Here is a 57,671-nt window from a genome sequence, read left to right on the forward strand (position 1 = left end):
AAGCGATCGTTATTCTCCTTATTAAAACCAAAGCCAGGTTCTACTGTAACTACTCTCTGCCCTTTATTTAATAAGTCCTTAACTAGTTCATTACCTAATCCTTCTTGATCTACAAAAACAATCCATGTCTCATTCACATCATGATTTGGTTCAAACAATGTAGAACTTTTCCATTGCGGCGTATAGAACCATTCAGAAATGTTGTTATTCTTACTAATTTTAGATTGCTTACTATTAAGCTTTTGACCTAAATCATACGGATTACCTTGTAATTTATAAGATATTTTATTGAAAGAATACATTGGTAATGGGATACGTCTTCTCTTCTCATCTTTATAAAATTGTTCCCAATCTATAGAAATACCTGTTACCCACATTCGAGTGATGTGACTAAATAAGAAATACATATCTGATACATCTTGTTGAACAGATCGAACCGTATTAAATATTCTTTCATTACCATTTTCATAGTCTAAAAGGCGACTAGTAAGCCTACTAAGGTCATTTCCAGGACCAATCTCTATGAATAGACTTGTATTGTCCCTATTCAACTCTTGAATTCCATCAGAGAATCGAACAGTTCCACGCATATGTTTTACCCAATAAACTGGGTTTGTTGCTTCTTCAAGTCGTATCCAAGTACCGGTCAAGTTTGACAAATAAGGTATTTTAGGTTCTCTAAGTGTCAATGTACTAACATAGGAAGCATACTCGTCCAGAATTGAATCCAGTTCGTGTGAATGTGCTGCTCCTTCTATTGTTACTCGCATACACATTAAACGCTTTTTCTTTAATTCATTTTCAAAATCTACAATTGCTTCTTCTGTCCCAGAAACTATACAAGCTGGACCATTAACTACCGCTAAAGAAATGGTATGTTGATATTCTTTTTCAAAAGAATTAATCAAATGAATTAATTCCTCTTCTGGAAGTGGAACGCTAAGCATTACTCCTGCAGGAAGACTACTCATTAGCTGACCTCTTTTTACAACCAATTTAAGTGCATCTTCCAAAGTAAATACTTCTGCTAAACAAGCAGCCACATATTCACCAAATGAATATCCAATCATTGCTTCAGGTTTAATTCCCCAACCCATTAATAGTTTCGCAACTGAGTATTCAAACGCAAAAAGAATTGGTTGACTAAATTCCATTCTTTTCAATTTTTCCGTTGCCTCATCAATACTGAAAGTGGTTGGGTATAACACTTCTTTCATGTTTACATTCGTAACAGATTGAAGGATTGCAAAGCATTCATCCATAGCTTCACGGAAAATTGCCTCTTGTTCGTATAATTCTAACCCCATGTTTACATATTGCGATCCGTTCCCAGAAAACAGGAAGTTAATTTTAGGATGTTCCTCTTTTACATTTACATATTGTACTCTTCTTCCTTCTGGCTGGTTTAACAGTTCAATTCCTTCTTGGGTACTGGAACAAACTAAAGCTCTCCTATGCTTGAATTCCTTACGTCCAATTTGCAATGTATAACTAGCGTCTGCCAAATCCACATAAGGATTCTGTTCAAGGTGATTTCCTAAATTCAAAGTCATACGATCCAAAGCATCTTTCGATTTTGCCGAAATCATTAACATTTGGTATGGTCTACTATTTGAGGTTACTTCAAGCTTTGGTGCCTCCTCCAAAATAATATGTGCATTTGTACCACCAATACCAAATGAACTAACACCTGCACGTAATGGTTTATTATCCTCTTTCCACTCATTTAAGTGTTGATTTACATAAAACGGTGTCTTTTCAAATCCAATTTGCGTGTTTGGCTTTGTAAAATTCACACTTGGCGGAAGAACCTGATCTTTCATCGCAAAGACCGTTTTAATTAGTCCAGCAACACCGGATGCTGCATTTAGATGTCCTACATTTGCTTTAACAGACCCAATTGGTACCGATTGTTTTTCATTAGAGTTAAACACTTCACTAAGCGCCTTGATCTCAATCGTGTCTCCTAGTTTAGTAGCCGTTCCATGTGTTTCAATATAGGAAATGGACTCAGGTTCTACATTTGCTTCATGTTGCGCCATTTTTATAACTTCTACTTGGCCCTCTACACTAGGTGCAGTGTAACCAATTTTCCGATTCCCATCATTATTAATTGCCGTTCCTTTTATTACTGCATGTATAGTATCCCCATCATTTATAGCTTCCTGTAAAGGCTTCAGAACAACAATTCCAACACCGTCTCCAAAAAGCATTCCATTTGCATTTTCATCAAAAGGACGACAATGACCATCTGAAGAAAACAGCATTCCTTCTTGGTAGGTATAACCTGCTTTTTCAGGTTGGGTTAATGTAATACCCCCAGCTATGGCAATATCACAATGCCCCTGTAATAATGCTTGGCATGCATTATGAATAGCCACCAATGATGTTGAACATCCCGTAAAGATATTCATACTTGGTCCTTTTAGGTTAAATTTGTAAGAAATTTGAGTGCTTAGCGAGTCTTTGTCGTTAAGTAATGAAATTAAGAATTGTCCAGCTGGTTCATTTGCCTCTGAAAGAGTAGATAACACTTGCCAATATAAGTTAGGAGATGCCCCACTATATACACCAATTAGGCCTGGGTATGTCTCAATATTATATCCAGCATGTTCAAGGGCAGACCACGCACATTCATGAAATACTCGTAGTTGCGGATCCATTAAAGATGCATCTTGAGGTGTATAATCAAAGAATGGAGCATCAAAATTATCAGTTCCTTCTAAATACCCTTTCGCTTTAACATAATTAGGGCTTTTTACTTCCATAGGATTCACACCAGATTCAATTAACTCTTCATCTGTAAAGAATTGAATAGACTCTGTTCCAGACTTTATATTATTCCAGAATTCATTTACATTCTGTGCTCCAGGAAAACGTCCATCTATTCCTATAATTGCAATATCGTTATCTTCTTTCGTTTTTCGATTAAAACGTTTTGTATGTTTAACTTGATTCTTTTGCTTATCTCCACTTAAGTATCTCGCTAAAGAACGAATACTTGGATACTCAAACATAACTCCAATTGAAATCTGTTTTTCTAATCTATTAATTAATCTCTCATGAATTTGAATTATATGAAGTGAAGTTGCACCAAGATCAAAGAAATTTTCATTTACATTTACAGTATCAACACTGTAAAACTCTTTCCAAATTCCTGTAATTATTTCCTCTACTTCATCTTGATTTCTGAACTTATCTCCCGTTTTCGTTTGAGTTTCCAATCCAGAAATTCGTTTACGAGAATTCAGATTAATCCATTGATCAAAACGTTTATTTAAATCTCCTGAAGAAATAATTACCTGATTTAAACCACTTAAACCAAGCACACATTGGAATGTTTTTTGTCCTTCCTCAGATGTCATTTCAAGCGCTTCTATACTTTGAGCATTGAATATTTTATTAACCTGTTGAGCTCCCGTGTACTGCCAATCTCCCCAGTTAATACTGGTCCATCGATTATTAGATGTATTACTCACTTTGTCTGAAAAACTATCTAAGTAAAGGTTTGCTGCTGAATAGGCTACAAAACCTAATCCACCCAAAATAGGTGAAAGTGATGAAACAAGATAACAAAAATCAAGATCATAATTACTCAATAACTTATCAAGAACTAGCACACCATGTACTTTAGGAAGAAATTGCTCTTCACATTCAATCCTACTTATCTTCTCCATTGGACACTGAGCTGATTTAACACGTAAGACACCTGCTGCATGAATTACCCCATTTATATGACCAAAGTTAGCCTCGGCCTGATGAATCACGTTTCTCATCTGCTCTTCATCAGCTACATCTGCAACAGCTGTCATTACTTTTGCTCCCAATGACTCCAACTTCTGAATATGGTTAATACGTTGACATAATTGTTCATTTTCAATCTGTGATTGAAGAATTTGATCCCATTCTTCACGATCAGGAAGAGCTGTTCTACTAACTAATATTAGTTTAGCCTTTACTGTACGCGCCAAATATTCTGCTAATTTAAGGCCTACTCCTCCCATTCCACCAGTAATTAAATAAACCCCTTCCGATCGAACATTCGGAATTTTTGAAGCTAATTCATTTTCATTTATTACTAGCATTTCACTTACTTTTTCATCAGGTATAGGCTCATAGATTCGAATGTAACGAGTGTTATTTCGAATTGCTATTACAGTGTCGATAATGTCCGCTTGAACTTCAGAATATAAGTTTGATATTAATGCTTCTTCATTATCAGACAACATAAAATCCACACTACGACATCTAATATTTGGATACTCTTGTGGAAATACTTTTATAGGAGCCAGAAGAGTAGATTTTTCAGCAATAATAGACTCGTCTCCTACTACCTTTTGCATATTATTGGTCATCACATTTATATTAATAGGATAAAGTAAATTAAATTTACTAATTGTCTTTGCAAGTGATATTAATGAATAGAATCCAGTATCTAAGGTCTTGATACCTAAATCCTTATTATCCACATTCCATAGGTGAACAATCTCTTCTGGTAAACACTCTTGTTTTTGTAGCTCGTTAAATAACTGATAATAATCTTCTTGTTCAGTAGGGCATATTGTAAATTCATTTAAACTAATCTTTTTATATGAAGGACCCACACCGACTGTTATAACACGATGTCCATCTCTTTCAAGCTTTTCTTTAAGAGCTAAGCCTATATGCTCATTGTCTAAAAATAACAACCAACTTTTAGTAGATTCTTTGGTTACATCTACAATTTCTTTTTCCATCCAACCTGGAGTATAGAACCACTCAGCTATATTAGAACGTTTCTTTATCGATGTTTCTTCACTATTAGTTATATTTTGCTGTTCAGCTGGATCTATCCAATATCGTTTTTTCTCAAAAGGATAAGTTGGTAAGGCAATACGTAATCTATATTCCTCTTCATACAGTTTACTCCAATTAATTTCTACCCCTAACTCCCACGCTTGTCCCAATATCTCTAACAAGTCGTCTTGTAAAATAATCTGATTATTTTTAATTTCAGAATTTAATAACTCACCAATATGTACAATGACAGAATTAGGATCTACATTCTTAACTTGTGTTAAAAGTTCTACTTTTTCTCCATGCGTCCATTCTGTCTGCAACTCTGTATAGTTTTCAACTAATTGATTCAGGACATCTTCTGGCTTTAGAGATTTATTATAAATATCTGAAACCATTCCTGCTAAACCTGTACCAATAATGTTAGAAGGACGTACACCACATTCAATTAATACATCAATAATCGATTGCAAGCAGACGAAAAAGATTAAATTTTCAACCAAGCTGTCATCTGTTCCTTTAAAGAATGCTTCTTTCAATGTTTGTCCAGTATACATTTGGGCATCAGTCATATTACGCTCAAATACTTTTAAGAATAATGGCTCCTTTTGGTATAGCTCTTTTACATTCTCGATAATTGATGTGTATTCGCCCGGTAACACAAATACCAAATCTGGATTTTCTTGCGTTTTTATGTGAAAATCTTTAACTGTTTTTAAATTGTTTATGGCGCTATCTATATCCTTACATAAGACCGCTCTTCTATACGGAAATGATCGACGGCCAGTTTGCAATGTGTATGCTACATCTGCTAATTCAACATCTTTATTAGATTCCAGATATTGAACCATATTTACTGTAGTATTATTTAAAGCTTCTTTTGATCTAGCAGAAAGAACCATTAGTTTTTTCTCTCTAGTAGAAGCAGAACTTTTAACTTTAGGGGCTTCTTCTAATACAATATGAACGTTAGTTCCACCATATCCGAAAGCACTCACACCTGCTCGAAGAAGATCATTATCTTCACTTTGCCAATTCACCAAATCAGTATTGATATAAAATGGGCTATCTATAAAATCAATTTTCGAGTTAGGGCGCTTCACATTTAAAGTTGGCGGGAGTTGTTTATGCCTCATAGATAAAACTGTCTTTATAAGTCCCGTCACCCCTGCAGCTGTATCTAAATGACCTACATTACTCTTAACAGAACCAATTGCACAAAAAGATTTCTTGTCCACATCTTGAAACGCTCTCTTTAGAGCCTCTACTTCGATAGAGTCCCCTAATGGCGTTGCCGTCCCATGCGTTTCTATATAACTAATTGTAGAAGGATCAACTTCAGCAAAACTATGAGCTGCTTGAATTACTTCAGCCTGTCCCTCAACACTCGGAGCAGTATAGCCTACTTTTCGACCTCCATCATTATTTGCTGCTGAACCCTTAATTACACCATATATCGTATCTCCATCAGCAAGCGCATCTTCTAATCTCTTTAGTATTACCATACCTACACCATCACTAAAAACTGCACCCTGGGCTTCTGCATCAAAAGTACGAACTTTGCCATCCGGTGAACTTGTCATTCCTTCATGGTATTTATAACCATTCTTTTTAGGATACGTTATAGATACTCCACCTGCAGCTGCAATAGAGCATTCTCCAGTTAACAATGATCTACATGCAAGATGAATGCTCAAAAGAGATGTAGAGCAAGCTGTATACAATGTAAAACTCGGTCCCTTAAGTCCCAGCTTATAGGATGTAAGCGTTGAAATTGCGTCTTTATAGGAAAGAGTACCCGCCTCTGAAAACTCAACCACACTATCACTATTTAATAATGGTGTGTGCTTCATCCAATTAAAATTAGTAGATGCTCCTACGTATAGCCCTATTAATCCTTCATAATCAAATGGATTATAGCCTGCCATCTCTAATGCTTCCCATGTTGTTTCCTGTAACATACGGATTTGGGGATCCATTATTTTCGCTTCTCTAGGTGTATAAGCAAAAAAGGATTCGTCAAAATACTCTACTTCCTCCAAATACCCTTTTGCTTTCACAAAATTAGGATGTTGTAAAACATCTAAATTAACACCTTCTTTAATTAACTCGTCTTCAGTAAATGTAGAAATTGAATCAACACCATTTTTTAGGTTATCCCAAAATTGGTTTATTTCATTTGCACCTGGAAATTTACCTGCCATTCCAATAATCGCTATTTCCAAACCAGTTTTACTATCATCTTGATGCTTCATTTTCACTTTCCTCCTATTTTGTTTAATTCGGATTTTCTATGCTTTACATACTCTTAGCTACAATATTTAGCGCTAATACTCTTATTTCATAAACTTAAGCAAAAGAAAAAACACATGAAATTACCCATAAAGTAGCTAAAGTGATTTACATACCTGACAGAAAACAAAAAATTTTAATTACGATTTCTATTCCTGGATTTCAATGATATTTTGAGCACTCATTTTTCATTCTAAAAACCTAATACTCTGGTAATAATTCTGTTAATATTACATTTTATGTAGTTAGTAACATATTCACAAGAAGTTTTCTTTAAGAAATTAATTTGTAGAGTAATAATTTTGTAGGGGATTTATGTCATAAAATTAAGCATACTTTTTCCAATATCATATAGAAAAAAACAAAAAAGTGACATACAGTGAATATTGAGAAATAAAATTCATTTATTCCATATCTAACCAAAATAGAACGAATTTTCAATTTTAAATTAGATTTTCTTGCATTTATAATTGCATTCTCTATAAATCATCTATGGTGAGCTTTTAATCATTAAACATAAATGAAGTTATATACGAAATTTTTTAGTTTAGATGAGGATCTATAAGTGAATTCATTCAACCGTTTTAAGAAAATATTGAGGATGAACATTGCTAGTGGAGCGCTTACTACCGAAGGCAAACTTATTTCTAGGATCGCTGACTTACAATTTTGCTTTGTACGACTCCTAAGACAGATCAAATAATTTCATATTCTATAGTACTGTTTATCTTTCCGTTCATGTTGTTGATTTTCCGTTATGTTTTGATATGCACATACAATATTTTCATCTTATATCCATTACTATTGTCCTGCAGACACTTTATATTATCTTCAAACCCCCTATTTCACTAAACTGTAAAATTAAAACCACTAAATTTCCGAATAAACTGAAAACTCATGAGAAATTGACAATAAATCTCAATAAGATCTTTTCAATATATCTTAACTTCAAACGCATGGAAACCCAATAATGATGCTATACAGGGGAGTATTCTATTAAGTAGAATTACAGAAACGATTCTGCTTATGTAGGATAAATTAAAAATTTTCCATTTGATCCTTTAACCTTTGTAAAAATAAGGTATTTAAATGTTATAAACAAAAAACGTAGGAATATTTAATTCCTACGTTTTTCATAAATAAATTAAATTTATTTATACAATTCCTCAAATTCGTCAATCTCAGCTTTACGCTTTAAAAATAGTTCCATATCTTTATTTTCTCTTTCTATTAACCCCAGAGTATGTGTATCATCCAAGGCTAACTCTTTATATCCCCATATATAATCTATAGTTGTATCTTTAACCTGTTTGTGTTCTGCACAATACCATTCTAAAGGTTGTAACGCATCGGATATTTTAAATAATTCTGCTGGATACCATGATGGCATATTTTCACGTTCTCCTAAGATTAAATATGTTAACTCACCACTTTGTAATTTACATATTCCATAAACAATATACTCTTTTTCAATGGTTAAATTAAATGTTTCCTCTGTTATCTTAGATAGGGCATTGCCGGTATTATATAAACAAGTTACTTTCATAACATATTCCCCTTATTTATTTTTATCTTTAAACTTAAAATTCAACCGTTTCACCTGTCCCCACATCAAATGCTTGATAATAACAAGCATAGCGTTTAAAAAGAAATTCATAATATTGCAGAGGTACAGAAACGAATTGAGATATAAAGTATCAATATGAAAGAAAATCAAATTGATATAATATAAACCGCAGGAATTAAATATTTCCACAGTTTTATGTTTATCTAAGGTCCGTTTAATTATTTTACAACAATATAGAATTTACTTAGCATTTTTTCTTCTGCAAATACTTATCTTTCAATTTTTATATCCTTACACCATATTTCTAATTCCATAGGAGGCATAATTATATTACAGGTATATAATTTCAAGCCCTCTTTTTCTACTTCACCGATTTCAATATCATGAAGAAAATATGGTAACTGTTCATATGTAAATGTTTTTATTGGCTTTTCTTTTACATATCCCATACTATGTTTGTATTCTATTTTATAGCAACCACTGAATTGAAGAGTTACATCATCCCCATCTTTAAAAATCAAAATCACTTCATCGCCAATATAATTGCATTCTAATTTAGTAACCCACGCATCCCAGTAATTTAACTTATCAATTTTTTCTTGTATTCTTTGTACATTCATATTTCCTCACCTCATTTTTTATATGGGATATGAGCATCTGGACTTTTAGCATCAACTATGTTTCCATTTAAATCTAAAGGATTTTTATTTTCATCGTATAAATGTACATGGTCATACTTTGTAACTTTATCCGGTGGATCTATCCTCATTCTTATTGTACCATTACCATCCCGAACATGAACAAACCCATTATTATCCGTGTATTTCCATCCGTCTGGAAGCTTTTCTAGAATTTCTTTTTTAGACATATTTGGGATATTGTGCGTGTTAATCTTACCAACAGTTTTTCCAGTAGACTTCGCAGCCTTCTCAAGATTTTTCGCTTTCTTTTCAATATCCTCAACAGTGCCAACTACCCTTCCGATAGTTTTTACAGTTTTTACAGTTCCACCAGTTAGTACTGATGCAACACCAATCGCGTAATCAGATGGTTTGTATTTGTCTTTTTCACCCATTTCATGGCCTTGTACCAATTGAATAATTTCTTTTGGCACATTAATAATTGGCCAAGCATCCAATGTGACATTCATGAATTTAGTCGTATCTCGATCAGCTTGTTCAAGCTCTCTCATTTTTTCTGGAGTAACACCAAAATCACGGAAAGCATTTGTTAAATCAATACTGCCAATACTTCCAGCAGGTATATCAATTTTATGACTTGCTATTTTATTAGCGGAGTCCATAAATGTATTTGCAAGATCTATTCCCATCTTGAAATCTGTGAAGAATCCTGGGACTTTCGCATCCAATGCTTGTAAGTCTTTCGCAATGATTGGAGCGTTTTTTCGTGTTACTTGTACAAGTTCCTCCATCCCAGGTTTTGCCTCATCAATGGAATGTTTCAGATTAATGGAGCTATTTACAACTGGTCCTAAATCTTTAACTACACCAGATAACCCTTTCGATAACTCTTGCATATTCAATGTGATTTGATGAATATCTTTATTAATCTCATTTTGACATTCAATCGCTTTGGCCGCAACCACATCTAATGCTTGATAATAACCAACATAGGCCTCAATAAGTGATTCATAGTACTGGAGTATAAAACTATATGTCTCTACACCAAAATCTAATAATTCTTTTCCATCAGCTCCAAGTAATTTTACAAGTTCTTTCCTTTGGGTAACGGTTAAATTTTTTATGTCACCTTTCATTGCATTTACAAGTTCTTGTAACTTACCATGTGCATCTTTCATCACTTGTACTTTATACTGTACATCTTGCTTTGCGTTGTTTACGTTCCTTGAAATACTTTCCCAGTTCTCTGCATCATCTAACAAACGTTGTTCTTCTTTTTCTAAAATTCCAATTGTGTTATTTATGACTGTTTCGTCACTTTTTAAATAATCTAATACACCTTCAAATATCTTTACTTTTCCATCAAGCAAAGTAAGTGGACTTTTAGCTTCCTGATCAAAGATAATAGCATCATGAATACGTACGTATCCTTTTTCTCCCTGATAATTCACCTCGTACCAAGAGCCAATTTTTCCAGTAACTTCTATCACTTCGCCATTATTCACACGTTTTGCACGCAATACTTTTCTTAAATCTGGTTCTGGATATACTTTTTTAACAAGGGATTCTAATGTAATCCAACCTTTAACCATTTCTCCGTCTTGATTAAAGGAGAATTTCTTGTCTTTATATGTAAAATCTCCTGTTTGTAATGCACCTGAAGGCTGTAGTAAGTACCAACTAAACTCTTGCTTCATCCAACCATTTTTTGATTCATGAGAAGCATCAAAATAATAAGGTTTCCCCTCAACATTTGTAAATCCTGACTGTACAGAACCTAACGGACTAAAGTAATAGATTTTCCCGTCAATATGTTGGACTCCTGTTTGCATCACACCATCGGTTCCCAGATAATAATCTGATCCATTTGTATGTAACCATCCCGTTTGCATAAAACCATCAGTACCAAAATAATAACGTTTCCCATCAATTGCTTGGAAACCAGTTATTCTTTGCCCATCTTTTTTATAATACGTCCATTTCCCTTCTTCTTGTACCCATCCTTGTTTATTATCTAAATAGAGTGCTTCTTTTAATTGATCAATCCATTTTAATCCATTCGCAAGAAGAGCTAAATCACTATCTAGTTGTTTATCAAATTTCTTTTGAATATTGGGTGGAAAGTATTTTTCAGGATCTTTATGATACTCCGTTATCATAAAATGAGACAAATTCGTTGCTTCCTTTGTTACATCCCATGAACGAACTGGTGATTCACCAATTACAACAGATTCAAATATCCGAACATAACCGACTTCTCCTTGATATTTAACCTGATACCATAACCCCTGCTTTGAAATGACCTCTAAGACATCCCCATCCTTTACAGGTTTAGATTTAAATAGAAATTTTGTTTCTGGCTTTGGATAGATTCTTTTAACAGCAGAACGAAGAGTAATCCATCCTTTTTCCATATCCCCGTACTTATTAATTTCAAATGGTTTTCCTTGATAGGTAAATGTTCCTGTTACATACTTACCATCTTTTAAATAGCTCCATGAAGTTGCAGAAAAACTCCACCCAGTCTTTAATTTACCAGGCTCACTATAATATAAATCGTCTTTTCCTACCTGTTTTCTCCCTTGGAATAGCCTCCCATCTTTAAAAAAGGAATACTCTATTCCATCTAAAGTAATGTTATCTATTTGCTTACTTCCATCTTTTTGATAATAGTACCAATTCTCATTTTCCTTCACCCAGCCTACTTTATTTAAAACTTCGGCTGCTTCTGTAAATGTTGGTGCATAGATAGAGAATAATAAAAATAATGATACTATAAGTCCTATGACTTTCTTCATACTCGCATCTCCTTATTAATTCATTAAAAACTTTTTAATTATATATTAGATTTTAAAGTTATTAAAAATATTCAATATAAATATGCATAATTGCATATTTATATTCTCGATAGTGCGATCCCAATCATATTGGGAAGGAATCTTTTCCATACCCCTAAGTTATCTTTACCCCAAAAAGAACCTGTTTTCCATGGAAAACAGGTTCTTTTTCATTATTACTTCTCCGCTATACATTCTTTTATTTTTTGTACTCAAATAATTAAGATTTTTAAATAAAAAGTTTCGAAGTGAAATCCTTCTTCTCTTTTGCTCAAAATAGATAGAGTATACTACAACAGTATTGGTTCTTTAATTAATGGTAAATACTCTATACTCATAGCATAATTTAATAACAAATTGATATACTCTTGATTTGGCTCTAAACAATGTATATTCTTCAAATATCCTTGCGTGTATAAACAAGATGGTATAGCTACTGATAGCTCTTCTACAGATTCTAATAAAGGCATTATGAGCTCTAAAGCTTTCTGTTCATCAGTAGTTAGATTCGTATTAAAAAACTTCTCTATATACTTCTCTTGTTTCATTAACAGGATATCATATCCAAAAGCTTGTAAACTATTAATAAATTGATCCCATTTAAGCTGATTTGGATTACAAATATGCATGGTTTTATTTACTGTATTGGCCTTATAAGATAATTCAGTAATAGCTAAACTTCCATAGTCTACAGGCGTTAAATCTACATACGTATTGACATCAGGAGCTATGCTAGATAGGCATATCCCTTTTAATAATCTATAAAATGCGTTTTCATTAATATTGCATTGAAATTTACCCGTTTTGGAGTTACCCACTAAATTCCCCACACGGTATATCGTGGCACGAACTCCTTTTTTCATTGCTTCTCTGACCATTTTCTCGCCTTGAAACTTACTTTCTAGGTACAGATTATCTAAATTTTGCCCTCTATCAAAATTAGACTCAAAGAATTCAAATTCTTTTGGATCACTTTCAGCCTGACCTACTACACTTAAAGTCGATATATAATGAAAACGTGCATTTGTGTTCTTAGCTAATTCCAATAAGTATTTTGTAGACTGAACATTTACCTTTTGAAAATGCTCACGTTCTCCATAGTGTCTAACTTCTCCACCACAATGTATGATTGACTCTACCCTATTCTTTAAATGGTCCAATTGCTTTGAATCTAGACCTAGATTCATCAAAGATAAATCTCCTTCAATTAATTCTACTCTCTCCTTCAACTTTTGGAGGATTTCTTTACCGAAATAAAACTCCATTCTTTCTTTTAACTTTGCACCAATTACTTGATTCTCTTTTTTTCTTACTAAACAGTAAATAGTCGTAGATGGCAACTGTAATAACCTTTCTAAAATATGTGCTCCTAAATATCCAGTTGCCCCTGTAAGGAAAACTGTTTTCGGATAATTCACCATATCTAATTCACTTTCTTCTGATTTAGTTGTTTCATAAACCGGAGTCGTTTTCGTTTCATTTTCCATACATGCTACATTCATATTTTTCTCTTTCTTTAACAACATCTTTTCCATCTCTTCAATATGAGAGGCTAATTTTTCTATGGTTCTATACTTAAAGAAATCTTGAATTTTCAAGTTAGGGTATAACGGTTTTAATTTAACTAATGCCGGCATAACTTTTAAAGAATGTCCACCCAAATTAAAGAAATCATCTTTTAAACCTATAGATTTTACGTTTAGAACTTCAGACCATACCTTTGCAATGTCTTTTTGCACTTTAGTTTGAGGTTTAAGTTTACACTCATCTTTTTGCTCATGACCAAACTCTATTTTTGGCAGCTTTTCAAAATCAATTTTACCGTTCGCCGTTATTGGTATTTCTAACACATGAGAGTAATATTTAGGGACCATATATTCTGGCAATACATTTGATAAATGTATTGCTAACTTATTTTTCTCTACCCCTATACCGTCCACTGTTTTATAATAAGCTTGCAGTAACATTCCATCTTCCGTTTGGGTTACTACAGCCTGACTTATCCCCTCAAGTTGTAACATTGCATCTTCTATTTCACCTAATTCAATTCTGTGCCCTCTAATTTTAACCTGCTTATCTTTTCTCCCCATAAATTCTATATTTCCATTTGGTGACCACCTTGCTAAATCACCTGTTCGATATAATCTTTTACTATTGTCTTCTGAAAATGGGTTTGAAATAAATGTCTGTTTTGTTTTTTCTTCCTGCTTCCAATACCCTTGGGCCAATCCTAAACTTTCAATATATAATTCACCCATAGCCCCTACCGGACAATGTTGCATATATGAATTCAATATATGAACCTTTGTATTAGAAATAGGAATACCAATTGGTATGCTTCTTAAAAGATTATTGTCGCCTTCTAAAACTGGTATGAAATAATACATTGCTGAAACGGTTGCTTCAGTAGGGCCATACTCATTTACCAGCTGTACTTGGTTTTTAAAAGTATTTTGCCAACTTCTAATAGCATTTGTTGATGCAGCTTCTCCTCCCATTATTATAAATCTTAAAGAACATATCTTTTCGCTATCCAGTTTAGTTAATGAAGTTGATAATTCATTGAAAAATACTGTAGGTAAGTCAGAAATAGTTGCTTGTGTTTCTTGAATAGCTTGAGCATATGCGACAGTTGAATAGCGCTGTTCATCACTTAATACATATAGTTCCGCCCCATTTAACAAGGTAGAAAAAATTTCCGATACAGAAGAATCAAAACTATGGGAATAAAACTGTGTTACTTTATCATTTGGAGAAATCTGAAATACTTCATTTCTCCATTCAACTAAATTTAATACTCCTTTATGCGTTAATAATGTACCTTTTGGTTTTCCTGTTGAGCCTGAAGTATAAATTACATATGCCAAGTCATCTGGTTTATTTAAAATTTTCACATCATCATTTATAGTCGTACGATATATATCCTCTATTATTGAAACCTTATAATCACTTACATTCAAATGACTTTTGAATTTGTAACTCGTTATAATTCTACATGCCTCACTGTCACGAACTATATAATTTATTCTATCCTCAGGGTATTTTACATCGATTGGTATATAGGCAGCACCGGCTTTTAATATTCCAAGCATAGAAACGATACTATTCATACTTCTATCTAAAAATATGGCTACCTTATCACCTCTTTTTATACCTTTTTCGAGTAAATGTTGAGCTACTTGATTAGAGCTCATATTTAATTGTCTATATGTTAAAGATTCCGTTGCAGTCGCTATAGCAATCCGATTGGATTGTCTATCTACTTGCATATAGAATTGCTCCTGTATATTTTGAAAATAAGGATATAGTCTTTCTGTATGATTTACCTTTTTATATAAAGATTCTTCTTCCTGTGATAGGAATGAAAGATTTTCATATGCTACTGTTCGTTGATGAATGAATGCGTCCAGTATAGTAAGTAAATTTTGAGTAAACCTATTAATTGACCCTTCCTTGAAGAGATTAATATCATACTCAAATGAAACCTCTACATAATCAAATCCTTCCTCAACAGCTAAAGAAATGTCAAACTTACTAATATCTTGTTTATTAGGTAACAATTGAAGCTTGTACGCATCATGTTGCTGTAGAATATCTTTCTGATAACTAAACATAGTAGAAAAGATCGGGTTATTTCCAAAGCTTCTATCAGGATTTATTTGTTCAATTACTTTATCAAATGGGTACGATTGGTTTTGGAAAGAATTCAAACATTTTTCTCTCACTACTTGTAATAGCTGTGTTAAATTTTTCACATCATTTAATTGTGTTCTAATTGCTAGGGTATTTACAAAGAATCCTTGTATTTGTTCAAATTCTTGATGATTCCTTCCAACAACCGGTGTACCTACAATAATATCTTTTTGATCCGTTAGATAATGTAACAATTGAATATACGCTGCTAAAAATAGCATATACATAGAAACATTCTCTTGTTCACATACTTGTTTCAAAGACTCTTTCATTTCATTATCTAACTTCATTTCAAATACTGTACCCTTATTTGTACTTTGACGATTCCTACTAAAATCTAAAGGAAGATTTAGTATAGGAAGAGGTGCTGCAAGTTCGGCCATCCAATAAGATTTTTCCGTATCCCACCGACCTAAATTTAACTGCTCCTGTTCCCACTCAGCATAATCTACATATCGATTAGAGATAGTTGGCAACTCAGGATTTCTACGTTTTGCAAAGGCACTATATACCTTCATTAATTCATCTAATAAATTCCTTACACTCCACTCATCTGTAATAATGTGATGTAAATTGATATATAAATAAGAATTTTTCTTATTCAGATTAAAAATTCTAATCCTAAAAAGAGGGCCATTTTCTAAATCAAATGGTGTATGATCCGTTTGATTTATTATTGTACGTATATATTCTTGTTGTTCTTTTTTAGACATGTGTTCAATCTCATCGTGAATCAAATCAATCGCTATTGAGTTTAAGATGACTTGTCTAGGCTCCCCATTTCTTTCAATAAACACTGTTCGTAGCATTTCGTGTCGTTCAACTAAAAATCTTATGGTATCTTGTAAAATATCCTTTTTTAAACTCGGCTCAATATATATGTGTAGTGGTGTATCATATACTCTATTAATGGCGTTATACTTATTTAAAAACCAGATTCTTTTTTGAGCACTTGATAATTGATAACTTTCCTTATCTGCAACTTTTAATACTTGCGTCTCCTGTTCTTCCCTATCATGATTTACTGCCATTAATTTATCGATGTAAGCAGACAGACTAGCAATCGTTGTATGCTCAAAAATATCTCTAATTTCAATTTTCAGATGAAACTCTTTTTGAATTTGATTTAACACTTGCACAGCAATTAATGAATGTCCCCCAAGTTTAAAAAAGTCATCATCTCTGCCGATTCTATATTTCCCTAAATTTAAAATCTCTGCCCATGTTTTTGCCAATCTTTTTTCTGTTTCACTTATTGGTGGGACATATTGCTTCTGCATGTTTTCAAGTAAAGATGGGATTTGTAATTCTAATTTTTTTCTATCTAGTTTCCCGCTTGGTGATACAGGAAAACTTTCAAGGTGAAATACATAATTTGGCATCATAAAATCTGGTAAACTTTCACTTAAGAATGTTTTTAATGCCTCTTGTTTTAGTTCTGTATTGTCTTTTGATAAATAAAAACTAACGATTTTGTCGTTTTGATAAGTGAATACTACAGCATCTCTCACTTCTGGATGTTTAAATAATGTTCCTTCAATTTCATCCAGCTCAATTCGATACCCACGTATTTTTACTTGATTATCTTTCCTTCCGATAAATTCTAAATTTCCATTCGGTAAAAGACGTACTAAATCTCCAGTACGATACATCTTTTTATCATGATTATAGGATTTATCGAAAGAAATAAACGCCTCTTTTGTTTTTTCCTTTTGATTTAAATATCCGTTGGCAACTCCATCACCGCCAATAAATAACTCACCTACTACACCTGACGGACATAACGTATTAAACGGACTAACCACGAAAACTTCACTATTAGCAATTGGTTTACCTATTGGGATATTAGAGATTTCTTTTTGTATCTCACCATTTACTTCATACATCGTTGCACATACAGTAGTTTCAGTAGGACCATATGCATTAAGAACTGGAATCTTTAGCCCTAATTTACTTTGCCATTTACGAACTGATTCAACAGGTAAAGTTTCCCCTCCTACAAATACACGTTTTACAGAATTTAATTTAAGTAACATTTCTTTTGGCATATCAGCTATTAATTTAAAAAACGCAGTTGGTAAAACCACATTTGTAATACCATTCTTTTGAATTACATTTATAAATTCCTCTGCTGAACGTTTTTCGATTTCAGAAATTAAATGCATTCTTCCTCCACATAGCAAAATCGGAAATATTTCCATAACGGAGGCGTCAAAAATGATCGTTGCAAATTGTAAAAATACATCTTCTTTGCCTAAATGAAATGCATTGATTACTGAATATGATAAATTAATTACGCCTTTATGTGGTACAACGACTCCTTTTGGTAAACCCGTTGAACCTGACGTGTAGATAATATAAGCTGCATCTTCTATGGTATGTGTAGACGCAATATTTTCTATAGAATTAGCGTAATGAAAATCTTCTAGATAAATTGTATGAATCGCAAACCTTTCAACCAATCCCCTGTATTCTTTCTTCGTAATAATCATTTGACTTTCGCTATCTTTTAAGATGTATTCTATTCTTTTTTCAGGAAACTTTGGATCAATTGGTACATAAACTCCACCTGATTTTAAGATGCCTAGAATCCATACAATGGTATCAATCTCTCTCTCCATTGTAATACTTACACGTTGTCCCTTTTTCAAATCATTTTCACGTAAATAATTCGCTATTTGATTTGACCTTTGCTGCAATTCATAATAGGTAATGGATTTATCCCCCATTGAAATTGCTATTTGATTTGGCGATTTTAATGCTTGTAAATCAACTAATTGATCTAGTGTTTTTGAATTAGGATATGTAAGGGCATTTGAGTTCATTTCTTTGTTTAGACGATGATCTTTCTCTAAAAGTAAATCCAATGAATGGATAGGTTCGTTCACATTCTTCATTAGTTTTTGTAACAAATATATATATCTTTCGACTAAATCACTAATACTCTCTGGTTTATATAATGCTGAGTTATAGTCAATCTCAATTTTATTCTCTGTTTCCCCTTCATATCGCATTATTCTCCAAGTCATGTTAAAAGGATTTACTCTTTTACAATCTGTTAAAACTGTTGACTCAATATCAGGAATTTTTAACTCCGGTATCTTCATCGTATTAAATGCTGTGGAATATACCATAGTATCATTTGTATTTGTATTTAGATTTAAATCTTTTACTATATGTGAGTAAGGATTATGTTTATACGTAATAGCTAGATGAATAGATTTATTCACTTTATTAAGTATCTCCTTAAATGTATCTCCCTTTTCTATTGTTATACGTATAGGTACTGTATTAACAAAGTAACCAAAAGTATTTCGTTCTTCTGTATGTGGTCTAGTATTAATTGGAATACCAACTATTATCTCTTCAGCATTTGTCATTTGATGAAGTAAGGTACAATAAGTACTCAACATTACTCGATAAATACTTATATTATTTTTTTTAGCAAAACATTGTATTTGATAAAATAAATCCGAATTAATATTCTTACTTATATTTTTATCTGTATATCTTTTTTCATTCATTTTATTAAAATCAATAGGAAACTCTGTAGGAGTTAATTCACCTTGTAAATAATCTTTCCAATACGATGATCCATCTTTATATATTGCACTATCAATAAAACCCTCCTCATACTCTACGAGGTTCTTATAAGGAGATTCAAATTCTACATTCGTCTTCCCTTGAAGTAATTCACCATACGTATTGGATAATTGTCGGATGAAAACTCCTAAACTCCATCCATCGTAAATAATGTGATGAAACATTAAATGTAAAATAAATGTATCTTCACTGAATTTAATGATGTGGAATTTAAACAAAGGCCCCTCCTCTAAACTAAATTTCTCATTCACTATAGATTCTAAGAAATTTTTAAAAATAGATTTTTGTTCTGTGTTTTTAAAAGCAGTTAAGTCCTTAATTGGTATATCAAATTCTACATTCCTTTGAATTAATTGCTTTATTTTTTCATCCCTCTTCTTAAATATTGTACGTAACGCCGGATGTGATTGCACTATCGTAGTAAGCGTTTTCTTTAAAACCTCTATTTGAAGATTTCCTTTTAACTTTATTATAATCGGTTCATTGTTCATTCCTTTTTCTATTTCCATTTGATGAGCTATCCATAATGCTTCTTGACCTACTGTTGCATCCAATTCTTCTACAATTTCATATTTCTTTTGTATTTCTTTCATATGAATTTCTCCTTTTATAAATATTTAAAAACGGATAATATTTACAGTTACAACTATATGTACATATTCTGCAATTTGTAAATCTATATTTTCCGACTAAATTCAACATTTATTTCGCTTATTGCATAGTTATTAAAATAATGAATAAAACTCATATTTATACTTTAACCGTTCATACTTTTATTCAATTTAAGCATAAAAAACCATTTCACTAATAATTCTAATTTCTTTTTATACAGTAATCTTACATATTTTATTAAAGGAAATAACCTAATTTATACCCCAAAAATAAATTCAAGAATATTCCAACTGGTCGCTATATATATTTCTAATAACATAAACTGTAAAGGAGGAGTCCGTACATAATGGAATATAGATTATTAGGTAACACGGGATTAATAGTTTCAGAGATAGGATTCGGTTCTTGGGCAATTGGTGGAGATGAATGGGGGGCAGTAAAAGATAATGAATCCATTGATGCAATTGAGAAAGCAATTGATCTAGGGGTCAATTTTATTGACACTGCTGATGTTTATGGATTAGGTCATAGTGAAACACTCGTTGCAAAAGCTATAAATAATCGCAGGCAAGATATAATCCTTTCTACAAAAGGTGGTTTAATTGGTCATCATTATGACCCCGATCAACCAGCCGTTTATGGAGATCCTCAAAAGATCATTGATGCGTTTGAGGCTAGTTTACTGCGGCTTAAAACTGACTATATAGATGTGTACTTTTGTCATATTTGGTGGGATAAACCTGAAGAAACAGAAGCCTTTCTACAAGCATTCCAAACCTTAAAAAAATCTGGCAAAGTAAGAGCTGTTGGTGTTTCTACTAATGATTTAGATTATATAAAACATTTTAATCAGGATAATGATTTAGATGTCGTACAATTCGATTATAGTATTTTGAATAAAGAACCTGAAAAAGACATCCTTCCTTATATTGAAAAACATAATTTAGGTGCTGTGATAAGAGGTCCACTTAAAATGGGAATTCTAACTGGGAAATTTAATCATGAAACTAAATTTCCAGACGATGATTTAAGAAAAGATTGGCCCAAAGAAAAGTGGTTTAAAGATAGCTTAAACAAAGTAGAGAAATTACGTTCACTTGTACGCTCAAATCGAAGTTTAGCGCAAGTTGCTTTACGTTATGTTTTAAGTCATCCTGCCGTTTCAGTTGCTATTCCTGGTGCAAAAAATTCTACTCAGGTTGAAGAAAATTCTTCACACTTAACTCGTCCATTATTGTTAGATAATGAAATTGAATTCATTAAAAAGCTTTGATCAGATCATTATTCACCTACAAAAATTATGCTGATTCTTCTACCAAATCCATACTACTACTTCTTCTCAACTAGAACATATCTTTAACACTTCCACCCTATTTTTCTCTCTTTTTCCAACAATATCTACAGTTTATAAGGTAGTTGAGCTCTTATATTCAACTACCTTATAATAGTTCTACATTAGATTAAATTACCTACTACATTAGTTGCATACATGCTAGGGCATCATGCAAACCAAATAAACAATTAATTCAGAAATATTTTTAGAAACTTCATTATCTCACAATTAGTTTTTTTGAAATAAATCAAAAAATTTTTCTTTACTTTAAATTCTATAATTCATATAATCTTCTATGGAATTACATTTTTTTCTAAATAGCTCCTCATTTCTAAGTATTCAAAAGGGCAATTACAAATTATTACACCCTTATGTTTAACCAAGTAAAATAAAAATCCAGTTTTTCACAAGGAGAAGTGACTGCATGCAAGATATTTTAAAATTATTTCCGAGCGTTGACGGAAATGAAGAAAAACAACAACTTTTATTAGAATCTATGCAGAAAATAATTAAAAATCTTGACCGATTAAAAAATGAAGAGCGAGCTACTTTAGGTAAATGTGAGGAAAAATCAGAAGGATACTACAATAGCTTGATTCACCAAAGTCATATACCACTAGCTGGAATCAATATGTCTGAGGTTATAGAAGAGCTAAACCAATTTATGAATGGCCATCCTTATCCAAATAAATACTACTTATCGAATGCTGTACCACTACCAAGTATTCCATCATTATTGGGTATACTAACCATGGCACTTTTAAATGGTAATGGTGTTTGGGATGTCTATGGCCCAGGGGCAGCAGAAGCAGAAGTAAAAGTTGTATCCATGCTTTCAAAACTGATTGGTTATAATCCGCATAATAGCGGTGGTTATACAACATGGGGTGGACAAGGTTGTGTATTTTCGAGCTTACGTTTAGCAATTTCTAAACAATTCCCATTAGCAAAAGAATATGGTGCTCCACAAAATGTATATTGCTTTACTTCTGAAAATGCACACTATAGTTTATTAAAATCAGCTGAAGCAACTGGAATTGGATCAAATCACTTAATTAAAGTGAAAACTGATCCTTATTCAAATTCTATGGATATAGATGATTTAGAGGCCAAAATGATACAAGTTATTAATAATGGCGGTATCCCCCTTTATATTCTAGCTACTATGGGATCAACAGATACTTTTACCATTGATGATATAAAAAAAATTAAAGAGAGCGCTGAATCAATACAAAAAAAATATAAATTAAAACCTATTTATATCCATGCGGATTCTGCAATGGGTGGATTCTATAGTTTCTTTAATAATTATAATTTCGAAGAAAATCCACTTTCATTTGAACCTAACTTAAAAAATGCTTTACTATACGTACAAGATAAAATGCAATACATGGCACTTGCTGATAGTGTATGTTTTGATTTTCATAAATTAGGACAAACACCTTATGCTTCAAGTATTTTAATTGTAAAAAATCATACTGATTTACAACTGATGGACATTGAACAAGATGACACACCTTATCTTGGTAATAGGTCATATGGAAGTTATCATACAGGCTATACCTTAGAATGTTCACGATCTGGTAGTGCTATTCCAATGTATATCAATCTATTAGCCTTTGGAATTGAAGGATATCAAAAAATATTAGCAAATTATATTCGTGTAAATCTATTATTTAGAGAGAAGTTGCGCAAGGCCCTCCCTCAAGTCGCAATCACAAATGATTTTACATATGGACCAATTACAACTTTTCGTTTCTATATGAATGGAGATGGCCAAGAAAATTGGGAAAAAGAACGAATAGGTCTTGCAACAAAAGAAGAAATTGAGGATACAAATCAGTTAAATATAGAACTATTTAATTATCTAGGAAAAAATCGCGATCAAATATTTTTAGGCGATACAACTCGCTCATGTGTAGTAGACACAATAAACAGTTGTGATAGAAATCCGATTTCTACATTAAAATTCTTTTCTATCTCTCCATATACAACTGTTGAATGTATAGATGAGATCGTAGAATTTCTTTATAAACATATTTCGATTGCTACTAAACAGATTCATTCATATGTTTCATAACCATATTTGTTAGCGCTTTAATAGTTAAACTTAACTAAATGAAATAAAATTTTTAATCCTTTTAATTACTATTCACTATATCAGGAAAGAGGAAAAACATATGAATATAGAGCTACTTGATACACACCACGTGAAAGATGCAGCACATTTACTTGCACATTCTTTTGTGAATAATGAACCTCTTGTAAGCAGTTTACAAATTCCTTTTGCTCCTTTTCACAAAATGTGCGAAGAAATGATGAAACAAGCTGCATCTCAAGCTATGTCATTTGTAGCAATAGAAAATTTTCAAATTGTTGGAGTTCTTTTAACAAAAAAATTAACCCAGCCATTAATAGATACAGAGAAAGCGATTGAACTATGCCCGCAAATGGAACCTATTTTTCAACTTTTAGATACATTAGAGACAGAATCTATTGAGTTTTCTCATTTAGATAAAGAAAAATTGGTCTATCTAGATATGGGCGCTTGTCATCCAGATTGGATGGGAAGTGGTATAGTCACTACCCTTCTTTCACATGCCATTCAAGAGATAAGTAAAAAAGATTTTGATTTTATTGCTGCTTGTACAAATAAAATTTCTCAAAAAATCCTTAAAAAACTGTATACGACCTTTGAAATGAATGAAATAGTGTATAGTAAATTTCTTTATAAGGAAGCATACCCATTTGCTAACACAACAGCTTCCTTAGCAGCTCAATTACTATATATACCTCAATCCCAATTCGTCATCGAGGCCATATAAATTTGTGAAGAAGACTAGCTGTACTTTTGTGCAGCTACTTTTTTATATAGAGTAAATTAGTAATAGATATTCTTACATAAGTGCTACCTTTCACACTTTAAGTTCTTCGAATTCAATAGTCACTTTCTCAGCATGCCTTATTTCTCTGCTTAGCCTACCTAAATATCCCCTTCTATTTATTTCAACATGTGTCATCATGCTTTAATGTCATATGCTCCATTATTTCATCTATACAAGTAACTTAGACACTTCTCCCTATTTAATAACTAATCTTTTACTTTTTAAGTAACGATTGATACACACCTTCCCACTCTTAAATACTTTAAAATTTCCACCTAATAACCCCTTAACACTCCCTATAATTCTTACAATTCTCTTTCATTTTATTTATCTATTCATTCATCCCCCATATCCTTTATCTACCTAATCTTCCCCAAAGAATCCAATGTAAAATTCATGATAAAAGAAAACAACCGTATCATATGTAGATTATTTAAGGAAAAAGAGTGAGAATTACTGGATTCCCCTTTCTTTTGATCTTTTTTAGAAGCTCTTTAAAGTCTAATTCTATTACATTCCTGCTTGGTAACATGTCTACTAAACATTAACAATTTGTATAGCTACATAAAGACTCTACTAATTCATTAAAGGAATCTCCTTCCCCCTATCGAATTATTGTAGAGGAAAGGAGAGGAATACATGGAAATTCTAGGATTAGATCCTCGCGCATTAGCGACCTTAGGTGCACTTGAATACACCAATCGTCGCAATAAATTAATCGAAGACTCGGAGAATAACATATACGAATGTAAAGAAATAAAAGAAATACTTCAATCACTCCCTAAAGAGAAGCAGATTGAGGTTCTTGAGAATCAAGCTCACTTTGAAGCTGTGGCAAAGATGATTGAACAAAACAATTTAATTCTTTTAGAACAGATGAAAGCTCTACAGCTAATTCAGAAATAACAAACTTATGATTGATTAATTCTACATATGCTTCCATAAATAATGTATCTTTATTTATACCATCAGCCTCTGTTTTTACAGGGGCTTTTGTTATGCGTTGATTCATATTTTGAATTTGAATGGTTTCTTTCACATGTACGAATAGATCTTCTAATAAACCTGGTGTAGACTCTAATTCTTGTTTTTCAATTTCTTCTGTAACAGCACTTATAAATTCCCATAGTACCTTTGCACCTAGTAGTTCCGCTAATCGTTTTTCACACATTTCAAATGTTTTCATGTTCATACAAATACACTCCTATTATTTATATATAATGATAAAAATATTGTTTTTATGTAAAATTTCCCAAAACACTTCCCAAACTTACACTTCTAAAAAATAACTACATAATCTTAATAATCTAACATTATTCAACACACTTCGTGTTGTTCTGAATCAAAAAAAATGGTTTGGACTGTAACACCATAAAAATTCGCTAATTTTATTTTTATATTATCCCTTGGAATTCTCTGACCATTTTCATACATTTGCAATGTACTAACACTGATTCCCACAGCCCTTGCCACTTCTTCTCTAGATTTTTCATTTCTTAAATTAATTAGATTTTTGGCCACTCTTTCATAATTCATTTCTTCTCCCCCTAAAACCACATTTCGTGTTGTTACTTAAAATATAAACTGCACACTTTGTGTTGTCAATAGATTCTAATTATCAACTTTTAAAAATTTTAATTATTTAACACATATTGTGTTAATATATTATCAGGTGATAGAATGAAAACGTTTGGAAATATAATTCGTGATTTAAGAAAACAAAGAGGAATTACGCAAAAAGAACTTGCTCACTCGCTTCAGCTAAGTGAAAGTACAATTGGTATGTACGAACGGAATGAACGTCAACCTGATTACAATACCTTGATACGTATAGCAGATTACTTTGATGTATCTACTGATTTTCTTCTAGGGCGAGATTTTAATGTTACAGAGGACAGAAACAAAACAGAATTAGATCAATGGCTAAAAGATATAAAGTTTGCACCATCCCAAAAGCGTGAAGAATTAAAACGTTTTTGGAAATTCTTAATGCAAGAAGAAGAGTAATCAAATAAACCTCCACCCCGACAGGGTGGAGGTTTATTTGATTACTCTCATACTTTATAACACCAATGGTCACAGAATTGGTCAAATCACCTACAAAATTCATTCAATTTTGTTGATTGTATCTCTTGCATCGTTCGCAGCACACGCCAGGAAATATTTAATGTAATTTTGATGTTACTATAACTTTTAATATATTAGAAATAATTCTCAGATTCACTTCCTTAGCTAGTAGTAGCGTTGCATGGGTATGACGTAAATCATGAAAGCAAACCCTAGGAATACCCGCTTTATGAATATCTAAAACTATTTCTACTTCGAAAAAGCGTTAATAAAGTGGGATTTTCAATGCATTTATAAAAAAGGAATCCTCCTTTGAAACTTTAGTTTTTATAATCTACACCCTTTTTCTTATTCTCTCCATAAGTGTCGCCTGAGAGTAGCGGTTCTTCTTCTCTATTATGTATCTTGGGGTTTAAATATCAGATTATATAACTTTGGCCTGTTTTATTTTTTCATCTGTTCTTTCCTATTTAAAATATCCTTTTTAAAAAACAACCTATCTCGAACCATCTCTTTAATCGGTACTAACGTCCCCGACTTCACCAACTTATTTAAATTCTGCCTTGAGCATTCTAAAATCTTCAATGCCTCTGAAGTATTCACTATTTCATCATTTACGAATTTTATTAGTTCTTCCTTAGATTCAAATTTATACATTTTTCTTCTCCTTTATATACAAAATAACCATGTTGATTATCATTAGAATTATCGCTAGTATGGTACCGACGATACAGATATAACCCCAAGTGTTTAAATTATTATAATCAAGAATTGATACAATAAACACTAAAACAATGTCTACAGGTAGATTCGTCCAGATAAATTTTTTCATAATAATATGGAATGTGATATAATCTTAAATGCAGGAGAGGTTTCCCTCCCCTGTGTGCTTATTCTGAGTCGTTTCCTTGGTCGGGGCGACTCTTTTGTTTTTCCTCTTTTACCTTGTAGTATGTATCTACGATGTTTTTAACACCTGCGGTTACTTGAGAGAAAACCGTTACTGTTGTAGCTATACACCTAAGATTATTATCCAATCCACTTTGTTCACCTCCTATTCTTTATACTCTTATAACACACTATAAGTTGACTTAAGTTAACAGTAATCAAGAATATTTTTCCTGTAAACCTAATTTTATCCTATGAAATCGACATATATCTGTTATACTTAATATCGCAATATATTTTAGGAGGAACTAATTTGAAAAAGTATCTATTATTACTTGTCTCTGTATTTTTCTCCCTAGCACTTGTGGCTTGTGGCTCAGAAGAAAAAACAGAAGAAAAGAGTGCGCCTACTGCCTCAGACCAAAAAGGTATTAAAGAAAGCAATTCGAAAACTAACGAAAAAACATTGCTAACTAAAGTTGGAGAAAAGCAAAAATACAATGCTCAGGGCGGAGTTATTGAGCTTATGAAAATTAAAGAAATTAATCAAACTATTGATGTAGCTCCAATTAAAATGACTGTTCAAAACATCAAGCTATTTGAACTATCTGACCTTTCAGAACAAACGTTAAATGCGGCTAAAGAAGTCTATCAAGCTACACCTACTAACGATGGAAAACTACATTATATTCAAGTTATTTATACTGTGGAAAATACCTCAGATGAGAATATTAGCTTCTCTAATTTTGATAAGGTAGTACTAAGTAATGGCGAACAATTAGAAGCCAATCGTAATTTCATTACAGAAAAAAGCACTTCCTTTGATTACTTTGGGAAAGTTAAACAAGAACGTGTCCTAGGTTTGTTCTTTAATGGAGATCCAAAAGATATTACTAATGTCAAATTCATTACAAGTTCAACATACCAGCAAAAGTCGTATGATACGATTACTGATGGTCAACAAGTTCAATTTGATTTATAAAATAAAAAAGCCCTCTCATTCGAGAAGGGCTTTTTTATTTTATGGTACCTCTACATATGTTCAATTAGCTGTAATATAGAAGACACTAATTTTTGATTTTTTCACTTTATATTGCGGTGAATCATTCACCGCTACCTTATCAATAAAAGATGAAATATTTATATATCTTATTTACGTAATTTATGTTATGGTTTCATATGTTAATTAATTACAATTCTTTCAAAAAGGAGTATACATAATGAAAGCAAAGAAACTAATAACGTTAGCTTTACCTGTTATGTTAATGGCAGGCTGTACTACTGAAACATACGGACTAACGCAATCAGAATATAAACTGGTAGATAAACATTTTAAAGCTGATAAATTAATAGAAGATATGAATAGAATGCACTATAGCGATGAACAAATTGAGCAACAACTAAGAGGTGCATTAGCAACAATCAAGTCTGAACAAGAAGAAGCGAAAAAGAAGTCTAAGCCGAAAGAAGAAATCCAATTAGACTCCTATAGTAAAGAAGAGAAATCCGATACAGGCAAATCTAAGAAGGATATAGATAATGTTGAGGGGTATCCTACAGATGCGGTAGGTAAGAAAGACGTAAGTACAAAGAAACTATCAGAAAAAGAATATGTCACTCGTTTATTTGAGTTACGTCTGGACTTACAACAAGAATTAGATAGACTAGATAAAGAAATTAAAACAATGTTTGATGATGGTGGGGAACTTACAAAACCTACTATAGATGCGATTACAGATACAAGACTGGTACTAAATGAGTTAGAAGCTGTAAACCCACCTAAGAAGCATGAAGAATTCCATGAGTATGTTATAAAATCGGGTATAAAAGATAGTAGAGAAGGCTTAAACCGAGTAGAAGAAGATGTTAGAAAGTTTATGGTCGGTGGTATTAGTACTGCAAGACTAAAAGAAGTTTTAGAAAAAGGTATGCGTGATATAGACTCTGGACCTGAAATGTGGGAAACATCATTCGAAGATTTTGAAAAAGAATTCCCTGGAGTACAACAGAAAGTAATGGATAAGAAACAGAAAGAAATAAAAGACGCTAATGAAGGAACTGTTAATATCTCCGCAAACGGTAAAGAGTTAGTCGCTGATTGGGGTACATATAGAAATGGTGAATTTAATTTAGGTTTTGACTTAAAGAAAGATGGTACATTCTTAATGTATGAGAGTGAAGACAAAGAAGAGCGTAAACAAACTCATATGTTGGGTGAATGGAAGTACGATGGGATTAAGAAAATAATGACTTTCACGTATAAGAAGTTTATAGAGCATGGTTCAGAGAAAGAAGGTATAGACTTACCACCATATGCGGAATTCAAGATAAAATCCTTTAACGGTGATACATTTGAAATGATGGAATTAGAAAGTAAAGTAGTTATGAAAGCAAGGAAACGCTAAGAAAACAAGTAAGCAGGATAAAGACGTAAACAATAGAGTATAGAGTGAATCTATTAAATAAGAATTAAAGGAGTAGGAGAAATGAAGAACAAGAAACTAATATGTATAGCACTCCCAATCATGTTATCAGGGATAGGTTGTTCAAATAATGACATAGAAAAAGAAAAGAAAACTGATAGCTTACAAGTAGCAGAGTCAGAAAAGAAAACTGAAACAAGATCTGATAAGGATGTTATAAAATCGTTAAATGAAGAAGTAGATAAACTACATAAAGAGAAGGACGAGTTAGAAAAGAAGATACAAGATGAAAAAGCTAGTAAAGAAAAAATAAGTAAAGAGAAAGACGAGTTAGAGAAGAAAATACAAGATGAAGAAGCTAGTAAAAAAGAAGCAAGCAAAGAGAAAGATGTAATTAAAAAGGAAGACAAGATAGAAGACAATACGAGATTCAGTACTATAAAAGAGTATCAAGAGACAGTGTATAAACTTGCTAATAAGTTTGAATCTGAATTACGCGCAACGAAACCAATAATTGAAAAAGATAAAACACTATTGACAAATAAAGACGAATTAAAAGCGCAGTATGATAAAGTACAAATACAGGCTGACAAGATAAAATCCCTTCACCCACCTCAGGAGTACACAGATTTACAAATCGGACTGATAGATTCCTTAATAGTATATCAAAAGGCAGTAGACGGCATGTTTTCAGGTTTAGACGAAAGGGATAAAGAAAAGGTTAAAGGGTATGAACAATCTGTAATTGATGGTTTGACATACTTTAACGATTCACTAAACGCAATAAAAGAAATAAAGGAATAAGATATGTCCTTTATTTTAGGAGGTTCATCTTCATGAAGTTTGTACGCTCTATATTTAACGCATTTCGTTTACTGAGTAAAATCATAAATCCAATACTTAAGGCATTATCTAAAAGTAAATTCTAAACATCCTAATAAAAAAAGCCGACTCCTTTAATTGGAATCGGCTCTATTTATTCAAAAGGACGAAATTTTTCTCTTAATGGCGCTAACTCTTCCGCTAACTTTTCTACATCAGGACGAAAATAAACTGCAATTCGATTTGATACTTTCAAAGGTGTTATACGACCTTGTTTTACAAGCGTGTGTAATCGCTGAGTTGTAACACCTAAAACATTTGCAGTTTCAGGAGCTGTTAACACAACTTCTTGTGCTATCTTACGCTTATCTTCCTCACTTACATTATCCATATTATTCACCCTTTCCTTTCATATATATAGCAATTAAATTAATAATCAATGCTACACTTAAAATCACCGTAGCCATAATGCCTAAGTAGGTGGTCATCTCTGTTGCTCTATAATCTGTCACTGTAACCACTAATATTAAAAATAATACTAATACGATAGTGTTTCTATCTAATTTCATTTTTACATGGATTGGATTTGTGTTATAATTTTTTTAAGGTTGGGGGAATTTTTTCCCCCGTTGTGTTATTTGCGTCTAGTCTTGCGGGCTAGGCTTTTTTCTATCTCTTCTTGCTTTTTCTTCTCCTTTCTGTTTTTCATATCGTTTATATTTTTCTTTGTTATTGTGACTCCTACCACCATGCCTACTATGTAAGCTAGATTTTCAAGAACCTTTTCTGTTAAGTCCCAATCCATGTTTCTCACCTCCCTTACATATATAATTATACCATACCTGTTGTTTGTGATTAACAGGTATAAGTTAATTAATTGCTATAAAATAAAAAAGGCCGTCATTTGACGGCTCTTGTTTTTACTTCACATACACATAGGCTTCATTTGCTGTTACATAGTATATTTTGCCTTTGCTATTGTGAACTTTATATTGCGGTGAACCATTAACATTTACTTTTGCATCAATCATAAATCCTAATCCTACATCAACAGAACCCGCCACCTGCAAGTACCCACTCACAGAGTTAAGTGTTAATTTTAATATCTTCCTTTGCTGTATCCTTTCATGATTCCCACTATGTCTAACAATCCTATCTAAACTTTTAACTCTGCCTAAACTACTGAATTGATATTTACCTTCGTAATCCTCTATATCCTTCCACCCTTCAAGTTCATTACTCACCCTTGCCATTCACCCACCACCTTCTATGTTAATAGGAAGTAATTTGTCTAGCCCCTCCCTCCGTTAATTCCTTTATAAAATAAAAAGTAGCGGATTCGCTACTTTGATAATCACTCATTCCATTCATTTAAGTCTTTATATAGCACTTTATATACCTTTTCAATTACGTTTCCATGCCAAGAATTTTGTTTTCTATCCTCTTTAAAGTTAAATTCACTTATATCACCATTTATATTTAACCACTCCGGATTCTTATGAGCATATTGATAAATGAACATCCTAGCTTCTTTTAATGAATTGAATTTTTCTTTGAACGGAAGTTGCTCATTCCCTTTATGCCTAACTACTTCGTATACTCCATTTTCTTTTTCTCCTCTCGTTTCGAAATACGGATTAGTAAAACGACTCAAATTCCTCACACCAACATCTCCCCTTTTCTAATTAGATTCATTATACAAAATAAAAACGACTAATTTTGAAAGGTTTCATAATTTTTCGTTCATTGTGTTCATTTGTTTTGTTATCTTCCCTTAACAACAAACAAGACGCTACAAGAATGACCGTAGTGCCTACAAAGATTTATATAATTTATTACCCAATACGGTAAATGAAGTTTTATATAACATAATTGTCATTAATACCCATCTGCTATTAGGTGGCTTTTGTACGACAAAAATGAAGCTTTTACCTCTATTGAACAAACTTATATTGAATGAAAATACTCTCAATAACTTCCCTTTCAACATTATACATCCTTATATTTTTTTATAAAAATATAGATTATTCAACCAAATAACTTTAACACGTGTTATAATACGTGTATAGAAAGGAGGGAATAAGGGAGATGGACATTCTAAATATTTTAGACAAAGTAAGTGGGATTTCTTCTTTCATCTTAGCGATCTACATACTTCTTAAAGAAAGCAAAGAAGAAAAAAATAAGCGTCCTCAACGCAAAGGTTCCAGCCGACCAAGCAGAAAACCTAAGCGAAGAAAGCGCAAGTCACCCAATTGGAAACTCAACCAACTGGTTGGGTTTCTCAAAAAAATATTATCATCTCCTATATCTATATGTCAAAAACTTCATTGATTTTAAATACTATTTGTTTATTTTTAACAATTCGTTTCTTTATTGTTACAGACTTTTCTAATTTACAAATATTGGAAACTATCTACTTAATAGTGATTATTTTATGGATTCTGGTCTTTACCATTTCTATTATCAAGAAATTGAAGAAGTAAATCCATTATACTATATTTAGCAGGAGGAAAAGCTAATGAGCACTTACCAAGATCGCTACATCTACCCATCTATTTTTGATTTTTCTAATGAGCAGGTTACTATTACATTCCCTGACTTAGCAAATTGTCATGCTAATGGTACTAACTATGAAGATGCCTTTGAAATGGCTAAAAAGACGTTAGCAACTCATCTATACGAAATAGAAGAGCAAAAAGGAAGTATTCCATCAGCTTCTAATCCAGCTTCTATTCAAACTAAAGAGAATCAAGTAATCGGATTAATGGAAGTATGGATGCCACCATTCCGTAGTGAAATTGAAAATAAAGCAGTAAAGAAAACATTAACTATTCCCCATTGGCTTGATAAAATGGGAAAAGCTAATAATGTAAACTACTCACAAGTATTACAAGATGCATTAAAAAAACATTTAGGTGTTACTGAAAACAAGAACGTATAAAAGAGATGAATTATCTTCATCTCTTTTTTCTTTACTAAAAAAAATAACCGTCTAAGATGAACGGCTATTTTCTCTTCATATGAACTATTTTTACTACTCTATACTGGTTTTTCTTTATGAATAACTTTCTTTTCAAATGCTTTTCATTTCTAGAAACTACTTAAATCTTTTAAGGCACGTTCCATATTTATCGTATATTCAGACCTACGCAACAATAAAAACACTTTCAAAAAATATGGGAATTCCTCATATTCTTTTGCTGTAACTTCTATTTTTTTCAAAACAATAGGTTCCATCTTTTCTCTATTAAAACTATTAATTTCACAAGTAATTTTTGGTACATCATTATATATATACTCAACAGAGAAGAATGTTAATTCATTAAATTCATCTGATTCTATATAGAATTCAGCACCTACACAGGAACTTCGATAAATTATTATAGAGTCTAGAACTGATACAAAAGCAACAGTTAAATCAAAGTATGTCTCAATTTCTGTTATCTTTGGAATCTCATAACTGTGTTCTAACTTATTTCTTATTCCATTGAGTCTAGTAAGTGAACGAGAGTTAAAAACGCCTGACTTGCTGAAGAACTCCATTTTTTTATCGAAGCCTAAATTACTTTTTTTCACAATCTTAGATAACCCTAAAACCTGCAAACACATATCCATTTGGCACTCTATAGCTCTTTTCAAATGAGAAATACAATTAATTAAATGAATCTTATTCATATCACCTTGTTTATTACTGATTTGCTCTAATTCATATTCGGCAAACTTAATGAAATCATGAGAGTCTAAATCATAATCTGGAATATCAGATTCATTAAAACTAAACGATGAATTCTCCATAACTAGAAAGTAATTCATCAGGATTCCCCTTAGTTCTTTTGATTTTTTTAGTGTATTAACTACCACTCAATTTTCCCCCTCCCTTAAACCAAAACTTATTTAATCATTCATTATAAGGGCGATATTTACTCCTCAATGCTTCTAGCCCTTTTTTCTTCTCTTCAATATCTTCACGTAGAAATAAACTCACCCGCTCCATCTTCTTAAATGGCACAAGTTTACCATCTTTAATCATTTTACTAATTCTCGCTTTACTAATCCCTAAAACATCCATTACCTCTGGTGTCGTTAATACCTCATCATGTAAAAAAGAAAGCAGTTGCTCTTTATCCTCAAACTTGTACACTTTATTCACCTCTTTTTTCTTTAAATATCTCATAAAGTCGTAATGCAGTATTTATTATATAAAGGACTAAAAGAATGATTAAAACGATATCCAAAACAGTTTTAAAAATACTCGCTTCCACTGAATCTCGAAAATACGCAAAGTAAAACAGTGTAACGAAAATAATTAAGATGTTCGATGAATTACTTGTTTTCTTCATATTGTTTACAAATTGGCAAGTTGTTATAATGTGTATAGAAGAGAGAAGGTGGACTTCTCTCTTCCGCTCAAAATCATTTTCGTTTACGTCTGGCTGGGCGTTTTCGTTTGGTTTTGAGCTTTTTTACTTTTTCGTGGATGACTAGGACTTTTTCAATGAGTGTTAGTGCTGTAAGTATCATTCCTAGTATCAGTGCTAACTTTGCCAATTTGTTTCCCCCTTTCGTTCTTTCTATATTTATTAGACCATATCTATTAACTTAGGCAAATAGATATTTGTGCATTTTCCAATTGTTTTTTGATATTTTTATCAATTTAAATTCTAATCAAATCAACATTTCCTCTTAATAATTTGTACATCTACTACTAAAAAGCATAAAAAAAACACCCTATTTGGATGCTAAATATAACAATAATTTCTTTTAAAAACCAATAAAGTAAAATTACTCAAAACAACTACATTAAAAGAAAAAGAAATTCAAAAGGTCATTTTTATTTGGTGGACTGAACTGAATGATACATGTGACAATAAATTTAGGTATCTGGCTATGAAAATACAACTAATTCGTGATGACTTAGATAATTATCAACGAAATTAAGCCTGTACATGTGGAATAATCCCCCCTGTAAACGGCTTATATACTCTAAAACCCTAGATGTTTCTCTACCTCTTAGATCCGAAGTTTTAAATTTCACATGAATTTTTCAGACACCTTGCAAACCAAACTCCCTCCGCTCGCGCAGAAATCATGAATTTATTTACTCATACTCACTAAGTTGCATAAGCTAACGTACCCACATACACTTTCCAAAAAAATTATCCATTATACTAGCTAAGCCATGCAAGATATCCTTCCTGCTCATTTCTCATGTAAATATACGTAATAAAGCGACAATGAAGTTATTTACGTTTAAAAGTTTAAACAAGTATAACCCCGTTCTATAATTAGGACGAGGTTATACTTAAAATCGTATAATTTTTGATGTAAGATATTCACTACCAAAAAATATAACAATAAATTCGTTTAAAAAAGACTTCTTTGGCTCTTTTATATATTTCTTCTTGAGCGTTTATACATTTTCATTGTAACTAACCAGCTAGTAAATGTGATTGCGGCAAAAATTAATAGCAAATTACTATACAAATGAGTGGACAGATCAGTATTTATAGGTAGTAATTTTCGATTTAGCAAATGTATCGATAATAATCCACCTACAATCGCAATACCCATTCCTTCTGATAGAAAGCTTGTAAAATTAAGCAAACTCATTCCAGCACCTGTTTCCTTTTGTTCCAAACTTCTTGAAACGATGGTAGAGATAACTGTTTTCGTAAAAGAAAGCCCGCCAAAAACAAAAATTACTATAATTGTTATGACCCAAGGCGTTGTTTCTATAAAAAGGGCTGCTACTAAAAAACTTATAGAAAGAAATGCAACTCCAGTTGTTAATACAAATAGAGAACCTTTCTTATCAACAAGCACTCCCCCAATATAACCGAAAACAATAACACTCATGGCTCCAGGAAAAATAATCCCACTTCCAATTGTGGCAGTACTTAATTGGTAGACATCTCTCATCATATAAGGAACCATAGAAATAAATCCTGCTACGGTTCCCAATATAAGTCCTCCACAAATGATTCCAATCATAAATGATATATTTTTTCCTAGCGAAGGATTAACAAAAGGATTAGACACTTTCCTAATATGTTTAACAAATATCAAGAAACATATAATGCTAACAACTAAAAAGGAAACTCTATAAGATGTCGTAAACATTATAAAGAATACAATACCTACGGACATAAATATTATTCCTTTAACATCAATACTTCCTTTTATTACATCTTCTTGTTTCAATAATTTTGCAAGGAAGGGAACAGTGATAATCGTTACAACAGGCAAAAGCAGTATATAAGACCAATGAGCATATTCGGCAATTACTCCACCAACAGATGGTCCGACACCTTCTCCCATTGCTACAATGGACCCAATAAGACCAAATGCTTTACCGCTATTTTCTTTTGGAATATAGCGCGCAACAACAACCATTACAAGTGCTGGAAATGCAGCTGCGCCAGCTCCCTGAATAAACCGAGCCATAATAAGTGCAGGAAAGAACGAATGTCCAACAAACCCGATAACTGATCCGAAGCAATTCACTATAATTCCAAATAAGAGTAGCTTTTTGATACCTAACTGATCTGATAGTTTTCCATATACAGCTGTTCCTATAGAAAAAGTTAATATGAATGCTGTGTTTATCCAGTTTATACTTGCTGGCCCCTTATTAAAATCACTAGCGATATCAGGTAATGAAACATTCAAAACCATTTCATTTAAAACACTGAAAAAAGAAAGAACACAGAGCCATAATAAAATTTGATTATGGCGTAATATTGAATGTGAATGAGATGAATTCACACTTTACCCTCCAATAATAAGGGTAGACGTAGTTTATAGGGTCATTGATACGCTTTCCCTCTTTAAATGTACCCAATTATATTTATTGCACTTCATAAATAATTCCTCCCCAAAAATGATTTATAAATTATATCACATATATATAATTTATAATAAAACATATTCTACAATACGTTGTGCATAGATAATAAATTAATCCGACAATCCGGAAATAACATATTTGAGCATAAAGAAATAAAATTCCTTAAAGAGAAGCAGGTTGAGGTTCTTGAGAGTCAAGCTTATTTTGAAGCTGTGGCAAAGATGATTGAACAAAACAATTTAATTCTTTTAGAACAGATGAAAGCTCTACAGCTAATTCAGAAATAACAAACTTATGATTGATTAATTCTACATATGCTTCCATAAATAATGTATCTTTATTTATACCATCAGCCTCTGTTTTTACAGGGGCTTTTGTTATGCGTTGGTTCATATTCTGAATTTGAATAGTCTCTTTCACATGTATGAATAGATCCTCTAATAAACCTGGTGTAGACTCCAATTCTTGCTTTTCAATTTCCTCTGTGACAGCACTTATAAATTCCCATAGTACTTTTGCACCTAGTAATTCTGCTAAACGTTTTTCACGCATTTCAAATGTTTTCATGTTCATATTGAACACTTCCTTTTCTGTATTTTTTACTATTAATTGGACTATCTAAATTATGATGGAACAACTATATTGGCAATCAAATTCTCTACCTCTATTATCGTAAACTATAGTTTACAAGAGGGGCTAAAAATAGATTCCACGCTTGTTCCTAAAACTTTTGCTATTTTTATAGCTAACTTAACGTTAGGTTGTTTTTTATTATTCTCTATCTCAGAAATATAAGTGCGCGATAAACCAACTTGTGCCGCTAACTTTTCTTGTGATATTAGTTTTTCTTTCCTTAATTCAGCTATCTTATTCATTCCTCTACTCCTCTCCACTTATGTATTCATATGATTACAAAACAATTGTAAACCATAGTTTACTTAATCGTCAACAATGTTTTACATGTTTTTTCTCTATTTTAGTTTCTTTTTGTAAATTATTGTTTACAATTGTACTAGGAGGATTATATATGAAGAAAACTCTTGGTGAAATTATAAAAAATTATCGTTTAACAAATAAACTATCCTTACGCGAGTTTGCTCAAAGATGTGATGTTAGTCATACTTATATAGACAAACTTGAAAAAGGTGTAGATTCAAGAACTGGAAAACCTGTAGAACCCACACTTTTAGTAATAGAAAAGATATCAAATGCCATGAATATAAGCACAAAATCCTTATTAGAAGAAATAGGATTTATTACAAGAGATAATATTGAGGTAACTGATACAGAATTAGAACAGTGGTTTAAAGCTATTAAAGGTGCCTCTCCTCAAAAGCAGGAGGAATTAAAGAAGTTTTGGGAGTTTTTAATACAAAAGGAAGACTAAATTAGGTAAAAGGCCTCCACCTTGAAAGAGTGGAGGTCGTGAGCTTGAGCCTCTCCAAGGCCATGATTGTAGAAACTGTGTCAAATTAACGTTTGATGCAGTTTTTATTTTCCGCTGATTTGACTCAGGGTGGCGGTCGACTGCAACAGGTAGTTATACATCCCTCATCTCGTTTTCAAAAACGAAATAGGAGGTACACAAAATTGATTAAATTACAGGTACGATTTATTAAAACGTTCTCAACTTGAATGGTCCAAGGAACTATTGCAATTTAAACATTTACCATCAAAAAACATGGAAACACTTAAATATAAGCCAAAGATTTGATAATTAGTTAAGAAGGAGCTTTTAAAGCCTCCTTCTTATTGATAATTTTTCTTTACCTTATAAAAATGATCAGTTACTGTTTTATCAACAAAATAAACAAACGTGCCTCTTATACCTCTAGTTAATAACACATAGTAAGCATTTAAAACATATTCTCTAAGTTCCTCATATGATTCAGATTGTCCATCAAAACCTATTGGAATTGCATTTCTGTCTTTAACTTTATCAACATTTATCTCAAGTCTATTTGTTTTAATATCGTAATAAACATCATCTCCAATTATTACACCACAGTAATTTAAATCCGCTCCTTGCAAAGTGTGAACACAACCTACTTCATTTACCGAATTATTCGAAGAAACCCATTCTTCATCGGTAGAATTCCAAATCAGCTTATATCCATCAAAATCAAAATCATAAATAATGTCTCTATTATAAGGATCGCGTACAATTTTCTTACTAAATCTTTTAGAAGCCCATTCAACATAATAGCCAGCAGCTATACGACATAAACTGCATTCTTGGTCGAGGTCCTTTATTACTTCATGCAACTGTTTTACATTTTGAGCCTCACGAATATTATACTCTCCAAAGTTTTCACATTCGTCATTAGTTAAATCAATTCTAGATTCAATTCTTTCAATTCCAAGGAATTTTTCAATAAAATTAATATATTCATTTCCGCCATGTATTCTATGTTGTTCATTTAAAATATATCTTTTGTACTTCACACTATCTTCTTTCAGAAAGTGATCAATTAAATTGTTAAATTCTTTATGGTTTATATCGGAAGGCCTTACAAATTGTAAACTATCCCTAAGTACAATCAAGTGATTGCTATTATTAAATGCTAAACTTAAATCATTACAATCCCCTTTATTCAAATATTTTAATACATTGGCTTGCTTTGCATAATATTTTTTCATTCTGTGGGCTTCATCCACTATTAAAATATCAAATTTTCCATTTACCAAATTTTTCCCTCTAAGCATTTTAACTCTTGTTAAGTCTAATAACTTAAGCAGTTGAATAATTTTCTTATGATTTGGCACTTGAGGTACATAAATACTAATTCTATCTTGTGAGACTCCTCTTGTATAAACTAACTCAAATACTAATTTTATAACAAGTAATGATTTACCAGTTCCTGGTCCACCAATAATATCACTTATAGATTTCACAGGAGTTTCACTTACTAAATTGGTAATTATATCTTCTAATGTTTCTTGTTGAAACTTATCCAAGCATGTAAATGGGGAATATTTAAATAGTAAATTGTTTGTTACAATATCTAAGTTTTTTGTTAAAACAAATTTATTTTCATACATATGGTTCCATATTTCTTCAACAAACCAGTCTACTTTTTTCATAATCTTAATTTGATCTGGTATATTTTGATTCAAACGGCTATTTATAATTTGACTTCGACTATACTTGCCATCTGCTAAAATTAATTTAAGTAGTTTTGATTCCACTCCTCGTGCAATAGCTTCATCCAACTCTACTCCAGAAAACACTAGCATTTTGTCAAAACCTTTTTTTCTTACATCATTAAAATGATCTACACTTCTGGTTTTCACTGACGTAGTTATACCTATATAAATCTGAGTTTTATCATTGTCGAAAAGTATATACACTGTAGATTTTAAATGTAAATGTTCAGGTAATTCTTTAATAGGAAATTTAAACTCTTTATTAGCTACTTTAATTCTATTAAGTGTACTCAAAAAAATCTCTCCTAATTGATTATTTACTATATTAAATCAACTCATATTCAATTATTATAAAAACACAAAACTAATTTATTAAAACAATAGACCTTTTATACTGATTTAGTATAATACAACGAATTATAAATTACCCTTGAGCTTTGTATTGATAAATCAATATAATATTTTTCTTTTAGTACTTATAGTATAGCTATACGATTTTATCAATCAAAAAATCATATTTTCTCGAAATATTCCCGCCTCTATAGTTCCTTATATTTTTATTAGACCTATTAACTTTTTCTACAGGACATTTCCTGGCATTCTTCTCTAAATTTCCTAAAATTAGCTCTTCTTTATCCACATTTATTTCATTTGCAAATAAATGTAGATAAATTAAGACGTCAGCAAGTTCATCCTTAATATTTTCAAATCTTTAAGGGTATTATCAAATTGGATGATGTCTAACATTAAAACTACCTCTTTAAATAGAATAAAACGAGTTTCCTATACGATATATGTAACTTCATCCATGTATAAAATTTTTTGTCCAGTCTCTTTTAATTATAGATAACATATCAATTAGTATTCTATTCATTTCTTCTACTACAATTTTACTATTAGGCATTAATATATTAAAACCTATTACTTTTTTCTTTTTGGTATGTTCCCAACCACCTACAATAGCTTCAACCTGGTAATGTTCCTGTATTTCGTATATTAATGAATATAATAGATTTTGTTCGTTAGATAAGAAATAACGATCATTTATCATCAAGTATTTATCTTTAGATCGTGAAGAATTCTTATAAGATATCTCAAGTAGTTCCTCACGACTTGATTCCTTACTCATATACGACTTAGCTTCAATGCTATTCATTTTTTTATAAATGTCACCGTTAATGTAGTATCTATAATTTAGAGTTTTAATTGCATCTTCTACTTCGTGTATTGCTTGTTTTTTATATTGTAACAATATTTCATCTGTTAAATCTTCTCTAGCTATATCTATCAATTCATCTTTAAAGATATTATAACTAATATCAGCTGCTGTCGTAGAGATTTTAGAAGATATATGATCAATATACTCAGAAATAGAAGCGTCAGAAATCTCGAACATAAATTCACTGTTTTTTCTAATAGGAATTACTTCTAAAAACGGTATATCCTCTTCGTCAAAATATTGAACTTTTTCCTCTTCGTTTGCATGTGTTACATAAACCTCTATTACAAATGGACTGGGATCATCATATTCTCCTCTTACTACAACGTCGGCTATAGAATCTCCTATCCATTGCTCAACTTCAGCAAAACGTTTTTTGTAAAACTTCAATATATCTAATAATGATATTTCGTAAGAAACTATATTAATTGCACTTAAAAATTCTTTGTATTTCCTTTTAAAATAACTTAAATCAATTTTAAGCTTTATGTCTTCTTCTTTATTCATCTTATTAACGAGAAAGTGCTTAGCTTCAAAATGTAGGAGAGTTTCACGAGAGACAACACAATTATTTCCAGGCCTATGACTAAAGTGGTGTTCTCTTTTATTCCCCTTTTTAAAAATCACATCCTCATGACAGTGTGGACACCTGTATTTAATATTTTTATATAGCCTATCTTCAATATGTACGATATCCGTTCCGCACAAGGCAAAATTAAGTTTTACACCCATCTCAATACACTCCCTTTATATAAAAATTAAATTTATTTACAGCATTCATTATACTATAAATAACACCATATTTTTTCCAATCTTTTATGAACAAAAGTTTTAATAGTACATAGAGGGCTCAAAAAAGAAAATTTTTGGTTTTACAATTTTGAGTAAAGTAAATAACCGTTCTATATGAAGATTATTAAGAAAAAATGAGTGCAATTTACTGAGTTCTTCTTTTTTATCATTGTTAAGGAGTTCTTTAAGTCTAATTATATTGCATTCCTATATTGTATAACATATAAGTACCTACACCCTCGATATACCTTTCATTGCTCTTCATTCCTAGACGTCGCTTCTCTACCGATTTGCCATATTTCTTTTCTAGTATATAAAAACTAAGTTATAGTGTGAAATTAATGCAATCTGATTTAAATTACTCATCGATTAAACTAAGTAAATCATGATAATATTTTAATAATATTACTTATTTTAATGGGGGTATTTTTTTGAAAAACATAAAACAATCAACAGACCTTGAGTACACATCAATTGAAGTAACTACTAAATTACTTAAAGCAGTACAGGACTTTCAAACTATATTTGATTCATACTTTAATGCCCTGATGGAATATTTAAATGCAGGAATAGTAAGTAACGCAAATCCAAATAAGATCCACGAATACGAATTAGGTCATCCTACCCTATTTAATTTAGCTAATCAACTTCAATTTGCTTATTTACAATTACCTAAAAATCTCCAAAACAGATTATTAGATTTAGAATTTGATGTATTTTTACATTGTAATAATATAGTTGATTTTTATTCTTTTAGGAGCTTCTTGTTAAAAAAACAACGCTTTAACAAAACAAGTACAATTGCAGTAAGAGTAGATGCAGAAATTCAATTAGCTGAAATGCTTATTAAGAATGATTCTTGGAGTAAATTATCGAGATTACCCAAAAGAAATTTCAATTTTTATCAAGAAGAGGAAAATCACCCTAAACTAATGGAAGAATTAAAATTCGATTTAAAAATTCCAGAAACAAATAATATCCAAAGTGAACGAGAAGAGGTTAAAATTTCTGAGGTTAATGAAAATGTAATCATTGCAAGCCCTAGTATTAAAAATAACATTTTTAATACTATCACCGAAAAACTAAAATTTGGCGAAACCATATTGGGATTGAGTAATAGTTATGTTGAGAAAGCAACAAGTATATGGAAACATATAGTTGGATAATAAATTTTTAATTTACTAAGCTCCCGCTCTAAAATTATTTCTTTTCTTTTAGCTATTATGTGGGCAGAAAATTAATAACTTTAAAGAATTTGGAGCCAATCTAAAAAAAAGGGCTCCAAATTCTTATTTTCATCACCTTTTTTAATAATTGGATTAAGACGATACTGTTTAATATATGATATAATTCCACCTGACTTTCCCCAGACGTTTTAGAATAAAATAAAATTTCTAATTCATCAAATGCACCTTTGTTTAATGGGTAAAATCAATAAATAATACATTAAACATAGACTAATTGTAAAATAATTAAATAATCATATACTAATATATACGAGTGTAAAGAAATAAAAGAACTACTTCAATCACTTCCTAAAGAGAAGCAGATTGAGGTTCTTGAGAATCAAGCTTACTTTGAAGCTGTGGCAAAGATGATTGAACAAAACAATTTAATTCTTTTAGAACAGATGAAAGCTCTACAGCTAATTCAGAAATAACAAACTTATGATTAATTAATTCTACATACGCTTCCATAAATAATGTATCTTTATTTATACCATCAGCCTCTGTTTTTACAGGGGCTTTTGTTATGCGTTGATTCATATTTTGAATTTGAATCGTATCTTTCACATGTATGAATAGATCTTCTAATAATCCAGGTGTAGACTCTAACTCCTGCTTTTCAATTTCCTCTGTTACGGCACTTATAAATTCCCATAGTACTTTTGCACCTAGTAGTTCTGCTAATCGTTTTTCACGCATTTCAAATGTTTTCATGTTCATATTTAAACACTTCCCTTATCTAATATTTTCTTAAAAATAATTAATAAATTATTTTGTTTTAGGAAAACAATATAGAAATGAAATTCTCACCCTAATAAGTACACGTATCGTGACATTACTCTTCAAAAAAAAGAGTCCAATCAAAATTTAGTACCTTAGCTATATTCTTTGCAACAGGAACACTTGGATTTCTTTCACTACTTTCAATCATTGCATACATACTTCTAGATATTCTTGCCTTATATGCAACATAATCTTGTGTTTTCTCTTTATTTTTACGTTTTTCCAATAACCAAAACCTCATTATTCCCCCTCTTTCTTTGTCACAAAATGTGTAACTAATGATTATATTACATAATTATAAGTATGAAATCAATGTTTTTTACACATTTCGTGTACTTTGTTAAATGTTACAAATTGTGACGTTATAATTGTTATAGAAAACACCTAAAAGGAGGTAGCATATGTTTGGCACTAGACTACACACTCTTCGAAAAGAACGCAAACTGCGTCAAGAAGACATGGCAAATCAACTAGGGATTGCTCGAACTACATATGCAATGTATGAACAAGGAAATCGAGAACCTGATTATAATACATTGATACAATTAGCGACTTTCTTTGAAGTATCAATTGATTACCTCCTCGGTACAACTGAAATGAGACAAGTTACAGACATACAAGATCCTGAGCTTTATCAATGGTTTGAAGATATAATAAATGCGACTCCTCAAAAGCGTGAGGAATTAAAGAAGTTTTGGGAGTTTATAATACAAAGAGAAGACTAGATTATTTAAACGACCTTCACCTTGGCAGGGTGGCGGTCGTGAGCTCGAGCCTCTCCGGGGTCATACTAAAAAAGAATCACAAACCACCGTTATATGTGGTATTATGATTCTTTTTTCTCTTAAAATTATCTATCTAGATACCTACTGGTCACAATTTGGTCACACTTCAATATAAAATAATACCTTACTCATAACAAAGTATTCTCATCGTTAGTAAATTATCCAATTTAACATTTTAATTAGTATTCAGAGAATCTTGCAATATAACCATTCTTATGCATTCTAAAAATGAATCTTCCTGCTTAGGTCCATTTAAAAATTCCATTCTCGATTTCCTAACCCAACTCGCTCTGTTAGAATCATTAATAGTATCTTCTGGTACTGGGAACGTCTCTTCTAATACATGAGCACATTTCCTCTGCCTAATACCAAATCTAAACCAAGATAGAGCTCCAAGCGAATTGCATCCATTACGAATTGCCAGTGGTAGCGCCTGTAAACTTTCAGGAATTTCTTCATTTTGAAATACGCCCAATTCATTTAAAGCTAAAAAACAACCAGCATCTATTGCTATCGGCTCAATAACTTCTTTAATAAACTTGAAAACCGTAGGTATAGGGTTGGAACCACTACTACGATTTTGACTAGTAATTTCCTTTGCCAATAACAACTCAGCAATTTTTTTATATTCTGCACCTTCCATATATAAACATACTAGTTTTTTTAACTCTTCCCATAATTCCTCCCACTCAGCAGTTATTTCAAAAGTATCCTCCAATAAAATTTGCTTTGTTGTCACATAGTCTCTTATTTTTGTTAGAACTGTTTCTGTTTTAATAGTTTCATCAGGACTAAATTTTATTTTATTTGGATGCATATACGACATTACTTCAAAGAACACATTTAGCCAATCCATTATATTCAATGAAGAAACTTCATCACTTTTTACAAAACCTCGTTTTTCATATGCTTTCCACATCTCTAGAGAACGAAATAAATCTACACCTGCTTTCATTGTTGCTAAATTAAGCCACTCCGGTGTTTCTGAATTATCTAGAAAATCTTCTTTTATTTTTATTATTCGTCCACGTGCAATTTCTAAGGATTCCTCAGTTACAGCTTCTTTCTTTTGAAATACTCCAAAAGTTTTCCCTAGCGTACCACTTATACTATTTTGGTCATCTAATTCTGCTAGAAGTGAGGTTAGTATAAGATCCTCATTAGAAGCATATCCTACATCATATTCACTACTAAGGATATAGTCGATAAATCCCTCAATTGGACTATGCACTTCGAGAGAAGCATCTGGTTCTTTCATAAGATCAAATCCTCGCAAAGTATAGAAGCTTTTACGATCTAACTTTACCGCCAGTGGATCATCTGGAACTAGTACAGCTATTCCTTGATTTGAAAAACCCGGACGCCCTGCCCTACCAAAAGCATTTAATATCATTGACTTCGCCCTATCATTATTAACACCCTGTATATTATCGGTCTCTCGTGGATCCCCCATTTTCATTCCAGCAATAACGACAGCTACTGCCGGTAAATTTAAGCCTTGAGCTAATGTACCTGTCGCAAACATAAGCCTTGCTTTTCCATTACTAAACATATATTCCGATGCAGCTTGTTCCACTTGTAACATCGCACTACTATGTACAGCAATCCCTCGACTTAAATAATCCCATAGTACTGTGTCCAAACCTAATTCTTTATTAGCTATAGTTAAAAAACATTTTACTAATTCAGGTAGCTCCTCAAGATTTCCAACTGCCCCTTCTATCGAACCTTGTACTTTTCCAGCACTACTAAAGGCATGATGTTTACTAGAAAGGATAAAATTAATTACAGGTAGTTCACTGTTTGCTATTTTCTCTGCTAATATACGAGAAGCCGTATTTTTCCAACTTTCAATATCTGGCAGTTTTTCATTCTTGGATACCTTTATTTTGAATGAAGTCGGAATCTGACTTACTTTATAATCATTATCTCCATCTAACGTCCACGGACCCGATAAGCCTGAAATTAACAACATATCATTTTCGAAATACAAGTTCTTCCTATTACCAGTTAACTTATTAGCTCTCTTTTGATACTCTGGATATTTTTCTAATAAATCATTACGGTCAAGTGCAAGCATACTCCTCATTGTTCTTGTCGGTCGCCACCTTATTGGTTCACAAACAGCATTTGAATCATGGACATGTTTTAACCAATCACAAAGTTCTTCACCATTACTAATCATTGCAGACATTAGAAGAAACTTAATATCTTTTGCTAACTCGATTAGGCGGGTTAACAATATATCTGCATTAGTTCCTCTTTTTCGGTCATTAATCAAATGACATTCATCAAAAATACAAAGCGTACAATTTTCAAATTTTTCAGGGTATAATCTTAGAGCAAGAGCACACTTCTCAGGAGTCATTACTGCTACAAACTTCTCTTCAAAGCCAATTTCCTCTTCACTAAGTGTCGTGTACTCTTCTCCTCCAACAAATGAGCGTATTGTTATATCATTAAATTCTATTAATGCCTCTTTCAAGTCTCTACGTATTTGATGAACTAGAGCATTTGTTGGAGCTAGATACAGCACCCATCCCCTAGCCAACGCTTGTACCATAGCCATTTCAGCAACAAAACTTTTCCCACTTCCCGTTGGCATCGTAACAACACAATCTTTAGATGGGCCAGGTAAGCATTGCTTAACATACGAAATTGCTGAAGGCCAAAGAAAAGGTCTACCTCTCTTATGGATAGTTCCTTTTGCCCTACTTATAAGATATCTCTGGAACTCTTCTCTATACCTTTCATTCGCACCATTAGGGAACGGCGTTGCATGTAGTAATGATCTGAAACGGGTCTTCTGAATAGCAACAGCTAGAATCGAACTGAAATGATAAACATCTGAATATTCTGTATTACGTCTATCGTGTTCAACTGATGATGCCTTTCTTACTTTTTCTAATATCTGCATACATTGAAATAATCCATTTTGATCTGTGCCTTTTAACCATGAAATATAATAATTAACTGATTCTATAAGTTTAATATAGAAAGTAATCCTAATCTTCTCCATTAATTCATCATACTTCTCAGAGAATTCTATTTTGGGTGCAGTTATAGGAAATACGAGACCCTTGTCCAATTCACCATTAATAAATGTTCTAAGAATTTGTAGAAGTAATGTAGAGCTCTGGCCAATATCCAAATACGTTAAACCTCTAATATCAATTTTATCTTGAAATTTTAGCACTTCAAGTGTTGATTTCGCATTAATGTCAAAACCGCCTATCATGTATAAAAGGGCAGACTCTAAAGCAATATAATTTTTATAATGTTTAAAGTGATCTCTTAATTCTTCCTCTTCTTTATCATCTAAAAGACTTAACAGGCTATTTAACAAAGATAGTGCTTCTGCTGCTACAAACGCACAGGCAGATTCGACTTCTTCTGAAACTTCTAGTCCGTTAATTTTATCAAACACAGCTATACTTTCCATTGTATCTGCTAATTTCCTTAGCATATCTCGAACTTCTAGCAAATCCTGATGTAGCAGTTCTTCTTTAACACCCAATTTCAGCTGAGTAATAAACAAATACCCCTTTGTTAAAGCCCTTCTGTAAGAAGCTGAATCAAACTCATCTAAATCAGGAACTTTACTGAGCAATTCTTGAGCATATTTATCATACATTTTAAAGCCCCCTTACAAATTTACGCATCTCTTCTGAGACTTCATTAAAAAAACGTTCGAAATCGTTAACAATATTTGGCATTATAATGATATTATCTTTTGTTAGTTCCAAACTGGTAAATGCATCGCGGTTTTTAGACCAATCTATTTCTACTGAACTATCATAATGAGGATTGGGTATATAAGTACGTATCTGTCGCCAAAATGTACCCACTATGTATCTCTGTTTCTCACGAGGCAAAACACTACGAATATTACTAACATCTTGTCTAATCCTAGTCGTATGCTCCTCACCATCGATTTCTTGAAAGAATTTTAATGCCTTTCTAATCGCCCTATTAGGATCATCCTTATAGGCTTTAGATTCTATTAATGATATTCCTATTTGTTCTTCATTTTCATAAATAACTAAACCATCAAGCCCATGATCCTTTGCTTTAACATGTACAGGGCCAATTGCAATAATATTTCCATTTGGGTGCAATTCCGTTCTTTCCTTAGCTATAAACATACAAAGGTGCCAAATCGCTTCAGCCAACCATGGATTTCTTTCATCACGTATTTTGATATCTGTTAAGCTATTTTCGTTTTCCCCTACTAATTCATATACGCTGTTCAATATATCTAGCTTTCCCTCAGGAGTGTCATCAAACAGTACAGAACAGATATTTAAAGCAACATCTAATGCACTTGCCCGCAAACCTACTAAATAATGCCCGATAGAACGCAAGGTATTTTCGTTATCATTCCATCCACTCACTACCAATGTTCTATGAGTCGAAGAGTCATACTCCTCTAAAGTAACATGACTCTTAAGATACTCTACCGCTTCTTCAACAGCAATATCTATTTTTTGATTAAGAGACCTACTATTTTCATTATCTGCAATTTCCATACCGGATATCATCCTCTCTATAGCTAAAATAGCTTTATGACAAAGACCACACGAAATTTCACTAAAATTCACAATAATCATTATACCATTAACTATTATTATCGTATGCCTATCAAAATACAATTTAAACCATAAACCGACTCATTTCGAAATTCAGAAAGAAGAAGTTCATTTAACTACCGCGCTTTGCTTGCTACCCTCTACAAAATAATTTAGGATGTTGTCCTAAATCATTTCGTAAAGGATACAATTCAGCTATTTATTTCACGGCTTTTGTTTCGAATGAAAAATTCTATTATATTAAAATTACGTTATTCGTTTTAATACTCGCTTATCATTTTTGTTTTTTTAATTCACTCTCTTTCCAACCATTAAACTCATAATAAAAAAGTTCAGGATCATATGCCTTAAGATCATACATAGATGTTGCATCTAAACGTTTAGATAAATCTAAATGAAACCCAGCATATTTCTTCTTAACAGGATATAAAGGATATCCCATAATAAAAGCAAGTTCTGTCCAATCAATTAAATTATTTTTATTACCACAACACACTTTTACATCTTCACATCTATAAACACTCTCACACTTCGTACAATAGCAATAAGACATCAATAATCTCCTTCAAATGTTTTTATTTAATCAGCGTTTCATTCTTAAACAAACTCTTGAAAAGCCGGATTAGATTCCCATTTTTTATCACTTACTAAGTCTATGAAATAGCTTATTACTTCCATATTATTTTTATTGCGTATAAATCCAATAGGATCATTATCCTTCAATAATTCAGCAATTGAATTAAGTAAAAGAAACGTAATTTTAATTGAAGATAAAGCTGTACTCCTAGCCTTCAAAAAGGAAATAAGGCCAATAATTATTAATGATATAAATTCACATTTTTTATTGTGGAATAAATATCCAAAATATATGCTATAATCTTTATAATTAATACTACTTTTAATTTAACAAGAGGTGAAAAAATGGTTCAGTCAATAATCCAATCAGAACTTCGCGAACAAGCTGGATCAAATAGCTTTAATAGATTTGATTATCAAGCTCATTGGACTCTTTACCATATGATTGAGGAATATAAAAAAAATATACCTTTTTATGTTTTTTGTGAATTTCATGATGATATGACTAAAACGGAACTTTCTGAACACCCTTCATGTGCAGAGTTTTTCCAAGTAAAAACAACAGAAAGTTTTAAAGAATGGACATTGAAAAGACTATTCAGGACATACAAAAAACCAAATGGAGATTTTAAGCACTCGTTTTTAGGTTTCTTATTCTATAATTTTTTAAAATTCAAAGATGAATGTACTAAATGTCATTTTGTTTCTAATATAGATATGGATGAAGATGTGAGAAAATGGCAGGCTGTTATTGAAGATAAGAAGCTACTAAAAAAGAAAGAACCTAAATTATATAATGAGATAAAAGCATTTCTAAAAATAGAGTATCCTAGTCTAAAAGAGCCTGAATTTACGTCAGTTTTTGATACATTCATTCAAAATACTTTCTTATATTACGGTGGACTTCCTTTAGAAAATTATGAAAAAAGTGTTGCAGGTGCCTTCTTCATTATGCTTGATAATGAAGATATTTTAACCTCAACAGGAAATAGAATTTTTAAAGATATATTAGAGGATGTAAGGAAAAAAAGTAAGAAAAAAATTAAAACACCTATTAGTTATAAATCTCTTAAAGAAGAAAAAGGAATTTCTTCAGAATCATTCTCTAGAATAAAAGATCAAGTTGCTACATTCTCAAAAAGTGAACAAGTATATCAAGATATAAAAATCAATTTTGAATCTCGCTTAGGTAAAATGAAAATGAAAATGTTAATTAGATTATTAGAAAAACATAAACGAAAAGTATTAGATAGTTCCAATGTTTTGTATTTGGAATCTTCCGAAGATATACTAGAAGCTATTGATGATATCCTATTAGATCACTACGATAAACTAGATGATTTAGATTTTGTTACAAAAAATATATTAAATGAGGTATTAGAAAAAAGTATTACTTTAATTGATGACGGAATTGGCATTAATAAAGTGTTAGTGGAGGCATTATTCTATGAAAGAATCGTTTCGTAAACAAAGAAAAATTAATCAATATAAAATACTGATTAGAAAACTTAGATTACAAAAAGAAGGTGTCCAAAATGAACAGATTAACTCTAAAAAAACTAATAGTAATTAGTGAAAGTGAAAAGAAATCTAGAGAAATCGAATTTAAAGAAGGCCTTAACATTATTATTGGAAAAAATAAAACTGGAAAATCTTCTCTTATTAAAAGTATTTTTTTCACTTTTGGATGTGAGGTTAAATTTGAGGATGAGTGGAAAAAATTAATCGATAAATACCTACTATATTTCCAATATGGAAATGAGTATTTTTGTATATTAAGAATAAATAAATCATATAAAATCTTTAAAACAAATCAAGAGTTTACTAGTTATCAATTAATAATTGAAACTAATTCTTTTCATGACTATAGTAAAGAATTAATGAAACTATTAGGTATATCCATGGATTGTTTAACAAAGAGTGGAAACCCAATAACAATAACTCCTCCTTTATTATTTAGATTTCAATATATCGATCAGGACAAAGGCTGGGAGAAAATTGGTCAAAGCTTCACAAATATGCAATATATTAAAGACTGGGATAGCAATACAAATAAATATGTTGTAGGATTCCTTAATGAAGAATTTTATAAAACAAAAAGAGACCGAGATATTATTAAAACAGACATCGTAAACTATGATATAAAAATAAATCATTTTGAGGAATTTATAAAAAATCTATCAGCATCAATAAACAAATCCAATACTGAAGATACTTTTGATAAAGACGATAATAATAGATACTCTAACAATAAAGAGCTAAACCAAAGTCTTGTGAACAAAATGGACTCCATTGAGAAAGAAATCTTAGAACTAGTAGAAAAACTCTCTAAAATAAAAAATAAACGCTATGAAAAAACCTTAGAGCTCAATTTTATAAAAGAAAATGTAAAAGAGCTAGAGGCAGATCACACATTCGCTATTCACGAAGATCCTAATTTAAAATGTCCGTTTTGTGGCTCTGTGCATGAAAACTCTTTAGAGAATAGAATTGAAATCGTTAAAGATATACAGACAGGTAGTGAATTAGTAGCACTCTTCCGATCGGAGATAAAAGAACTAGATTCAAAAATACATAAACTAAGTACAAGAAAAAAACAGTTAACACTAAACTATAAATCTCTTAAAAAGAATGTTGAACAAGTAAAAGAAAATGTATCTATTATCAAATCTTACCAAGATCAAGGAAAAATCGAAATGATTGATTCGAGTATAAAACAAAAAGAAGAAATTATTTTAGCAAGAGATACTAAAAACAGTCAAAAATTAATATTTGATGACCAATTAAATCAACTGAAATCTCCACAAAGAAGAAACTTGATCTCCCAAGCATTAAAATCTTATTGTATGACTGTTTACGATATCTTAAATATCCCTTCTTCTTTCATAAAACTAAGAGATTTCGTACAAACTTTACAAAAAACTGGAAGTGACAATCCAAGAATGATTTATGCATATCATATTTCTCTCTACTTATATAATTTAAATAGAGAACACAGTCCATTTAACTTTTTAGTAATAGATACCCCTAACCAACAAGGTCAAGATGAAGAAAACTTAAAAAGTATTGATTCAGCATTAAGTTTATTAACGTCAGAAAATGGCCAAGTAATAATTGGAACAGAAAGAGAAACCGGACATGAAAAAAACGCTAATAAAGTGACCTATTTAATTGAAGAAAGAAGATGTCTTACTAGCATAAATTACAAAGATCACATCGACCTTTTACGTTTACTTTTATAATTGATAATTGTTGTTCGCATATTGGTCACACAATATAGGAAACATAAGGAATTTTATGATTACAAAACAGTAAGGTTATAAAAGCATATTACTTGCATTACCTTGACAGTGTAGAGTTCATGAGTTCGATCCTCTCCGAGTTCATAGTTGTAGAAACCGTGCCAAATTAATATTTGATACGGTTTTTATTTGCCTAAACTCGTATTCTAAAACATCAGTGTTCACAGAATTGTTCACATTCCCTACAATATCTCTTCTATTATGTTAACTGCATACCCTGCAATAAATCCCCACGTTGGAGCAGCCTTCAAAATTTAATATACTTTTTCTCTGCTAACTTCATTATCCATATGCAAATTAATTTTATTAACCCTATATCCATGCTCACATATATATTTTATCAAATCATAACCCAATAGGTTATACAATCTCTTTTTCAATTCAGCCCCCCTGCTTTATCTAATTAAAGCTTATTATATTACTTTATAAAACCAATTTATTTTTAATTTAAACTTCATCAATTTTGAAGGCTGTTTTGCATATTCAAATATCAAGCTCATTGAAAGAACTCCGTCGAATCACTGTTTAATTTCACAACCAAACTTATTTTTTAAGTTACCTAGTTCATTTTAATCGTAGTCTCTACAACTTTATTATAGTTACGTGTAATACTTTCTATAAAAAATGAAATATGATACAAACAAAACATCATAAAACTTTTTTCAACAAAAGAAAAAAACTAAAACAAATATACACTCTTACATTAATTCCCTATCACTTACAGTAGCAGTTTCCTGTAAAAAATGGAAAATGTTTTATTGAAAAATAATAATATATAAATTATTATTTTAAGTAGAAAAATATATATCGGAGGTTAAACATGACCTATACAGCAATTAGTAAAGAACTTGCTATAAGAACTAAGAAATTAAATAAATTATTACCTGATGTTTTAAAAGTAACTGGTTTTACCCAACAACAGCTTAATGCTAAAATTGGCGGCAAACATGCTGAATTCATGGATATTACAAATGCAGTCATTTTGGACCCCGACCATTTTGTTGCTCTCTGGATGGAAGGGTTAATTAAAACCTTAGATTCTAAGGGGGCTAGAAAAAAAGATAGTAACAATTATGAGCTGCTTCAATTGATACAAAAACATAAGGTAATGCGCGAATATACCTTTATCTTCTTAGAAAGAACCTATTTAAGAAATTTCACATCATTATCAAAAAAGCGTCCTAGATTAGAGGAAGCAACCATGTGGATTGGTCAAAAAAACGCATCTTATGGACTTCTTGTAACCCCTAGGTTTAGCAATGGCAATTGGGAGAACGACCAAAGTGAAATAAGACATTTCAAAAAGAATTATTGGACAATTGGTCATGTAGTAGAAACTGGTCTAGTAATACCCTTTACTGAGGAAAAAATTGAATTTTATGATATTGAGCAGTATTTATCATTCTTTAAAAACACAATGGTTAGGGCTTCTGGTTCACAATATGAAATGGCAATTGCAGAAAGATATTGTGACTTCGTAAGAAATTCAGAAGAACCCGAAAATGTTCCGTTATTAATTCCAGAATTTCGATATGATGGAATTGCCGATAATCATAAATATAGGCTTGATTTTACTATAATTGACCCAAAGACTTTAAATAAATATGGCTTTGAATTATCCCCATGGTCAACTCATGGTTATCTTAAAAATACAAAAGGAAAGTTACAAAAGGAAATAAATGCAGAAGCACAACAAAATTTTGAAAAAGAAATGGAAAAGCATAAATCATATTTTAAAAAATACGATATCTTTGTATTGATATACACAGATACGAATTTGACAGATATTGATGGGATTTTTACAGATATGTCAAAATATCTAAACCCCCAGTCAATTCAAACACAATTAAAATATCATATTCTTGACGAATTACTTAAATATGAATAAAAATAGACCGTCAAACAATGTTTGACGGTTTTTTGTGTTGTATTTATCTCGGATAATAAATTTATTCTATTTTCCCTATGAATTATCTTTCATATTTTTGCTATAGTATAAGACAAGGAGCATTAAATACTGACTGGCTGTTTTAATAAATTAATTATGAGGTGATTTCAAATGAGTAGAAATGCTAACTATCTTTCATACCATAAATCAATAACTACAGAATTCAAAGCTATCCAAGACAGAATCAGATACTTTATAGGAGATGCTCATTGGGGAGAGGATGGTAGATTTAAAGAATTGTTGTTAATGAACCATCTAAAAAAAGTTTTGCCATCTAATGTTTCTGTTGGAACAGGTTTCGTTAGAAATGGTAGAGAAATTACAAGTCAAATTGACCTTATTATATATAATAATAGTATTCCTACCCTTTTTTCTGAAGGTGATTTTGTAATTGTTCTTCCAGAAAGTGTATATGGAATAATAGAGATAAAATCAACAATAACTGCGAATTCAAAATTTATTAATGCCATTAATAAAGCAAATAGGAATGGAATGATTATTAAAAAGAAAATCTTTAATGGAATTTTTGGATATGAAAATACTATTCGATTTTCAGAAGAATACAATTTTACAAATGGAGTCAAACAAGCCTTAATAAATAATAAAGGTTATCTTAATCATATTTCATTTGGTTCAGATATCTTTATGAAATATTGGGAAAAAGGTAATACAATTGAAAATGATGGTGTCCACTGCTTTTCTTTTTACAAACTTACGAACTTATCCTTTGGATATTTCATTTCAAATTTAATAGAGTTTATACATCTTAATAGTAGTAGCTTGGATTTAAGTGAGGAATTTCAAGACTTTCTATATCCAATTGAAAATGGGAAAGAATCATGTAGATTAAGCGGCTTAGAAATAAAGTTATTTGACAATGAAAATAACCCACAAAGTTGAGAGTATAATCAAGAAAAAATTCACTTATGAACCAAATTAAGGTATCTATTGATATTGGAGATGGACCAATTAAAGAAAGACTTTTAATGAAATCAAATTACTGCAGAAGATGTAGTAGAAGCAATCCAAAGTTTAAGTGATAAAGAAAAGTAGAAGTTATTAGAAATTTTATATGACGAATACTACAATTCAACACATAAAAAAGGATTTCATGTAGATTATTAAGATGAAAAGTAACTCTCATAATCCTAAAATAAACCAAAACCTATCAAAAGACTCAATGTCTACTTTTATAAAACTTAAAGTGAAATCACATCAAATCAATTTGAGAAACTGTTTTCCGACAACCTAAATAAAATCGGCTCATAATTAATAATACTTCAGGTAATCCAAATAAAAAAGAAATCGTACCTGCGTACTTTTACAGATATGATTTCTTTTTTATTTATAAACTACTGAACAAAAATTGTTATTTTACGAATAAGAACAATAGGATAATTACTAAAATGTATATCTCTTATACTCCACTTCCAACCTCTTGTTCTTCTTCAATATTAAGGTATTCCTTAGTCTCTTTAACTTTAGAAGGATCAACAATCGTTAAGTTTATTTTAGATCACGCCCCATTAGGATCTAGAAATAATTTCCAATAGCGTAAAGTTACTGAGTATATATTATAATCGCTATTTTTTGCATACAATACTCAATAGTTTCTTCATTAAAGACCGCATAGACATCTATATCTGAATAGTTTTGATTGTTTAGTTTAGCTTTTGAAAAAATTGGTCTTCTCCCTTTTTTTCAACAAATAAGTTGAAGGTATTCTTTTAAATATCTCCTTTGGAGTGGTTTGTTATTAAATATTTTATTACAAACCCAGTCGCTGTATATCCAGATAATTCGATACTTTTCAAAAAAACTTGTAAAACAAGAAAAATTATAGCTTCCTCTACATAAGTACTATTCCTTCTTTTTGATTGAAGCTTTCTTGTCCAACTAGCGACCGGTCGTTCTACTACCTCTATTTTCATAGAATAAACTAAATAGCTTATTAAATTTGTATTTCCTTCTTCAATTGCATTTAATGATAAATGTCTGTATATCAAAAGCTCACC

The 57,671-nt window shown here is 31.4% G+C and carries 44 protein-coding genes and 2 pseudogenes (2 of these 46 cut by a window edge); 16 read left to right on the forward strand and 30 right to left on the reverse strand.

Translation table 11 applies throughout. The features are described from left to right. From ACTJJY_RS19200 to ACTJJY_RS19220, 5 genes are all read right to left on the reverse strand, one after another. On the reverse strand, positions 1–7,031 hold the 5' portion of the coding sequence (locus tag ACTJJY_RS19200; RefSeq protein WP_440606295.1) for an SDR family NAD(P)-dependent oxidoreductase. The gene continues 2,980 nt to the left of window position 1, outside the view; only the first 7,031 of its 10,011 coding nucleotides appear in the window; the start codon lies at positions 7,029–7,031; the stop codon falls past the left edge of the window. Between the two features lie 1,187 nt (positions 7,032–8,218). Further along, a complete protein-coding gene (locus tag ACTJJY_RS19205) occupies positions 8,219–8,614 on the reverse strand; it encodes a hypothetical protein (RefSeq protein WP_440606296.1) in 396 nt (131 codons plus the stop codon). Between the two features lie 290 nt (positions 8,615–8,904). Further along, complete coding sequence (locus tag ACTJJY_RS19210; RefSeq protein WP_088346306.1) at positions 8,905–9,255, reverse strand: hypothetical protein; 351 nt, start codon at positions 9,253–9,255, stop codon at positions 8,905–8,907. Between the two features lie 11 nt (positions 9,256–9,266). Next, positions 9,267–12,074, reverse strand: coding sequence for an N-acetylmuramoyl-L-alanine amidase family protein (locus ACTJJY_RS19215; protein WP_440606297.1), 2,808 nt, complete (start codon positions 12,072–12,074; stop codon positions 9,267–9,269). A gap of 329 nt (positions 12,075–12,403) precedes the next feature. Further along, positions 12,404–20,002 carry an amino acid adenylation domain-containing protein gene (locus tag ACTJJY_RS19220; RefSeq protein WP_440606298.1) on the reverse strand — a complete coding sequence of 2,533 codons (7,599 nt, stop codon included), beginning with the start codon at positions 20,000–20,002 and terminating at the stop codon, positions 12,404–12,406. Positions 20,003–20,367: 365 nt separating this feature from the next. Between ACTJJY_RS19220 and ACTJJY_RS19225 the strand changes: the two genes are divergently transcribed. From ACTJJY_RS19225 to ACTJJY_RS19235, 3 genes are all read left to right on the forward strand, one after another. Continuing rightward, a complete protein-coding gene (locus ACTJJY_RS19225; protein WP_440606299.1) occupies positions 20,368–21,294 on the forward strand; it encodes an aldo/keto reductase in 927 nt (308 codons plus the stop codon). A 484-nt stretch (positions 21,295–21,778) separates the two neighbouring features. Then, positions 21,779–23,434, forward strand: a complete 1,656-nt coding sequence (locus ACTJJY_RS19230; protein WP_440606300.1) for a pyridoxal phosphate-dependent decarboxylase family protein — start codon at positions 21,779–21,781, stop codon at positions 23,432–23,434. A gap of 100 nt (positions 23,435–23,534) precedes the next feature. Then, a complete protein-coding gene (locus ACTJJY_RS19235) occupies positions 23,535–24,179 on the forward strand; it encodes a hypothetical protein (RefSeq protein ID WP_440606301.1) in 645 nt (214 codons plus the stop codon). Between the two features lie 841 nt (positions 24,180–25,020). Here the strand turns inward: ACTJJY_RS19235 and ACTJJY_RS19240 are convergent. Next, a complete protein-coding gene (locus ACTJJY_RS19240) occupies positions 25,021–25,431 on the reverse strand; it encodes a hypothetical protein (protein ID WP_440606302.1) in 411 nt (136 codons plus the stop codon). 125 nt (positions 25,432–25,556) lie between these two features. After that, on the reverse strand, positions 25,557–25,775 hold the full coding sequence (locus ACTJJY_RS19245) for a helix-turn-helix transcriptional regulator (RefSeq protein WP_001105582.1): 219 nt from the start codon (positions 25,773–25,775) through the stop codon (positions 25,557–25,559). Positions 25,776–25,919: 144 nt separating this feature from the next. On the opposite strand from ACTJJY_RS19245, the gene ACTJJY_RS19250 reads away from it, so the two are divergent. After that, positions 25,920–26,246 (forward strand): helix-turn-helix domain-containing protein, encoded by a 327-nt coding sequence (locus ACTJJY_RS19250; protein WP_074643275.1) that lies wholly within the window; start codon positions 25,920–25,922, stop codon positions 26,244–26,246. A 504-nt stretch (positions 26,247–26,750) separates the two neighbouring features. Here ACTJJY_RS19250 and ACTJJY_RS19255 read toward each other — a convergent pair. Continuing rightward, positions 26,751–26,963, reverse strand: a complete 213-nt coding sequence (locus ACTJJY_RS19255) for a DNA-binding protein (RefSeq protein ID WP_074643278.1) — start codon at positions 26,961–26,963, stop codon at positions 26,751–26,753. Between the two features lie 544 nt (positions 26,964–27,507). Here ACTJJY_RS19255 and ACTJJY_RS19260 point away from each other — a divergent pair. The 3 genes from ACTJJY_RS19260 to ACTJJY_RS19270 all read left to right on the forward strand — a co-directional run bounded on the left by ACTJJY_RS19260 (position 27,508) and on the right by ACTJJY_RS19270 (position 30,421). Beyond that, positions 27,508–28,176, forward strand: coding sequence for a hypothetical protein (locus tag ACTJJY_RS19260; protein WP_060852627.1), 669 nt, complete (start codon positions 27,508–27,510; stop codon positions 28,174–28,176). Positions 28,177–28,414: 238 nt separating this feature from the next. Then, positions 28,415–29,599, forward strand: a complete 1,185-nt coding sequence (locus tag ACTJJY_RS19265; RefSeq protein ID WP_440606303.1) for a DUF3994 domain-containing protein — start codon at positions 28,415–28,417, stop codon at positions 29,597–29,599. An 81-nt stretch (positions 29,600–29,680) separates the two neighbouring features. Further along, complete coding sequence (locus ACTJJY_RS19270) at positions 29,681–30,421, forward strand: DUF7018 domain-containing (lipo)protein (RefSeq protein WP_098341544.1); 741 nt, start codon at positions 29,681–29,683, stop codon at positions 30,419–30,421. Positions 30,422–30,593: 172 nt separating this feature from the next. Here the strand turns inward: ACTJJY_RS19270 and ACTJJY_RS19275 are convergent, their stop codons facing one another. The 6 genes and pseudogenes from ACTJJY_RS19275 to ACTJJY_RS19300 all read right to left on the reverse strand — a co-directional run bounded on the left by ACTJJY_RS19275 (position 30,594) and on the right by ACTJJY_RS19300 (position 32,102). Next, positions 30,594–30,830: a helix-turn-helix domain-containing protein gene (locus tag ACTJJY_RS19275; RefSeq protein ID WP_000370979.1), complete on the reverse strand. Its 237-nt coding sequence runs from the start codon at positions 30,828–30,830 to the stop codon at positions 30,594–30,596. 1 nt (position 30,831) lies between these two features. Continuing rightward, positions 30,832–31,008 carry a hypothetical protein gene (locus ACTJJY_RS19280; protein ID WP_179887905.1) on the reverse strand — a complete coding sequence of 59 codons (177 nt, stop codon included), beginning with the start codon at positions 31,006–31,008 and terminating at the stop codon, positions 30,832–30,834. 65 nt (positions 31,009–31,073) lie between these two features. Next, positions 31,074–31,244 (reverse strand): hypothetical protein, encoded by a 171-nt coding sequence (locus ACTJJY_RS19285; protein ID WP_088345101.1) that lies wholly within the window; start codon positions 31,242–31,244, stop codon positions 31,074–31,076. Positions 31,245–31,359: 115 nt separating this feature from the next. Beyond that, positions 31,360–31,503, reverse strand: a pseudogene (locus ACTJJY_RS19290) (N-acetylmuramoyl-L-alanine amidase); the annotation flags it as partial. A 6-nt stretch (positions 31,504–31,509) separates the two neighbouring features. Next, positions 31,510–31,692: pseudogene (locus tag ACTJJY_RS19295) on the reverse strand (NUMOD4 domain-containing protein); the annotation flags it as partial. A 101-nt stretch (positions 31,693–31,793) separates the two neighbouring features. Continuing rightward, the gene (locus tag ACTJJY_RS19300) at positions 31,794–32,102 is read right to left on the reverse strand and encodes a hypothetical protein (RefSeq protein ID WP_371399820.1); all 309 of its coding nucleotides are present in this window, start codon (positions 32,100–32,102) and stop codon (positions 31,794–31,796) included. A 425-nt stretch (positions 32,103–32,527) separates the two neighbouring features. Here ACTJJY_RS19300 and ACTJJY_RS19305 point away from each other — a divergent pair, with 425 nt between their 5' ends. Then, complete coding sequence (locus tag ACTJJY_RS19305; RefSeq protein ID WP_242321396.1) at positions 32,528–32,773, forward strand: hypothetical protein; 246 nt, start codon at positions 32,528–32,530, stop codon at positions 32,771–32,773. A 187-nt stretch (positions 32,774–32,960) separates the two neighbouring features. Continuing rightward, positions 32,961–33,383 (forward strand): type II toxin-antitoxin system HicB family antitoxin, encoded by a 423-nt coding sequence (locus tag ACTJJY_RS19310; protein WP_325857766.1) that lies wholly within the window; start codon positions 32,961–32,963, stop codon positions 33,381–33,383. A 149-nt stretch (positions 33,384–33,532) separates the two neighbouring features. Here the strand turns inward: ACTJJY_RS19310 and ACTJJY_RS19315 are convergent, their stop codons facing one another. The 7 genes from ACTJJY_RS19315 to ACTJJY_RS19345 form a co-directional block, all read right to left on the reverse strand. After that, a complete protein-coding gene (locus tag ACTJJY_RS19315; protein ID WP_440606304.1) occupies positions 33,533–34,303 on the reverse strand; it encodes a hypothetical protein in 771 nt (256 codons plus the stop codon). A 37-nt stretch (positions 34,304–34,340) separates the two neighbouring features. Then, positions 34,341–34,616 carry a helix-turn-helix transcriptional regulator gene (locus ACTJJY_RS19320; protein WP_440606305.1) on the reverse strand — a complete coding sequence of 92 codons (276 nt, stop codon included), beginning with the start codon at positions 34,614–34,616 and terminating at the stop codon, positions 34,341–34,343. 239 nt (positions 34,617–34,855) lie between these two features. Then, positions 34,856–34,990, reverse strand: coding sequence for a hypothetical protein (locus ACTJJY_RS19325; protein WP_440606306.1), 135 nt, complete (start codon positions 34,988–34,990; stop codon positions 34,856–34,858). An 840-nt stretch (positions 34,991–35,830) separates the two neighbouring features. Next, entirely contained in the window at positions 35,831–37,207 is a 1,377-nt protein-coding gene (tet, locus tag ACTJJY_RS19330; RefSeq protein ID WP_440606307.1) for a Tet(L)/Tet(K)/Tet(45) family tetracycline efflux MFS transporter, read from the reverse strand. Between the two features lie 33 nt (positions 37,208–37,240). Then, positions 37,241–37,303 (reverse strand): tetracycline resistance efflux system leader peptide, encoded by a 63-nt coding sequence (locus ACTJJY_RS19335; RefSeq protein ID WP_106081929.1) that lies wholly within the window; start codon positions 37,301–37,303, stop codon positions 37,241–37,243. A gap of 148 nt (positions 37,304–37,451) precedes the next feature. Then, complete coding sequence (locus tag ACTJJY_RS19340; protein WP_098376458.1) at positions 37,452–37,862, reverse strand: hypothetical protein; 411 nt, start codon at positions 37,860–37,862, stop codon at positions 37,452–37,454. Positions 37,863–37,966: 104 nt separating this feature from the next. Beyond that, positions 37,967–38,164 carry a helix-turn-helix transcriptional regulator gene (locus ACTJJY_RS19345; protein ID WP_001033047.1) on the reverse strand — a complete coding sequence of 66 codons (198 nt, stop codon included), beginning with the start codon at positions 38,162–38,164 and terminating at the stop codon, positions 37,967–37,969. Positions 38,165–38,316: 152 nt separating this feature from the next. On the opposite strand from ACTJJY_RS19345, the gene ACTJJY_RS19350 reads away from it, so the two are divergent. Beyond that, positions 38,317–38,676 (forward strand): helix-turn-helix domain-containing protein, encoded by a 360-nt coding sequence (locus tag ACTJJY_RS19350; protein WP_242280933.1) that lies wholly within the window; start codon positions 38,317–38,319, stop codon positions 38,674–38,676. A gap of 362 nt (positions 38,677–39,038) precedes the next feature. On the opposite strand, the gene ACTJJY_RS19355 is transcribed toward ACTJJY_RS19350, so the two are convergent. From ACTJJY_RS19355 to ACTJJY_RS19365, 3 genes are all read right to left on the reverse strand, one after another. Further along, positions 39,039–40,730: a DNA/RNA helicase domain-containing protein gene (locus tag ACTJJY_RS19355; protein WP_440606308.1), complete on the reverse strand. Its 1,692-nt coding sequence runs from the start codon at positions 40,728–40,730 to the stop codon at positions 39,039–39,041. Positions 40,731–40,923: 193 nt separating this feature from the next. Continuing rightward, positions 40,924–41,136 carry a MazG-like family protein gene (locus tag ACTJJY_RS19360; RefSeq protein WP_082182440.1) on the reverse strand — a complete coding sequence of 71 codons (213 nt, stop codon included), beginning with the start codon at positions 41,134–41,136 and terminating at the stop codon, positions 40,924–40,926. Positions 41,137–41,238: 102 nt separating this feature from the next. Continuing rightward, complete coding sequence (locus tag ACTJJY_RS19365; RefSeq protein WP_440606309.1) at positions 41,239–42,387, reverse strand: competence protein CoiA family protein; 1,149 nt, start codon at positions 42,385–42,387, stop codon at positions 41,239–41,241. A 491-nt stretch (positions 42,388–42,878) separates the two neighbouring features. On the opposite strand from ACTJJY_RS19365, the gene ACTJJY_RS19370 reads away from it, so the two are divergent. Further along, positions 42,879–43,613 (forward strand): hypothetical protein, encoded by a 735-nt coding sequence (locus tag ACTJJY_RS19370; RefSeq protein WP_440606310.1) that lies wholly within the window; start codon positions 42,879–42,881, stop codon positions 43,611–43,613. A 369-nt stretch (positions 43,614–43,982) separates the two neighbouring features. On the opposite strand, the gene ACTJJY_RS19375 is transcribed toward ACTJJY_RS19370, so the two are convergent. Together ACTJJY_RS19375 and ACTJJY_RS19380 are read right to left on the reverse strand one after the other, a co-directional pair. After that, entirely contained in the window at positions 43,983–44,393 is a 411-nt protein-coding gene (locus ACTJJY_RS19375) for a hypothetical protein (protein WP_440606311.1), read from the reverse strand. A gap of 115 nt (positions 44,394–44,508) precedes the next feature. Continuing rightward, complete coding sequence (locus ACTJJY_RS19380) at positions 44,509–44,697, reverse strand: helix-turn-helix transcriptional regulator (RefSeq protein WP_098913928.1); 189 nt, start codon at positions 44,695–44,697, stop codon at positions 44,509–44,511. A 160-nt stretch (positions 44,698–44,857) separates the two neighbouring features. On the opposite strand from ACTJJY_RS19380, the gene ACTJJY_RS19385 reads away from it, so the two are divergent. Further along, on the forward strand, positions 44,858–45,181 hold the full coding sequence (locus ACTJJY_RS19385) for a helix-turn-helix domain-containing protein (RefSeq protein ID WP_086398214.1): 324 nt from the start codon (positions 44,858–44,860) through the stop codon (positions 45,179–45,181). A gap of 235 nt (positions 45,182–45,416) precedes the next feature. Here ACTJJY_RS19385 and ACTJJY_RS19390 read toward each other — a convergent pair whose 3' ends face one another. From ACTJJY_RS19390 to ACTJJY_RS19400, 3 genes are all read right to left on the reverse strand, one after another. Then, complete coding sequence (locus ACTJJY_RS19390; protein WP_440606312.1) at positions 45,417–48,875, reverse strand: DEAD/DEAH box helicase; 3,459 nt, start codon at positions 48,873–48,875, stop codon at positions 45,417–45,419. Position 48,876: 1 nt separating this feature from the next. Further along, positions 48,877–49,770, reverse strand: coding sequence for a hypothetical protein (locus tag ACTJJY_RS19395; protein ID WP_440606313.1), 894 nt, complete (start codon positions 49,768–49,770; stop codon positions 48,877–48,879). A gap of 334 nt (positions 49,771–50,104) precedes the next feature. Further along, positions 50,105–50,383, reverse strand: coding sequence for an aldehyde dehydrogenase (locus tag ACTJJY_RS19400; RefSeq protein ID WP_440606314.1), 279 nt, complete (start codon positions 50,381–50,383; stop codon positions 50,105–50,107). A gap of 368 nt (positions 50,384–50,751) precedes the next feature. On the opposite strand from ACTJJY_RS19400, the gene ACTJJY_RS19405 reads away from it, so the two are divergent. The 4 genes from ACTJJY_RS19405 to ACTJJY_RS19420 all read left to right on the forward strand — a co-directional run bounded on the left by ACTJJY_RS19405 (position 50,752) and on the right by ACTJJY_RS19420 (position 56,556). Beyond that, entirely contained in the window at positions 50,752–51,873 is a 1,122-nt protein-coding gene (locus tag ACTJJY_RS19405) for a dsDNA nuclease domain-containing protein (RefSeq protein WP_327900082.1), read from the forward strand. A 68-nt stretch (positions 51,874–51,941) separates the two neighbouring features. Further along, positions 51,942–53,648, forward strand: a complete 1,707-nt coding sequence (locus ACTJJY_RS19410; protein ID WP_440606315.1) for a hypothetical protein — start codon at positions 51,942–51,944, stop codon at positions 53,646–53,648. 880 nt (positions 53,649–54,528) lie between these two features. Continuing rightward, on the forward strand, positions 54,529–55,596 hold the full coding sequence (locus ACTJJY_RS19415) for a hypothetical protein (protein ID WP_440606316.1): 1,068 nt from the start codon (positions 54,529–54,531) through the stop codon (positions 55,594–55,596). A 171-nt stretch (positions 55,597–55,767) separates the two neighbouring features. Further along, positions 55,768–56,556 carry a DUF6602 domain-containing protein gene (locus tag ACTJJY_RS19420; protein ID WP_440606317.1) on the forward strand — a complete coding sequence of 263 codons (789 nt, stop codon included), beginning with the start codon at positions 55,768–55,770 and terminating at the stop codon, positions 56,554–56,556. Positions 56,557–57,383: 827 nt separating this feature from the next. On the opposite strand, the gene ACTJJY_RS19425 is transcribed toward ACTJJY_RS19420, so the two are convergent. Further along, positions 57,384–57,671, reverse strand: the 3' portion of a protein-coding gene (locus ACTJJY_RS19425) for a hypothetical protein (protein ID WP_440606318.1). It continues 579 nt past the right edge of the window; 288 of the gene's 867 nt are visible here — the last part of the coding sequence; the start codon falls outside the window, past its right edge — the gene reads right to left on this strand; it ends in the stop codon at positions 57,384–57,386.

It is taken from the genome of Bacillus sp. 22475, assembly GCF_052044835.1.
GTDB lineage: Bacteria > Bacillota > Bacilli > Bacillales > Bacillaceae_G > Bacillus_A > Bacillus_A cereus.

Excerpts from the sequence above, each read along its gene's own strand:
- ACTJJY_RS19210 (WP_088346306.1), bottom strand. The coding sequence starts at position 9,255 with ATGAATGTACAAAGAATACAAGAAAAAATTGATAAGTTAAATTACTGG.
- ACTJJY_RS19395 (WP_440606313.1), bottom strand. The coding sequence starts at position 49,770 with ATGGAAATTGCAGATAATGAAAATAGTAGGTCTCTTAATCAAAAAATA.
- ACTJJY_RS19245 (WP_001105582.1), bottom strand. The coding sequence starts at position 25,775 with ATGAATTATGAAAGAGTGGCCAAAAATCTAATTAATTTAAGAAATGAA.
- ACTJJY_RS19280 (WP_179887905.1), bottom strand. The coding sequence starts at position 31,008 with ATGAAATTAGATAGAAACACTATCGTATTAGTATTATTTTTAATATTA.
- ACTJJY_RS19270 (WP_098341544.1), top strand. The coding sequence starts at position 29,681 with ATGAAGAACAAGAAACTAATATGTATAGCACTCCCAATCATGTTATCA.
- ACTJJY_RS19215 (WP_440606297.1), bottom strand. The coding sequence starts at position 12,074 with ATGAAGAAAGTCATAGGACTTATAGTATCATTATTTTTATTATTCTCT.
- ACTJJY_RS19380 (WP_098913928.1), bottom strand. The coding sequence starts at position 44,697 with ATGAGGTTTTGGTTATTGGAAAAACGTAAAAATAAAGAGAAAACACAA.
- ACTJJY_RS19375 (WP_440606311.1), bottom strand. The coding sequence starts at position 44,393 with ATGAACATGAAAACATTTGAAATGCGTGAAAAACGATTAGCAGAACTA.
- ACTJJY_RS19285 (WP_088345101.1), bottom strand. The coding sequence starts at position 31,244 with ATGGATTGGGACTTAACAGAAAAGGTTCTTGAAAATCTAGCTTACATA.
- ACTJJY_RS19320 (WP_440606305.1), bottom strand. The coding sequence starts at position 34,616 with ATGAGATATTTAAAGAAAAAAGAGGTGAATAAAGTGTACAAGTTTGAG.
- ACTJJY_RS19390 (WP_440606312.1), bottom strand. The coding sequence starts at position 48,875 with ATGTATGATAAATATGCTCAAGAATTGCTCAGTAAAGTTCCTGATTTA.
- ACTJJY_RS19350 (WP_242280933.1), top strand. The coding sequence starts at position 38,317 with ATGAAGAAAACTCTTGGTGAAATTATAAAAAATTATCGTTTAACAAAT.
- ACTJJY_RS19230 (WP_440606300.1), top strand. The coding sequence starts at position 21,779 with ATGCAAGATATTTTAAAATTATTTCCGAGCGTTGACGGAAATGAAGAA.
- ACTJJY_RS19365 (WP_440606309.1), bottom strand. The coding sequence starts at position 42,387 with ATGGGTGTAAAACTTAATTTTGCCTTGTGCGGAACGGATATCGTACAT.
- ACTJJY_RS19310 (WP_325857766.1), top strand. The coding sequence starts at position 32,961 with ATGAGCACTTACCAAGATCGCTACATCTACCCATCTATTTTTGATTTT.
- ACTJJY_RS19415 (WP_440606316.1), top strand. The coding sequence starts at position 54,529 with ATGACCTATACAGCAATTAGTAAAGAACTTGCTATAAGAACTAAGAAA.
- ACTJJY_RS19255 (WP_074643278.1), bottom strand. The coding sequence starts at position 26,963 with ATGTATAAATTTGAATCTAAGGAAGAACTAATAAAATTCGTAAATGAT.
- ACTJJY_RS19400 (WP_440606314.1), bottom strand. The coding sequence starts at position 50,383 with ATGTCTTATTGCTATTGTACGAAGTGTGAGAGTGTTTATAGATGTGAA.
- ACTJJY_RS19235 (WP_440606301.1), top strand. The coding sequence starts at position 23,535 with ATGAATATAGAGCTACTTGATACACACCACGTGAAAGATGCAGCACAT.
- ACTJJY_RS19420 (WP_440606317.1), top strand. The coding sequence starts at position 55,768 with ATGAGTAGAAATGCTAACTATCTTTCATACCATAAATCAATAACTACA.
- ACTJJY_RS19340 (WP_098376458.1), bottom strand. The coding sequence starts at position 37,862 with ATGAACATGAAAACATTTGAAATGCGTGAAAAACGTTTAGCAGAATTA.
- ACTJJY_RS19205 (WP_440606296.1), bottom strand. The coding sequence starts at position 8,614 with ATGAAAGTAACTTGTTTATATAATACCGGCAATGCCCTATCTAAGATA.
- ACTJJY_RS19305 (WP_242321396.1), top strand. The coding sequence starts at position 32,528 with ATGGACATTCTAAATATTTTAGACAAAGTAAGTGGGATTTCTTCTTTC.
- ACTJJY_RS19220 (WP_440606298.1), bottom strand. The coding sequence starts at position 20,002 with ATGAAAGAAATACAAAAGAAATATGAAATTGTAGAAGAATTGGATGCA.
- ACTJJY_RS19275 (WP_000370979.1), bottom strand. The coding sequence starts at position 30,830 with ATGGATAATGTAAGTGAGGAAGATAAGCGTAAGATAGCACAAGAAGTT.
- ACTJJY_RS19265 (WP_440606303.1), top strand. The coding sequence starts at position 28,415 with ATGAAAGCAAAGAAACTAATAACGTTAGCTTTACCTGTTATGTTAATG.
- ACTJJY_RS19405 (WP_327900082.1), top strand. The coding sequence starts at position 50,752 with ATGGTTCAGTCAATAATCCAATCAGAACTTCGCGAACAAGCTGGATCA.
- ACTJJY_RS19250 (WP_074643275.1), top strand. The coding sequence starts at position 25,920 with ATGAAAACGTTTGGAAATATAATTCGTGATTTAAGAAAACAAAGAGGA.
- ACTJJY_RS19410 (WP_440606315.1), top strand. The coding sequence starts at position 51,942 with ATGAACAGATTAACTCTAAAAAAACTAATAGTAATTAGTGAAAGTGAA.
- ACTJJY_RS19225 (WP_440606299.1), top strand. The coding sequence starts at position 20,368 with ATGGAATATAGATTATTAGGTAACACGGGATTAATAGTTTCAGAGATA.
- ACTJJY_RS19240 (WP_440606302.1), bottom strand. The coding sequence starts at position 25,431 with ATGAACATGAAAACATTTGAAATGTGTGAAAAACGATTAGCGGAACTA.
- ACTJJY_RS19345 (WP_001033047.1), bottom strand. The coding sequence starts at position 38,164 with ATGAATAAGATAGCTGAATTAAGGAAAGAAAAACTAATATCACAAGAA.
- ACTJJY_RS19385 (WP_086398214.1), top strand. The coding sequence starts at position 44,858 with ATGTTTGGCACTAGACTACACACTCTTCGAAAAGAACGCAAACTGCGT.